At 75.0% G+C, this 56,401-nt stretch carries 54 protein-coding genes (2 of these 54 cut by a window edge); 24 read left to right on the top strand and 30 right to left on the bottom strand.

Going from position 1 to position 56,401, the window contains the following annotated elements; translation table 11 throughout:
- Positions 1–965 carry the 3' end of a prolyl oligopeptidase family serine peptidase gene (locus NF338_RS04745; RefSeq protein WP_264029720.1) on the top strand. The gene continues 1,348 nt to the left of window position 1, outside the view, so the window shows 965 of its 2,313 coding nt (coding positions 1,349–2,313); its start codon lies beyond the left edge, outside the window; it ends in the stop codon at positions 963–965.
- Positions 966–1,057: 92 nt separating this feature from the next.
- Here the strand turns inward: NF338_RS04745 and NF338_RS04740 are convergent, their stop codons facing one another.
- The 6 genes from NF338_RS04740 to NF338_RS04715 all read right to left on the bottom strand — a co-directional run bounded on the left by NF338_RS04740 (position 1,058) and on the right by NF338_RS04715 (position 5,152).
- Positions 1,058–2,386 (bottom strand): RNA polymerase sigma factor, encoded by a 1,329-nt coding sequence (locus NF338_RS04740; protein WP_264029719.1) that lies wholly within the window; start codon positions 2,384–2,386, stop codon positions 1,058–1,060.
- 7 nt (positions 2,387–2,393) lie between these two features.
- Positions 2,394–2,786 (bottom strand): YciI family protein, encoded by a 393-nt coding sequence (locus tag NF338_RS04735; protein ID WP_264029718.1) that lies wholly within the window; start codon positions 2,784–2,786, stop codon positions 2,394–2,396.
- Positions 2,787–3,026: 240 nt separating this feature from the next.
- Positions 3,027–3,593, bottom strand: coding sequence for an RNA polymerase sigma factor (locus tag NF338_RS04730; RefSeq protein ID WP_264029717.1), 567 nt, complete (start codon positions 3,591–3,593; stop codon positions 3,027–3,029).
- Between the two features lie 140 nt (positions 3,594–3,733).
- Positions 3,734–3,922, bottom strand: a complete 189-nt coding sequence (locus NF338_RS04725) for a hypothetical protein (RefSeq protein ID WP_141389890.1) — start codon at positions 3,920–3,922, stop codon at positions 3,734–3,736.
- A 102-nt stretch (positions 3,923–4,024) separates the two neighbouring features.
- Positions 4,025–4,231, bottom strand: a complete 207-nt coding sequence (locus NF338_RS04720; protein ID WP_264029716.1) for a hypothetical protein — start codon at positions 4,229–4,231, stop codon at positions 4,025–4,027.
- A gap of 186 nt (positions 4,232–4,417) precedes the next feature.
- Complete coding sequence (locus NF338_RS04715) at positions 4,418–5,152, bottom strand: alpha/beta fold hydrolase (protein ID WP_264029715.1); 735 nt, start codon at positions 5,150–5,152, stop codon at positions 4,418–4,420.
- A gap of 50 nt (positions 5,153–5,202) precedes the next feature.
- Between NF338_RS04715 and NF338_RS04710 the strand changes: the two genes are divergently transcribed.
- The gene (locus NF338_RS04710) at positions 5,203–5,994 is read left to right on the top strand and encodes a helix-turn-helix transcriptional regulator (protein WP_264029714.1); all 792 of its coding nucleotides are present in this window, start codon (positions 5,203–5,205) and stop codon (positions 5,992–5,994) included.
- Positions 5,995–6,010: 16 nt separating this feature from the next.
- On the opposite strand, the gene NF338_RS04705 is transcribed toward NF338_RS04710, so the two are convergent.
- The 4 genes from NF338_RS04705 to NF338_RS04690 form a co-directional block, all read right to left on the bottom strand.
- Positions 6,011–6,934 (bottom strand): alpha/beta fold hydrolase, encoded by a 924-nt coding sequence (locus NF338_RS04705; RefSeq protein ID WP_264029713.1) that lies wholly within the window; start codon positions 6,932–6,934, stop codon positions 6,011–6,013.
- 23 nt (positions 6,935–6,957) lie between these two features.
- Positions 6,958–7,689 carry an alpha/beta fold hydrolase gene (locus NF338_RS04700; RefSeq protein ID WP_264029712.1) on the bottom strand — a complete coding sequence of 244 codons (732 nt, stop codon included), beginning with the start codon at positions 7,687–7,689 and terminating at the stop codon, positions 6,958–6,960.
- A 172-nt stretch (positions 7,690–7,861) separates the two neighbouring features.
- Positions 7,862–8,227, bottom strand: coding sequence for a VOC family protein (locus NF338_RS04695; RefSeq protein ID WP_264029711.1), 366 nt, complete (start codon positions 8,225–8,227; stop codon positions 7,862–7,864).
- A 44-nt stretch (positions 8,228–8,271) separates the two neighbouring features.
- Positions 8,272–8,994 carry a TetR/AcrR family transcriptional regulator gene (locus NF338_RS04690; protein ID WP_264029710.1) on the bottom strand — a complete coding sequence of 241 codons (723 nt, stop codon included), beginning with the start codon at positions 8,992–8,994 and terminating at the stop codon, positions 8,272–8,274.
- Positions 8,995–9,122: 128 nt separating this feature from the next.
- Between NF338_RS04690 and NF338_RS04685 the strand changes: the two genes are divergently transcribed.
- The 4 genes from NF338_RS04685 (at position 9,123) to NF338_RS04670 (ending at position 15,987) form a co-directional block, all read left to right on the top strand.
- On the top strand, positions 9,123–12,131 hold the full coding sequence (locus tag NF338_RS04685; RefSeq protein ID WP_264029709.1) for an MMPL family transporter: 3,009 nt from the start codon (positions 9,123–9,125) through the stop codon (positions 12,129–12,131).
- A complete protein-coding gene (locus NF338_RS04680; RefSeq protein ID WP_264029708.1) occupies positions 12,128–14,455 on the top strand; it encodes a YhgE/Pip domain-containing protein in 2,328 nt (775 codons plus the stop codon). The genes NF338_RS04685 and NF338_RS04680 overlap by 4 nt, the downstream gene beginning before the upstream one ends.
- A gap of 106 nt (positions 14,456–14,561) precedes the next feature.
- Positions 14,562–15,650, top strand: a complete 1,089-nt coding sequence (locus NF338_RS04675) for a hypothetical protein (RefSeq protein ID WP_264029707.1) — start codon at positions 14,562–14,564, stop codon at positions 15,648–15,650.
- A 76-nt stretch (positions 15,651–15,726) separates the two neighbouring features.
- Complete coding sequence (locus NF338_RS04670) at positions 15,727–15,987, top strand: hypothetical protein (RefSeq protein ID WP_264029706.1); 261 nt, start codon at positions 15,727–15,729, stop codon at positions 15,985–15,987.
- Positions 15,988–16,071: 84 nt separating this feature from the next.
- Here NF338_RS04670 and NF338_RS04665 read toward each other — a convergent pair whose 3' ends face one another.
- Genes NF338_RS04665 through NF338_RS04655 form a run of 3 tightly spaced genes read right to left on the bottom strand, consistent with a single transcriptional unit; the run spans position 16,072 to position 19,615 of the window.
- On the bottom strand, positions 16,072–18,390 hold the full coding sequence (locus NF338_RS04665; protein ID WP_264029705.1) for a heavy metal translocating P-type ATPase: 2,319 nt from the start codon (positions 18,388–18,390) through the stop codon (positions 16,072–16,074).
- Between the two features lie 47 nt (positions 18,391–18,437).
- Positions 18,438–19,400 (bottom strand): heavy-metal-associated domain-containing protein, encoded by a 963-nt coding sequence (locus NF338_RS04660; RefSeq protein ID WP_264029704.1) that lies wholly within the window; start codon positions 19,398–19,400, stop codon positions 18,438–18,440.
- Positions 19,397–19,615: a heavy-metal-associated domain-containing protein gene (locus NF338_RS04655; protein ID WP_264029703.1), complete on the bottom strand. Its 219-nt coding sequence runs from the start codon at positions 19,613–19,615 to the stop codon at positions 19,397–19,399. Before NF338_RS04655 ends, NF338_RS04660 begins: the two co-directional genes overlap by 4 nt.
- Positions 19,616–19,713: 98 nt before the next feature.
- Between NF338_RS04655 and NF338_RS04650 the strand changes: the two genes are divergently transcribed.
- Positions 19,714–21,753 (top strand): NHL domain-containing thioredoxin family protein, encoded by a 2,040-nt coding sequence (locus tag NF338_RS04650; RefSeq protein ID WP_412846089.1) that lies wholly within the window; start codon positions 19,714–19,716, stop codon positions 21,751–21,753.
- An 88-nt stretch (positions 21,754–21,841) separates the two neighbouring features.
- Here the strand turns inward: NF338_RS04650 and NF338_RS04645 are convergent, their stop codons facing one another.
- The 5 genes from NF338_RS04645 to NF338_RS04625 form a co-directional block, all read right to left on the bottom strand.
- On the bottom strand, positions 21,842–22,090 hold the full coding sequence (locus NF338_RS04645) for a hypothetical protein (protein ID WP_087470798.1): 249 nt from the start codon (positions 22,088–22,090) through the stop codon (positions 21,842–21,844).
- Between the two features lie 147 nt (positions 22,091–22,237).
- On the bottom strand, positions 22,238–22,702 hold the full coding sequence (locus tag NF338_RS04640) for a PTS glucose transporter subunit IIA (RefSeq protein WP_087470799.1): 465 nt from the start codon (positions 22,700–22,702) through the stop codon (positions 22,238–22,240).
- Complete coding sequence (locus tag NF338_RS04635; RefSeq protein WP_087470800.1) at positions 22,702–22,932, bottom strand: PTS transporter subunit EIIB; 231 nt, start codon at positions 22,930–22,932, stop codon at positions 22,702–22,704. The genes NF338_RS04640 and NF338_RS04635 overlap by 1 nt, the downstream gene beginning before the upstream one ends.
- Before the next feature lie 149 nt (positions 22,933–23,081).
- On the bottom strand, positions 23,082–23,327 hold the full coding sequence (locus tag NF338_RS04630; protein WP_024839826.1) for a PTS transporter subunit EIIB: 246 nt from the start codon (positions 23,325–23,327) through the stop codon (positions 23,082–23,084).
- Positions 23,324–24,184 (bottom strand): GntR family transcriptional regulator, encoded by an 861-nt coding sequence (locus tag NF338_RS04625; RefSeq protein ID WP_264029701.1) that lies wholly within the window; start codon positions 24,182–24,184, stop codon positions 23,324–23,326. Before NF338_RS04625 ends, NF338_RS04630 begins: the two co-directional genes overlap by 4 nt.
- A gap of 376 nt (positions 24,185–24,560) precedes the next feature.
- Between NF338_RS04625 and NF338_RS04620 the strand changes: the two genes are divergently transcribed.
- The 3 genes from NF338_RS04620 (at position 24,561) to NF338_RS04610 (ending at position 28,429) form a co-directional block, all read left to right on the top strand.
- Entirely contained in the window at positions 24,561–26,057 is a 1,497-nt protein-coding gene (locus NF338_RS04620; RefSeq protein ID WP_264029700.1) for a PTS transporter subunit EIIC, read from the top strand.
- Entirely contained in the window at positions 26,054–27,787 is a 1,734-nt protein-coding gene (gene ptsP, locus NF338_RS04615; protein ID WP_264029699.1) for a phosphoenolpyruvate--protein phosphotransferase, read from the top strand. The genes NF338_RS04620 and ptsP overlap by 4 nt, the downstream gene beginning before the upstream one ends.
- Before the next feature lie 195 nt (positions 27,788–27,982).
- A complete protein-coding gene (locus NF338_RS04610; protein ID WP_047231879.1) occupies positions 27,983–28,429 on the top strand; it encodes an SRPBCC family protein in 447 nt (148 codons plus the stop codon).
- 67 nt (positions 28,430–28,496) lie between these two features.
- Here NF338_RS04610 and NF338_RS04605 read toward each other — a convergent pair whose 3' ends face one another.
- The 3 genes from NF338_RS04605 to NF338_RS04595 form a co-directional block, all read right to left on the bottom strand.
- Positions 28,497–28,766: an HPr family phosphocarrier protein gene (locus tag NF338_RS04605; RefSeq protein ID WP_264029698.1), complete on the bottom strand. Its 270-nt coding sequence runs from the start codon at positions 28,764–28,766 to the stop codon at positions 28,497–28,499.
- A gap of 118 nt (positions 28,767–28,884) precedes the next feature.
- Entirely contained in the window at positions 28,885–31,626 is a 2,742-nt protein-coding gene (gene ppdK, locus NF338_RS04600) for a pyruvate, phosphate dikinase (RefSeq protein WP_264029697.1), read from the bottom strand.
- Complete coding sequence (locus tag NF338_RS04595; protein ID WP_264029696.1) at positions 31,623–32,603, bottom strand: pyruvate, water dikinase regulatory protein; 981 nt, start codon at positions 32,601–32,603, stop codon at positions 31,623–31,625. Before NF338_RS04595 ends, ppdK begins: the two co-directional genes overlap by 4 nt.
- A gap of 166 nt (positions 32,604–32,769) precedes the next feature.
- On the opposite strand from NF338_RS04595, the gene NF338_RS04590 reads away from it, so the two are divergent.
- From NF338_RS04590 to NF338_RS04555, 8 genes are all read left to right on the top strand, one after another.
- Complete coding sequence (locus tag NF338_RS04590) at positions 32,770–33,432, top strand: hypothetical protein (protein WP_264029695.1); 663 nt, start codon at positions 32,770–32,772, stop codon at positions 33,430–33,432.
- Positions 33,433–33,557: 125 nt separating this feature from the next.
- Positions 33,558–33,854, top strand: a complete 297-nt coding sequence (locus tag NF338_RS04585) for a lactococcin 972 family bacteriocin (protein ID WP_264029694.1) — start codon at positions 33,558–33,560, stop codon at positions 33,852–33,854.
- A gap of 84 nt (positions 33,855–33,938) precedes the next feature.
- Entirely contained in the window at positions 33,939–36,005 is a 2,067-nt protein-coding gene (locus tag NF338_RS04580) for a bacteriocin-associated integral membrane family protein (RefSeq protein ID WP_264029693.1), read from the top strand.
- Positions 36,006–36,069: 64 nt separating this feature from the next.
- The gene (locus tag NF338_RS04575; RefSeq protein WP_087470811.1) at positions 36,070–36,702 is read left to right on the top strand and encodes an ABC transporter ATP-binding protein; all 633 of its coding nucleotides are present in this window, start codon (positions 36,070–36,072) and stop codon (positions 36,700–36,702) included.
- A 61-nt stretch (positions 36,703–36,763) separates the two neighbouring features.
- Positions 36,764–37,735, top strand: coding sequence for a sugar phosphate isomerase/epimerase family protein (locus tag NF338_RS04570; RefSeq protein ID WP_264029692.1), 972 nt, complete (start codon positions 36,764–36,766; stop codon positions 37,733–37,735).
- A 27-nt stretch (positions 37,736–37,762) separates the two neighbouring features.
- Positions 37,763–39,082 (top strand): MFS transporter, encoded by a 1,320-nt coding sequence (locus tag NF338_RS04565; RefSeq protein ID WP_264029691.1) that lies wholly within the window; start codon positions 37,763–37,765, stop codon positions 39,080–39,082.
- 64 nt (positions 39,083–39,146) lie between these two features.
- Positions 39,147–39,812 (top strand): pentapeptide repeat-containing protein, encoded by a 666-nt coding sequence (locus NF338_RS04560; RefSeq protein ID WP_264029690.1) that lies wholly within the window; start codon positions 39,147–39,149, stop codon positions 39,810–39,812.
- 21 nt (positions 39,813–39,833) lie between these two features.
- The gene (locus tag NF338_RS04555; RefSeq protein ID WP_264029689.1) at positions 39,834–40,730 is read left to right on the top strand and encodes a carbohydrate kinase family protein; all 897 of its coding nucleotides are present in this window, start codon (positions 39,834–39,836) and stop codon (positions 40,728–40,730) included.
- 43 nt (positions 40,731–40,773) lie between these two features.
- Here NF338_RS04555 and NF338_RS04550 read toward each other — a convergent pair whose 3' ends face one another.
- Positions 40,774–41,838: an ABC transporter permease gene (locus NF338_RS04550; RefSeq protein ID WP_264029688.1), complete on the bottom strand. Its 1,065-nt coding sequence runs from the start codon at positions 41,836–41,838 to the stop codon at positions 40,774–40,776.
- A gap of 95 nt (positions 41,839–41,933) precedes the next feature.
- Between NF338_RS04550 and NF338_RS04545 the strand changes: the two genes are divergently transcribed.
- Complete coding sequence (locus NF338_RS04545) at positions 41,934–42,527, top strand: TetR/AcrR family transcriptional regulator (RefSeq protein WP_264029687.1); 594 nt, start codon at positions 41,934–41,936, stop codon at positions 42,525–42,527.
- A gap of 115 nt (positions 42,528–42,642) precedes the next feature.
- On the opposite strand, the gene NF338_RS04540 is transcribed toward NF338_RS04545, so the two are convergent.
- Entirely contained in the window at positions 42,643–43,422 is a 780-nt protein-coding gene (locus tag NF338_RS04540) for a response regulator (protein WP_264029686.1), read from the bottom strand.
- A complete protein-coding gene (locus NF338_RS04535) occupies positions 43,419–44,804 on the bottom strand; it encodes a sensor histidine kinase (protein WP_264029685.1) in 1,386 nt (461 codons plus the stop codon). Before NF338_RS04535 ends, NF338_RS04540 begins: the two co-directional genes overlap by 4 nt.
- A gap of 148 nt (positions 44,805–44,952) precedes the next feature.
- On the opposite strand from NF338_RS04535, the gene NF338_RS04530 reads away from it, so the two are divergent.
- Positions 44,953–45,846, top strand: coding sequence for a GAP family protein (locus tag NF338_RS04530; protein WP_264029684.1), 894 nt, complete (start codon positions 44,953–44,955; stop codon positions 45,844–45,846).
- 109 nt (positions 45,847–45,955) lie between these two features.
- On the opposite strand, the gene NF338_RS04525 is transcribed toward NF338_RS04530, so the two are convergent.
- From NF338_RS04525 to NF338_RS04510, 4 genes are all read right to left on the bottom strand, one after another.
- Positions 45,956–47,425 (bottom strand): flotillin family protein, encoded by a 1,470-nt coding sequence (locus NF338_RS04525; protein WP_264029683.1) that lies wholly within the window; start codon positions 47,423–47,425, stop codon positions 45,956–45,958.
- Positions 47,426–47,588: 163 nt separating this feature from the next.
- Positions 47,589–48,059, bottom strand: coding sequence for an NfeD family protein (locus tag NF338_RS04520; RefSeq protein ID WP_087470823.1), 471 nt, complete (start codon positions 48,057–48,059; stop codon positions 47,589–47,591).
- A 191-nt stretch (positions 48,060–48,250) separates the two neighbouring features.
- Positions 48,251–49,579: an ATP-binding protein gene (locus tag NF338_RS04515; protein ID WP_264029682.1), complete on the bottom strand. Its 1,329-nt coding sequence runs from the start codon at positions 49,577–49,579 to the stop codon at positions 48,251–48,253.
- Entirely contained in the window at positions 49,576–50,232 is a 657-nt protein-coding gene (locus NF338_RS04510; protein WP_264029681.1) for a response regulator transcription factor, read from the bottom strand. Before NF338_RS04510 ends, NF338_RS04515 begins: the two co-directional genes overlap by 4 nt.
- 122 nt (positions 50,233–50,354) lie before the next feature.
- On the opposite strand from NF338_RS04510, the gene NF338_RS04505 reads away from it, so the two are divergent.
- The 4 genes from NF338_RS04505 to NF338_RS04490 are packed head-to-tail and all read left to right on the top strand — an operon-like array spanning position 50,355 to position 53,915.
- A complete protein-coding gene (locus NF338_RS04505; protein WP_264029680.1) occupies positions 50,355–50,927 on the top strand; it encodes a hypothetical protein in 573 nt (190 codons plus the stop codon).
- A 32-nt stretch (positions 50,928–50,959) separates the two neighbouring features.
- Positions 50,960–52,000, top strand: coding sequence for a peptidoglycan-binding protein (locus NF338_RS04500; RefSeq protein WP_264029679.1), 1,041 nt, complete (start codon positions 50,960–50,962; stop codon positions 51,998–52,000).
- Entirely contained in the window at positions 51,997–52,731 is a 735-nt protein-coding gene (locus NF338_RS04495; RefSeq protein ID WP_264029678.1) for an ABC transporter ATP-binding protein, read from the top strand. Before NF338_RS04500 ends, NF338_RS04495 begins: the two co-directional genes overlap by 4 nt.
- Positions 52,725–53,915: an ABC transporter permease gene (locus NF338_RS04490; RefSeq protein ID WP_264029677.1), complete on the top strand. Its 1,191-nt coding sequence runs from the start codon at positions 52,725–52,727 to the stop codon at positions 53,913–53,915. Before NF338_RS04495 ends, NF338_RS04490 begins: the two co-directional genes overlap by 7 nt.
- Positions 53,916–53,974: 59 nt before the next feature.
- Here NF338_RS04490 and NF338_RS04485 read toward each other — a convergent pair whose 3' ends face one another.
- Complete coding sequence (locus tag NF338_RS04485; protein ID WP_264029676.1) at positions 53,975–55,054, bottom strand: phosphotransferase family protein; 1,080 nt, start codon at positions 55,052–55,054, stop codon at positions 53,975–53,977.
- Positions 55,055–55,126: 72 nt separating this feature from the next.
- Positions 55,127–56,401, bottom strand: the 3' portion of a protein-coding gene (locus tag NF338_RS04480; RefSeq protein WP_264029675.1) for a pyruvate dehydrogenase. It continues 522 nt past the right edge of the window; the window shows 1,275 of its 1,797 coding nt (coding positions 523–1,797); the start codon falls outside the window, past its right edge; its stop codon occupies positions 55,127–55,129.

The following is a 56,401-nucleotide window of genomic DNA, read 5'->3' as shown; positions in this document are numbered from 1 at the left end:
TGCGCACGAGCTACCTCGAGCCGTCGCACCCGGTGCGCATCGACGTCGGGTCGTTCCTCGGCTCCGGCGAGGCGGGCGGCCGCACCCCGGTGCCCGCGACGCCGCTGCGCGGCCCGGTCGCGACACCCGACCTCCCGGGCACGCTCGTCGACGTCGAGACCGCCGCGGCGGACGACGTGCGCGTGCGCGGCTGGCTCGCCCTGCCGCACGGCGCGTCGGCGGAGAACCCGGCGCCGCTGCTGCTGTGGATCCACGGCGGCCCGCTCGGGTCGTGGAACGCGTGGAGCTGGCGCTGGAACCCGTGGCTGATGGTCGCGCGCGGGTACGCGGTGCTGCTGCCGGACCCGGCGCTGTCGACGGGGTACGGCCAGGACTTCGTGCAGCGCGGCTGGGGCGCGTGGGGCAAGGCCCCGTACACCGACCTGCTCGCGATCACCGACGCGGTGGAGGCGCGTCCGGAGGTCGACGCGTCGCGCACGGCCGCGATGGGCGGGTCGTTCGGCGGGTACATGGCCAACTGGGTCGCGGGCCACACGGACCGCTTCCACGCGATCGTCACGCACGCGAGCCTGTGGGCGCTGGACCAGTTCGGCCCGACGACGGACCACGCCTACTACTGGGCGCGCGAGATGACGCCGGAGATGGCGCTCGACAACAGCCCGCACCGGTTCGTGGGCGACATCGTCACCCCGATGCTCGTGATCCACGGCGACAAGGACTACCGCGTCCCGATCGGCGAGGGGCTGCGGCTCTGGTACGAGCTGCTCGAGTCGTCGGGCCTGCCCGCCGGGGCCGACGGCGAGACGGTGCACCGGTTCCTGTTCTACCCGGACGAGAACCACTGGATCCTCCAGCCGCAGCACGCGAAGGTCTGGTACCAGGTGGTGCTCGCGTTCCTCGCCGAGCACGTGCTCGGCGCCACGCCGGGCGAGGGCGACGCCGAGCTGCCGACGACGCTCGGCTGAGCACGGGCCTACGCGCTCTCGAGCACGGGGTTGCTGTCGATATCGACTCGATGACGACAGCAACCTCGTGCTCGACGCCCTGCGGGGGACGGTCAGGGGGACGCGTCACGGAGGGTGCGGAGGCGGGCCGCGCGCAGCGTGAGGTAGTCGCGCTCCGCGGGGCTCGGTGTCGCCGCCGCGGCGGCCACGTACTGCCCGACGGCGGCGCGCGTCTCTCCCGCCCGCTCCAGCAGGTGCGCACGCACGGCCGGTAGGCGGTGGCTCGTCGCGAGGGCGTCGTCGAGGCCGGCGAGGAGGGCGAGGCCTGCGCGAGGGCCGTCGACCATCGCGACCGCGACCGCACGGTTGAGCGTGACGTGCGGGCTCGGGTCGAGGCGCTCCAGCACCGAGTACAGCGCGAGGACCCGTTCCCAGTCCGTCGCGTCCGTGCTCGGCGCCTGCGCGTGCAACGCCGCGACCGCCGCCTGCACCTGGTACGACCCGACGAGCCCGTGGGGGAGCGTCGCGGTGACGATCCGGACGCCCTCGACGATCTCCGTGCGGTCCCAGCGGGAACGGTCCTGCTCGGCGAGCGGCACGAGCTCGCCGCGTGGACCGGTCCGGGTGTCGCGCCGGGCGTCCGTGAGGAGCATGAGCGCGAGCAGGCCGCCGACCTCCGGGTCGTCCGGCAGCAGCGCGTGCACCGTGCGGGCCAGCCGGATCGCCTCGCCGGACAGGTCCGCGCGCCGCAGCGACGGTCCCGAGGTCGCCGTGTGGCCCTCGGTGAACACGACGTAGAGCACGCGCAGGACGGCGGCGAGCCGCGCGTCCCACTCGCCGGGCCCCGGCGTCGCGAACGGGCGGTCGAGCGCGGCGAGGCTGCGCTTCGCGCGCGTGATGCGCTGCGTCATGGTCGCCTCGGGGACGCCGAACGCGCGGGCGATCTCCGCCGTCGTGAGCCCGCCGACGGTCCGCAGCGTCAGCGCGACGGCGCTCGCGGGCGGCAGGTCGGGGTGGCAGCACAGGAAGAAGAGGGTGAGCGAGTCGTCGACGTCGCCCGCCCCCGATCCGTCGGCGCTCTCGCCCGGCACCGCGTCGGGCGCGTCCGGCTCCGGCGAGGCCCCGGCCGCGCCCGTGAGCCCGGCCGGGGCGAGCCGCGCCGACGCCGGGTCGCGCCGCGCCGTCGTCTCCTCCCGACGGCGCCGCGCGACGTCGGCCCGGACCGTGTCCACGAGCCGGCGCTCCGCGACGCGCACGAGCCAGGCCCGCGGGTCGTCGGGGAGCCCGTCCACCGGCCAGCGGGTCGCGGCCGCGAGCAGCGCCTCCTGCAGCGCGTCCTCGGCGTCGGCGAGGTCGCCGCAGCGCCTGACCAGAAGGCCGAGGACACGCGGCCGGAGGTCCCGCAGCAGGTCGTCGACCGGCTCGGGGGCGGTGGCGGTCACGTGGCGGTCACTGCTCGGACGCGGGTGCGCTCATGACCTGGCGGACCTCGATGTACTCGCCGATCGGGGCGCCTCCCGGGCCGGGTGCGGCCGACGCCTGCGCCGCGATCTCGACCGCGCGGTCCTGGCTGTCGACGTCGACGATCCAGTAGCCCGCGAGGAACTCCTTCGACTCGGGGAACGGGCCGTCGGTGACGACGGGTGCTGTGCGGCCGTCCGACATGACGACGAGCGCCTGGTCCGGCCCGGCCAGCCCCTGGGCGTCGACGAGCTCGCCCGACGCCGCGAGCTGCTCGCCGAGCGCCCGCTGGAACGCGATGTGCGCCTCGATGTCCTCCGGCGCCCACTCGTGGATGGGGAGGTCGCAGTGCGCCGCCTGGGTGTAGGTCTTCACCAGCATGTACCTCATGGTCGTTCCCTTCCGTCGGTCGGCGCCCCGTCGGCGCCGTCACGGGGAGGTCGGAACCGACGGCCCGCTCCCGACACGTCTCGGGCACGGATCTGTGTGATCTGGATCACATCACACTCGGTCGCGCGTGACGCGCGCCTGCAGCCCGACGAGCACGACGTGCCGCGCCGTCGAGCACGACGTTGCTGTCGTCATCGGCCGCATTCCGACAGCAACGTCGTGCTCGGCGGGTCAGGGGTGGGTGCGGAACTCTGCCAGGCCTCGGCGCGCGTGGCTCTTGACCGTGCCGAGGGGGAGGCCCGTCTCCGCGGCGACCTGGGCGTGGGTGCGGCCCTGCGCGTACACCAGGCGCACCACCCGGCGCCGCTCGGGGGCCAGGCGTCGCAGCGCCCCCTCCATGTCGACCCGCGCGGCGACGTCGTCGGCCGGGTCGGGGACGGCCGTCACGGGACGGCCCCGCGAGGCGGCCTCGCGCCGTCGGGCCTCGCGCGCCCGCGCCGTCAGGAGGTCGGCGGCGACGTGGCGCGCGATGCCCAGGAGCCACACGGGCACCTCGCCCCGCGTCGGGTCGAACCGGTCGCGCGAGCGCCACGCGGCGAGGAACACGAGCTGGGTCGCGTCGTCGGCGTCGGACGGGTCGCCGAGGCGCCGCGCGACGACGGCCCGGACGAGCGGGGCCCAGCAAGAGTACGCGGCGGGAAGGTCGAGCACGGCGTCGTGGTCATCCGTGCCCCCGGGGCCACCGGGCGCGCGCTCGTCCCGCCTCGCGCCCTGCTCGGCGCGGGGGACACGTGCCACGGTCCCGACCATCGCGTCACCGGTCCTCGTCGTCCTCCTCCCAGTGTCCGACGCCGCCGCGCGGGACGCGAGGTCGGGTGCGCGGGGCGGGGGCTCGGGACGGCGGTGACGGTACGCGGGCGGCCGTGGTCAGGCGGGCGTCAGCGGTGCACCGGGCGGCGCTGGTGGACGTGCCGGTCGTGCACGGCCTTGCCGAGCTCGTAGATCGAGCCGACGAGGATCGCGGTGATGATGAGCGCGCCGAAGATCAGGAACCACTGCGACATGCCGTTCCCGATCCCCGTGACGCCGATCGTCCCGCCGGATCCGGCAGCGAGCGACGCGAACATGGCGACCTCCTCCCGAGGGGGCGGACGTGCCCTCTCGTCCGGGGTTCGCCCCGGTGCCCCCGGACGGATGCGCGCGGGCGGTCCGGGTCCGGGGGTCTCGCGTCAGGCGATGCTGGACGGGAGCGGGGCGAACGCCGCGCGCCAGCGGCGCACGAGGCGCCGGTCGGCCGCACCCCGGGCCGCGGCCCACGCGCAGTGCTGGGTCGTCTCGCGGTGCTCCAGCAGGGCGTCGCGGTCGTGCTCGAGGGCCCAGAGCAGGGCCGTGCGCACCTCGGTGCGCGAGGGGGCGGAGGGCAGGGTGTCGTGCATGGTCCGTCTCGTCGTCGGTCGGTCTTCGGGCGGCCTGGTGACCGCTTCCACCCGACAAGACGGCACAAGTCGCCGTCTGTGACGCGAGTTCGGTGACTTTCTTTGGGAGAACGTGTGATGCCGGTCGCACGGGCCCGTCCCGTACGACCGGCTCACGACGCGCTCCGTGCTGCGCGGGGCGTCCGGTCAGGAGGCTGCGTCGACCAGGGCGGCCGCGAGGTCGCGCGGGCGCGAGAACATCGGCCAGTGCCCGGTCGGCAGGTCGACGTACATGAGGTCCGTGAGCTCGCCCAGCTCGGTGTGCAGGGGAGGGCCCGGGTTCGCGAGCTCGGCGAGCACGGCCGACGGGATCGAGGAGCAGGTCACGGTCGCGGGAACGCCCAGGCGAGCGGGGTTCGCCACGTGCACCGGGCCGCGTGCGACCGGGCCGGGCGTCGGCACCGCGCGCTCCCGGAACCGCGCGAGCGCCGTGTCGTCCAGGCCGTCCAGGCTCGACCCGTCCTCGCCCAGCGTCTCCCAGTCGGGCAGCGGGACCTCGGCGACGTCCGCCGGGAGGTCGGGCGAGAGAGCGGCGCCGTCGACGAGGGGGCCGGTGTCGACGTAGACGATCCGCTCGATCCGGGCCGGGTCGCGGTCGGCGACCTGCTGCACGACCGGCCCGCCGCCGCTGTGGCCGACGAGCACGACCCGGCCCTCGAGCCCGTCGACGAGCCGCGCGACCGTGTCCACGTGGTCGTCGCGCGTGATGTGGGCGCGGTCCTGTGCCGTCGAGCCCGGGTCCAGGCCCGGGAGGGTCACCGCATGCGGGACGAGGCCGGCGGCCTCGAGGTGGGGGACGACGTCGTCCCACGCCCAGGCGCCCAGCCAGAAGCCGGGGACGAGGACGACGTGGAGGGGCTGGCTTTGGTCGTGGTTGCTCATGGACCCACCCTCGCAGGGCGTCGGTGACACCTGTCTGTCACCATCATCCGGTGAACAGGACGGAACGGCTCTACGCGCTCGCCGAGGAGCTGCGCCGTGCGGGGCGCACCGGCACGACGGGCCCGCGTCTCGCGGCAGCGCTCGAGGTGAGCCAGCGGACGATCAAGCGCGACGTCGCCGCGCTCCAGCAGGCCGGGTTGACGATCTGGGCGCAGGCCGGGCCCGGCGGGGGCTACGTGCTCGACCCGAGCGCGTCCCTGCCCCCCGTGAACTTCACGCCCGGCCAGGCGGTCGCCGTCGCGGTCGCGCTCGCGACGCTCCCGCCCGGCAGCCCGTTCGCGGTCGACGCGCTCGCCGCGCGCGGGAAGGTGTGGGACGCGCTCGCCGCGGGCGACCGCGTCCGTGCCGAGGCGCTCGCCGCGCGGGTGTGGGTCCGTCACGAGGTCCCGGGCCCGCCCGACGTCGCGGCCTCGCCCGACGGCGCAGTCCCACCGGAGACGGACGTCGCGCCGGGCGGAGGGGACGTCGTCGGGCGGGCGCGGACGCACCTCGGCGTGCTGCGCGCCGTCGAGCAGTCGCTCGCGGGGGAGCGCGTGCTCGCGATCCGCTACCGGGACGGCCGGGGTGTCGAGACCTCGCGCCGGGTCGAGCCCGTGCTGCTCGCGCACACCGACGGCCGCTGGTACCTCGTGGCCTGGTGCCGCTCGCGCGAGGCGATCCGCTGGTTCCGGCTCTCGCGGGTCCAGCGCGCCGACCTCACCGCCGAGACGTACGCGCCACGACCGGTCGAGGACGTCGGCGAGCCGCCCGCGGGTTCGACGGCGGTCTACGGCGCGCGCTGACCTGCCTCGGCCCGGGTCAGTCCGCCGCCGGGCGGTTCGCCAGGTCGAGGACGGCCTGAGCGAACGCCTCGGGCGCCTCTGCGGGCAGGTCGTGACCGGCGTGCGGCACCTGCCGGTGCTCGCGCGGCCCGCCGAAGAAGCGCGCGCTCGGAGACCCGTCGGTCGCGGGGAAGTTGCCGTCGGCGAGGCCGTCGAGCGTGATGGTCGGGACGTCGATCCGGGGCAGCGCGGCGAGGCGCCGCTCCGCGTCCTCGTGCACCGGGTCGCCCGGGGCGAGCCCGAGCCGGTGGCGGTAGGAGTGGATGACGACGTCGACGTGGTCGGGGTTGTCGAACGCGGTGGCGGCCCGCGCGAGGTCGGCGTCGGCGAACGAGCGCTCGGGCGAGTTCCGCGTCCAGATGACGCGTGCGATCTCCGCGCGGTTCTGCGTCAGACCGCGGCGACCGCGCTCCGTCGAGAAGTACCAGAAGTACCAGAACCCGGCCTCGAGGTCGGGGCGGACCGGCGTCTGCGAGGCCGCGACGTCCTGCACGAGATAGCCGTTCACGGACACGAGCCCGCGGACCCGCTCGGGCCAGAGCGCCGCGACGACGCACGCCGCCCGTCCTCCCCAGTCGTAGCCCGCGAGCACGGCGGAGTCGATGTCGAGAGCGTCGAGGAGCGCGACGAGGTCGGAGCCGAGAGCGGCCTGCTGGCCCGAACGCATCGCGCCGGCGTCGCGGAACGTCGTCGGCCCGTGCCCGCGCAGGTACGGCACGATGACGCGGAGCCCCGCGTCGGCGAGGAGCGGCACGACGTCGACGTAGCTGTGCACGTCGTAGGGGTAGCCGTGGAGCAGGACCACGGGCGTGCCGTCGGGGTCGCCGGCCTCGACGTAGCCGACGGTGAGCGGGCCGGCGTCGACCGTCGAGACGGGGCCGAGCGCCGTGGTGGTGATCATCGTCGTCTCCTGTCCGGCGGCGGTCACGCGGCCGGGCCCCGCGCCGTGTCGAGGGCGTCGAGCACGGAGCGGACGACGCGGTCCGGCTCGGACAGCGCGATGGCGTGCGACCCGCCGTCGACCTCGTCCACGCCGCGCGCGGCGGCCCGTTCGGCCATCCACCGGTGCGCGGCCACGGGGATGGTGCGGTCCTCGGAGCCGAACACGAACCACGACGGCGTCGTCTTCCAGGCAGGGGTGCCGGCGAGCAGCATCTGGTTCAGCGCGACGTCCGTGACGGGTCGCTGCGTGCGCGCGGCGACGTACGCGGTCTCCTCCGCGACGTCGGCGGCGAACTGCGCGTGGTAGGCGTCCGGCCGGATCCACAGGTCGTCCTGGTCGTCCACGAGCGACGTGCTCTCCAGCGTGTCGCCGAGCGTGCTGCCCGGGAACCTCCCGGCGAGGTCGATCGCGCTCTCGCCGGTGTCGGGGGCGAACGCCGCCGCGTAGACGATCCCTCGGACGTCGCCGAGGCCCTCCGCGGCCGCCTCCGTGACGACCATGCCACCGTAGGAGTGCGCGACGAGGACGAGCGGTCGCCCCGAGTCGCCGACGGCGTCGCGCACGTACTGTGCGTCCGTCACGACGCTGCGCAGGGGGTTCGCGAGGGCGAGGGTGTCGACGCCCTGCGCACGGAGCCGGGCGATCACGCCCGACCAGCTCGCGGACTCGGCGAACGCGCCGTGCAGCAGCACGACGAGCGGGTTCTCGGACATGGGTCACTCCTCCGTCTCGACCGGAGGACGCGCGAAGGTGCCTGCGTCGCGTCCCTTGCCCGTTCGACCGGGCCCGGGGCATCGGCGTGACACGGCCACCGTGACGGGAGCCTCCGCGCACGGAGGAGCGAGGCTCGACCGGCGCCGGTCGAGCCCGGGCGACGACCGAGCGTCAGTCCCCGCGCAGGACGCAGAACTCGTTGCCCTCGACGTCGGCCAGCACGACGAAGGTCTCGCCCTCGCCCTGCCCGACGTCGACCCGGCGGGCGCCGAGACCTTCGAGCCGCGCGACGTCGGCGGCCTGGTCGGAGGAGGCGAAGTCGAGGTGGACGCGGTTCTTCACCGCCTTGCCCTCGGGCACCCGCTGGAAGACGACGCTGGGCGGCCCCATCGTCGTCTCGCCCTCGTGGGGGTAGAGGACTGACTCGCCGTGCGGGCCGGTCTCCCGTCCGCTCCAGCCGAGGGCCGCCTGCCAGAAGTCCGCCACCGTGGCGGGCTCGGCACAGTCGAACACCGGACCGCTGAACGTGAGTGTCATGGCGCCAGTGTGACCTGGGCCACTGACACGCGCCACGGTCGGCGTCAGATGCCGGCGTCGGGTGCGCCGGGGTCCGGCTCGACGAGGCGCCCGACGAGGGCGGGGAGCCAGTCGGCCGACTGCGCCCGGCGGACCGCCTCGTCGTCGGCCGGGCCGAGGAACGCGTCGCGCGCCGCGCACGAGTAGGCGCTGATGAGCACGCGCGTCGCGGCCGCGGGGTCGATCGCGAACCGCATGCCCACCTCCGTGAGCACGCGCGTGAGGATGTCCGCCAGCTCGGCGCGGAACGACTCCTCCTGCTCCGCGAACCGCGCGGCGACCTGGGGGTCGCGCAGCGCGAGCAGCTCGAGCTCGGCGTTCATGAGGCACCAGCGACGCTCGTCCCGCGGGTCGTCCATGACGGCCGCGACGATCGTCGCGATCGTCGCGGGCGCGATGACGCCGTCCTGCACGGGGTGCTCGGGCAGGTGCTCGACAGCGTGCTCGAGGCTGCGCATCCGCACGCGGATCTCCCGCTCGCTGAGCGCGAGGAAGAGCTCCTCCTTGGACGCGAAGTTCGAGTAGAACGCGCCGCGGGTGAAGCCTGCGGCCTCGCAGACCGCCTCGATGGAGGTGCCGTTGATGCCGTGCTCGGCGAACAACCCGTAGGCGGCGTCGAGCAGGCGCTCACGCGTGCGCTCCCGCCGCGGCGAGATCCGGGCGTCGCCGTCCCCCGCGGGGTCGCGACCGACGCGGGTCGGGTCGAGGTCCGTCGTCACGCCGGACATGCTCCCACTGTCGGAGGGCGCCGCCCGAACGGACGGCCTTGCGATGCACCAGTGTATCGGATACGTTCCCGTATCGGATACAGCGGCGTATCCTGAAATCCGTCTGCACTCTCCCCGGGAGGCCGCTCGTGTCCTCAGCGCTGTACTCGCTCGGCCGCTGGGCGGTCGGGGCGCGCCGGCTCGTCCTCGCCGCGTGGATCGGGATCCTCGTCCTCGCCGGTGCGCTCGCCGGCCTCGTCGGCCAGGGCCTCGACGACGAGGTGACGATCCCCGGCACCGAGTCCCAGGCGGCGCTCGACCGTCTCGCCGCGACGTTCCCGCAGGTCAGCGGGGCGTCTGCCCAGGTCATCGTGGTCGCGCCCGACGGCTCCACCATCGAGGACGACGCCGTCCGCGGACCCGTCGAGGAGGCCGTCACCGCGCTCGGCGACGTCGCCGACGTCGCCGCCGTCACCTCGCCCTACGACGACACCATGACCGCGTCGATCAGCGACGACGACGTCGCGACGCTCATGACGATCCAGCTCGACGAGGGGCAGAGCGAGGTCACCGACGCCACGAAGGACGCGCTCGGCGACGCCGTCGACGACCTGGCCGCCGCCCTGCCCGACGGCGCCCAGGCCGCGCTCGGCGGGCAGCTCTTCAGCACCGAGTTCCCCACGCTCACCGTCACCGAGGCCCTCGGCCTCCTCGTCGCGCTCGTCGTGCTCGTGCTCACGTTCGGCTCGTTCGTCGCCGCCGGGCTGCCGCTCCTCAACGCCGTGATGGGCGTCGGCGTCACCATGGGCCTGCTGTTCGCCGCGACCGCCGTCGCACAGATCAACTCCACGACGCCGATGCTCGCGGTCATGCTCGGCCTCGCCGTCGGCATCGACTACGCGCTCTTCATCGTGTCCCGGCACCGCGACGAGCTCGCCGGCGGGCTGAGCGTCGAGGAGGCCGCCGCCCGCTCCGTCGCGACGGCGGGCTCCGCCGTCATCTTCGCCGGCCTCACCGTGATGATCGCGCTCGTCGGCCTCGGCGTCGCCGGCATCCCGTTCCTCACCGTCATGGGCGTCGCCGCCGCCGTCGGCGTCGGCCTCGCGGTCCTCGTCTCGATCACGCTGCTCCCCGCGATGCTGGGCTTCGCGGGCGAGCGGCTCCGCCCGAAGGCACCGCGCCGTCGTGGGCGTGGGCGACGGCGTGCGGGTGCGGCGTCGTCGGGCCTCGACGAGACGACGAGGCGACGGACTGGACGAGCGGCGGGGGCGGGCTCGGATGCGACAGGGCGTCAAGCCGCGCTCGTGAACCGCCGCCCGGAAGACCAGGGTGACGGCGCGGCAGCCCCGAGCACCGAGGGCGCCCCCGCCGCGGACCCGACCCGGGACGTCTCCGACCCGACCACGACCGCGCACCGCAACCGGTTCTTCGCGGGGTGGGTACGCGCCGTCACGCGGATCCCGCTGCTGACCATCGGGCTCGTCGTCGCGGCGATCGTGCTGCTCACGCTGCCCGCGCGGGACCTGCAGCTCGCGCTGCCCGACGCGGGGACGCTGCCGGAGGACAACCAGGCGCGCGTGACGTACGACCTGGTGTCGGAGCACTTCGGCCCCGGGTTCAACGGGCCGCTCATCGTCACCGGGACGATCGTCACGTCGACGGACCCGGTGGGGCTCATGGACGACCTGGGCGACGAGCTCGCGGGCCTGCCCGGGGTCGCGGACGTCCCGCTCGCGACGCCCAACCTCACGGCGGACACGGGCATCGTGCAGGTCGTGCCGACAGGCGCGCCGGACTCGGCGGAGACCAAGGACCTCGTCACGGAGATCCGCGCGCAGCACGACCACTTCCTCGACGAGTACGGCGTGGACCTCGCGGTCACGGGGTTCACGGCGGTGGGGATCGACGTCTCGGCGAAGCTCGGGGCGGCGCTGCTGCCGTTCGCGTTCGTCGTCGTGGGCCTGTCGCTCGTGCTGCTGACGATGGTGTTCCGCTCGATCGCGGTGCCGATCAAGGCGACGCTCGGGTACCTGTTCTCGGTGGGCGCGGCGTTCGGCGTGGTGACCCTCGTGTTCGAGCACGGGCTCCTCGCGGACGCGCTGAACGTGACGCGCCTGGGCCCGGTCATCTCGTTCATGCCGATCGTGCTCATGGGCGTGCTGTTCGGCCTCGCGATGGACTACGAGGTGTTCCTCGTGGCGCGCATCCGGGAGGACTACGTCCACTCCGCGAAGGCGCGGCGGTCGATCTTCACGGGGTTCCAGGCGTCGGCGAAGGTCGTCACCGCGGCGGCGGTCATCATGTTCGCGGTGTTCGTGGCGTTCGTGCCCGAGGGCGACATGAGCCTCAAGCCCATCGCGCTCGGGCTCGCGGTCGGCGTCCTCGTCGACGCGTTCGTCGTGCGCATGACGCTCGTGCCGGCGGTGCTCGCGATGCTCGGCGACAAGGCGTGGTGGATGCCGCGCTGGCTCGACCGGGTGCTGCCGTCGTTCGACGTCGAGGGCGAGGGGCTGTCCAAGGAGCTCGCGCTCGCGGACTGGCCGGAGCCCGGCAGCACGGACGCGATCGTCGCGCACGACCTCGTCGTCGCCGGGGCGCGCGGCCCGCTCGCCGACCCGGTCACGGTGCGCGTGCCCGACGGCGGGTCGCTCGTCGTGCACGGGACGTCGCCCGCGGCGGTGTCGGGGGTCGTGCTGGCGCTCGCGGGGCGGCTCAAGCCGGCCGCCGGAGCCCTCAAGGTGACGGGCCTCGTCCTGCCCGAGCGCGCGCTGAGCGTGCGCCGCCGCGTCGCGCTCGTCGACCTCGCGGCCGACGTCGCGGCCCTGCCCGGCGACGCGCCCGCGCCCGCCGCGCACCGCGTGCCCGCGGCGGCGAGCGTCGCCGCGCTGCTGCGCGAGGAGCCGCGGCTGGTCGCCGTGGTCGGGACCGACGCCGTCACGTCGCCCGCCGAGCGCGCCGCCCTCTCCGAGGTGCTCGCCCGGGCGGCCGAGCGCGGCACGGCGGTCGTCCTGGGCGCCGTCGGGCCCGCGCCCACCGACCTCGCGCCACCCGGGACCCAGGTGCTCGACCTGCACGCCCCCGACCCCGCCCGCACGGTGCCCGCCCCCACCGACCCGGCGTCCGCCGTCGGCCCGCGCACCGAGGAGGTGCCCGCATGAGCGTCTTCCCGCCCGACACGGCGCAGACCGACCCGACCACCCCGGACGCGCCGCCGCCCGCCGCCTCCCGGACGCGCCGCGTCGACGCCCGGCGCGCGTGGACCGTGGCCGCCGCCGTCGCGCTGCCGCTCGCGGTGCTCGGCCTGCTGCTGTGGGCGCTGTGGGACCCGCAGGAGCGGCTCGACACGGTGAAGGCCGCGATCGTCAACCTCGACGAGCCCGTCCAGGTGGACGGGCAGACCGTCCCGCTGGGGCGTCAGCTCACGGCCGGGCTGGTGAGCGGCGGCGCGGCGTCCTCCGACACCGGACCCGTCGCCGCCCAGCCGGACCCCGGCACGACCAACTACGACTGGGTCATCACCGACGCCGACGACGCGGCGTCGGGCCTCGCCGACGGGACCTACTCGGCCGTCGTGACGATCCCCGAGGACTTCTCCGCGGCGGCCACGTCGTTCAGCGGCGACGCGTCCGACGCGACCCAGGCCACGCTGACGGTCGAGACGGCGCCCGGCGGGCGGGTCGTGGACGAGGCGCTCGCGCGCATCGTCACGACCACCGCGACGTCCGTGCTCGGCACGACGCTCACCGAGAACTACGTGGACGGCGTGCTCGTCGGCTTCACGACCCTGAACGAACAGCTCGGCGAGGCCGCGGACGGCGCCGACCAGCTCGCCGACGGCGCGTCCCAGGCGGACGACGGCGCGACGCAGCTCGCGTCCGGCGCGGGCGAGCTCGCGACCGGCGCGGGGGCGCTCGCGTCCGGGGTCGGCGAGCTCGGCTCGGGCGCGGACCAGCTCGCGTCGGGCGCGGGCGACCTGGCGAGCGGGGCGCAGGGCGTCGCGACCGGGTCGCGGCAGGTCGCGGACGGGGTCGCGCAGTCGGCGACCGGCGCCGGGTCGCTCGCGACCGGCGCGCAGAGCCTGGCCGACGGCGTCGCGGGGGTCGCGGGCGGGGCGTCCGACCTCGCGACCGGGCTCGGCACGCTCGACGCCTCGATCTCTGCTGTTCCCCTCCCCGGCGGAGGGTCCACGTCGCTCCCCGCGCTCGGGACCCGGCTCGCGACGGGGTCGCGGGACGTCGCGGGCGGGCTGGCGCAGGTCGTCGCCGGGATCGAGCAGCAGAAGGTCCAGGCGGGGTGCGCGGCGGACCCGACGAGCCCGGCGTGCGTCGCGCTCGACCAGCAGCTCGCCGCGCTGCGGCCGCTCGCGGTGGGCGCGGCCGAGGTCGCGGCGGGGAACGCCGCCCTGGCCGGGGCGCCGTCGGGCGCGACCGGGCCGACTGGGCTCTACGCGCTCGCGGACGGCGTCGACCAGGCCGCGCAGGGCGCGGGCCAGCTCGCGACCGGGGCGGCGCAGGCCGCCACGGGGGCGACGGGCGTCGCCGGGGGAGCGAGCGGCCTCTCGACCGGGCTCGGACAGCTCGCCGGCGGCGCGGACCAGGTGGCCGACGGCGCTGCGCAGCTCGCCGGCGGGGCGGGTGCGCTGTCGACGGGGGCGGACGGGCTCGCGACGGGTGTCGGGGCGCTCGGGACGGGCGCCGACCAGCTCGCGACCGGGACTCAGGACCTGGCGACCGGCGCGGGCGACCTCGCGGGCGGCGTCGGGCAGCTCGCGGACGGGACGACCGAGCTCGCCCAGGGGCTCGGCGAGGCGACCGAGCAGATCCCGACCTACACGGACGCGGAGCGCGAGAACCTCTCGGCAGTCGTGGCGGACCCGGTGGCGGCACCCGGCGTCGAGGACCTCGGCACCGGGTCGACCGGCCCGCTGTTCGCCGTCCTCGCCCTGTGGCTCGGCGCGCTCGCGATCTTCGTCGCGTTCCCGCCCGTGCCCGCGAAGCTGCTCGGCTCGACGCGGACCGCGGGGCGGCTCGCGCTGGCCGCGCTGGCGCTCCCGGCGGGGACAGCGGCCGCGACCGGCCTCGTCATCGGCGGCATCCTCGCCGCCGTCGAGGGGGCGAGCGTGGGCGGCTGGGTCGGCCTGCTCGCGGTCGGGGCGCTCGCGTCGGTGGTCTTCGTCGCGCTCAACCAGGCGCTCGCGGCGCTGCTCGGGAACGTGGGGCGGGCGATCAGCCTGCTCGTCGCGGTGCTCCTCGTCGCGACCGGCATCGTCGCGACCGTCCCGGCCGTGCTCACCGGGCTCCGCGACCTGCTGCCCGTGGGCTCGGCGCTCCGCCTTCTCACGTCGATCGTCGACCCGGGCGCCGCGGGCGGCGCAGGCGATGCCGTCGCGCTGGTGCTGTGGGGCCTCGCGTCGGTGGCGGTGACGACGCTCGTCGTCGCCCGCCGCCGGTCGGTCCGCGTGGAGCAGCTCCTGCGCGCCTGACGGGTCGTCGGCGTGGCGCGGTGCGGGTGTGGGCGGCTGCCGTCAGACTCGCTCGGCAGGACGCGGACGGCGGGAGCCGTCCGTCGGGCGAGGGGACGGTGCACCGATGGACCAGCAGAAGGCACGGGAGATCAAGTCGCAGCTCGCGGACTACGCGCGCGAGCTCGCCGAACGGTCGGGGCTGGCGGGCCGGTCGGACACGGCGATCGAGGCGCGCGACGTGCCCGACGCCGCGGAGGTCGTGCGCGCGCCCACCCTCGCGATCGGCCTCGCCCCGCACGACGACGGCGGGTACGCCATCGCGGTCCGGTACCGGCTCGGGGTGCCGACGGCGCGCAGCATCGCGCGCAAGGTCGCTTCGGAGGCGGGGGACACGGTCGACGTGCGACGCACGGGGCGGATCCGCCCGCTCGCCGGTCCTGACGGGCGGGCCGGTGGGAGCGAGCGCGGTCCCGGCCTGCGGCCGCCGGTCGTCACCGCGTACGCGACCGGCGAGACCGGCCGGGTGCGGCCGCTGCGTCCCGGCGTCTCGATCGCGAACGTGGACGTCACCGCCGGGACGCTCGGCGCGTTCGTGCGCCTCGGCGAGCCGCCCGTGGAGGGCGCGGACGTCGCGTCGGTCTATGCGCTCTCGAACTGGCACGTGCTCGCGGGGTCGCCGAGCGCGCGGGTGGGGGACGTCGTCGTGCAGCCCGGTCCCGCCGACGGCGGCAGCGCGCCCGACGACCGCGTCGGGACCCTCGCCGCGCTCGTCCCGCTGGAGGCGGGGGTCACGCAGACCGTCGACGCCGCCGTCGCGCTCCTCGACGACCCGGTGGTGGACCCGGAGTACCCGGTCGGCCGGATCACGGAGACCGCGGTCGCGCTCGGCGGCGAGACGGTGGGGAAGTCCGGCCGGACCACCGGCGTCACGACGGGGCGCGTCACGGCCATCGAGCTCGACGACGTCGTGGTGGGCTACGGCGACGGTCTCGGCGCGCTGCGGTTCGACGACCAGATCGAGATCGAGTCGACGGGCGACGGACCGTTCTCGCGTGGCGGCGACTCCGGGTCGCTCGTGTACCGGGAGGACGAGGTCGCGCTGGGGCTGCTGTTCGCGGGGTCGGAGACGGGCGGCGCGAACGGCACCGGGCTCACGTACTGCAACCCGATCGGGACCGTGCTCGAACGGCTCGGCGCGACGCTGCTCGCCTGACGGCGCCCGGCACGGACTCCTGGCCCTGCCGCGAACGCCCCGACGGGCGCACAATGAGGTCGGGAGGTGGTTCGCCGTGGCGACCCTCGAACGAGCCCGCGAGGCCAAGGCGGCGCTCCGCGACGAGCTGGCGGGCCTCGACGGAGTGACCGGCGTCGGGATCGCCCGCGCCGACGCGTCGGGCGCGCCCGTGCGCGGTCCACGGTCGCAGGACGTCGTCGACGACTGGCTGCTGCGCGTGAACGTGACCTCCGACGACGTCGACGTCCCGGACACCGTCGACGGCGTCGAGGTCGAGGTGCGCGTGGTCGGCCAGGTGAGCGCCTCGCGTTCCTGAGCCTCCACCGCGCGTGGCGTGCCCGGCACCGCACCGGAGGTGCAGCACCGGGCACGGGGGGGTCTGGACCGGGCGGTCCTGCGGTCAGACGCCGGCGAGCTGGTCCGCCGGCGCGGTGGGGGTGGCGGTCGTCGGGTCCGTGCTCGTGGCCCGGCTGGAGAACGACCGCAGCCGCAGGCTGTTGCCCACGACGAAGACGCTGGAGAACGCCATCGCGGCCCCCGCGAGCATGGGGTTGAGCAGGCCGAGCGCGGCGAGCGGGATCGCGGCGACGTTGTAGGCGAAGGCCCAGAAGAGGTTCACTTTGATCGTCCCGAGCGTCCGGCGCGCGAGCCGGATCGCGTCGGCCGCGGAGCGGAGGTCGCCCCGCACGAGCGTGATGTCGGCGGCCTCGATCGCGACGTCCGTGCCCGTCCCCATGGCCAGGCCCAGGTCCGCCTGGGCGAGGGCCGCGGCGTCGTTCACGCCGTCGCCGACCATCGCGACGACCTTGCCCTCGCCCTGGAGCCGGCTGACGACGTCGACCTTGTCGCGCGGCAGGACCTCGGCGATGACCTCGTCGATGCCGACCTCGGCCGCGATCCGTCGGGCGACGGTCGCGTTGTCCCCGGTCAGGAGCACCGGGGTGAGGCCGAGCGCGCGGAGCTGGCGGATCGCCTCGGCGCTCGTGGGCTTGACCGCGTCGGCCACCACGAGGACGCCGCGGGCGCGCCCGTCCCAGCCGACGACGACGGCCGTGCCGCCCTGCTCCTCGGCGCGGGCCTTGGCGTCGGCGAGCTCGCGCGGGAGGTGCTGCGCCCACTCGGCGAGGAGGGACTCGCGGCCGACGAGGACGGCGTGCCCGTCGACGACGCCCTGCACGCCCTTGCCCTCGACGTTGGTGAACTCCGTGGGCGCGGGGAGCGGGCCGACCTCCTGGACCGCGCCCCGCGTGACGGCCCGGGCGACCGGGTGCTCGGACGCGTCCTCGAGCGCCCCGGCGAGGCGCAGGAGCTCCGCGCGGTCGACGCCGGTTCCGGTGACGACGTCGGTCAGCGTCATGACGCCCGTGGTCACGGTCCCCGTCTTGTCGAGCACGACGGTGTCGACGGTCCGGGTGGACTCCAGCACCTCGGGCCCCTTGATGAGGACGCCCATCTGCGCGCCACGCCCGGTCCCGACGAGCAGCGCCGTCGGGGTGGCGAGGCCGAGGGCGCACGGGCACGCGATGATGAGCACCGCGACGGCGGCGGTGAAGGCCGCTGAGGCGGGCGCGCCCGCGCCGAGCCACGCGCCGAGGGTGCCGACGGCGATCGCGATGGCGACGGGGACGAAGACCGCCGAGACACGGTCGGCCAGCCGCTGGACCTGGGCCTTGCCGGACTGCGCGTCCTCGACGAGCCGGGCCATCTGCGCGAGCTGGGTGTCGCCGCCGACGCGCGTCGCGCGCACGACCAGCCGCCCGCCCGCGTTGACGGTCGCGCCGGTGACGGCGTCGCCCTCGCCCACCTCGACGGGCACGGACTCGCCCGTGAGCATCGAGGCGTCGACGGCGGACGTTCCGGCGACGACGGTGCCGTCCGTCGCGATCTTCTCGCCCGGGCGCACGACGAACTCGTCGCCCACGGCGAGGTCGGTGATCGGGATGCGGGTCTCCGCGCCGTCGCGCAGCACCGCGACGTCCTTCGCTCCGAGCTCGAGCAGGGCGCGCAGCGCGGCGCCCGCCTGCCGCTTGGACCTCTTCTCGAAGTAGCGGCCGGCGAGGATGAAGGTCGTGACCCCGGCCGCGACCTCCAGGTAGATGTTCCCGGCACCGTCGGTGGGAGCGACGGACAGCGTGAAGGGGTGCGTCATGCCCGGCTCCCCGGCTGTGCCGAGGAACAGCGCGTACAGCGACCAGAGGAATGCGGCGCTGGTCCCGACGGAGATCAGGGTGTCCATCGTCGCCGCGCCGTGGCGCAGGTTGGTCCACGCGGCGCGGTGGAACGGCCAGGCCGCCCACACCACGACGGGCGCGGCGAGCGCGAGGCTGGCCCACTGCCAGTACGTGAACTGGAGCGCGGGGACCATCGCCATCGCGATGACCGGGACCGAGAGCACGACGGCCCCGACCAGGCGCTGCCGCAGCGACGTGAGCTCGGGGTCGGCGTCGTCCGCCTCGGCCGGCGTCGGGACCCCGGGGTCCTCGACGCGCGGGAGCTGGGCGGTGTACCCCGTCTTCTCGACCTCGGCGATGAGCGTGGCGGCGTCGACGCCGTCCGGGACGGTGACCTTCGCCTTCTCCGTCGCGTAGTTCACGGTCGCGGTGACGCCCTCGATCCGGTTGAGCTTCTTCTCGATCCGCATGGCGCACGAGGCGCACGTCATCCCGCCGATCTCGAGCTCGACGAACGTCCCCGGTGACGGGGCGGCCGGTGCCGTCATGAGGTCCTCCTTCCGGCCCGGCGGCGTGCTGCCGGGCTCACGGGTGATCAGTGGTCGTGCGACGCCGGGTCGTGACCGGTCGCGGGGGCGTCCTCCGGGGCGGCGGCGCCGTCGGGCACCGCCTCGACGACGAACGCCGCGGTGCGCACCTCGCCCTCCACCTGGAAGTCGAGGTACAGCAGGTAGCGGCCCGGGGTGGGCGCCTCGACGCCGAACGACACGGTCGGGCCCGAGACCTGGCCCGCCTCCGGCTCGTCCCCCTCGGGGTGCGCGTGCAGGTAGGCGAGGTCGCCGTCGCGCAGCGCGACGAGGTGCCCGTAGGCGCCCAGGTAGGGCTCGAGCGTCGTGACCGGCTCTCCGTCGCGCGTGACCTCGACGGTCAGGCGGGAGACCGTCCCGGCCTCGAGTTGACCGTCGAGCGCGACGTCGTACCCGTCGACCGACGCGGTGGCGGAGACCTCGGTCTGGCGGACGGGGGCGAGGTCGCCCGCGACGTCGACCGTGCGGGTCAGCGTGACGGCGTCGCCTGCGCTGGGCGCGGCGTCCGCGTAGACGCGGTAGGTCCCGGCTGCGTCCCAGGTCCAGGGCAGCGACCAGCGCCCGTCCGCGTCCATCACGGGGTGGACGTGCCGGAAGTGCGTGCCGTCGGAGCGCACGACGATCAGGTGGAGCCGCTGCTCGTGCGCGACGTCGAACTCCGTGACGGGCGCGCCCGCGGGGTCGGTGACGGTGAAGGCCAGCTCTCCCGCCTCGCCCACGGTCGCGGGAGCCGTGACCTCGCCCAGCGTGTACCCGTCCTGCTCCAGGGACAGTCCGCGGGTCATGTCGGTTCCTCTCGTGCTCTCCTGCTCGGGGGCGTCGCCCGTGGCGACGTGCTGGTCGGGGGCGTGCGAGGCGGCCGGTGCCGGTGCTGCTCCCTCGGGGACGACGGCCCCGGCGATCGCGGCGGAGGCGACGAACACGACGCCGAGCCCCGCGGCGTACAGCCCGATCCGGGCGGGGGCTCTCATGGCACCCGCACCGCCTGGTAGCCCGCCTCGTCGACGGCGGCCACGACCGCGGCGTCGTCGAGGGGCTGGTCGGCCGTGACGACGAGCCGACCGGTGGCCGCGCTGACGTCGATCGCGGTGACGCCCGGCACCTGCTCGACCTCCTCGCGCACCGACATCTCGCAGTGGCCGCAGGTCATGCCGGTCACCTGGTACTCGATCCCGACGATGCTCATCGTGTTCCTCCTCGTCGCGGATACCCCAGCGGGGTATCGAACGATGGCGAATATACCCACCAGGGGTATGTGGGTCAAGGGTCGGAGGTCGCGCGACAATGGGGAGCGTGACCACCGAGCGACTTCCCCGCGTCCGCGCGTCCGAGCTCGTCGGGCGCGGCTGGCTCAACACCGGCGGCCGGGACGTGACCCTCGCCGGCCTGCGCGGGAAGGTCGTGGTCCTCGACTTCTGGACCTTCTGCTGCGTGAACTGCCTGCACGTCCTCGACGAGCTGCGCGAGCTCGAGGAAGCGCACCGCGACGTGCTGGTCATCGTCGGGGTGCACTCGCCCAAGTTCGAGCACGAGGCGGACCCGGCGGCGCTCGCGGCCGCCGTCGAGCGGTACGAGGTGCACCACCCCGTCCTCGACGACCCCGAGCTCGTCACGTGGTCCGCGTACGCCGCACGCGCGTGGCCGACCCTCGTTGTCGTCGATCCCGAGGGCTACGTCGTCGCGCAGATGGCGGGGGAGGGGCACGCGTCGGCCATCGCCGCGCTCGTCGAGGAGCTCGTCGCCGAGCACGACGCCAAGGGCACGCTGCACCGCGGCGACGGCCCGTACGTGGCGCCCGCGCCGTCGTCGGGGACGCTGCGCTTCCCCGCGAAGGCGATCGAGCTGCCCGGCGGCAACCTCCTCGTCGCGGACGCCGGGCACCACGCGCTCGCCGAGCTCGGGCCCGACGGCGAGACGCTCGTCCGGCGCATCGGGTCCGGCGAGCGCGGGCTCACCGACGGCGGCCCCGACGACGCGCGGTTCGCCGAGCCCAACGGGCTGTGCCTCGTTCCCGAGCAGGAGCGTGAGGCGTACGGGTTCGACGTCCTCGTGGCGGACACGGCCAACCACGCGCTGCGCGGTGTGCGCCTCGCCGACGGTCGGGTGACGACCGTCGCGGGAACGGGCGAGCAGTTCATGGTCGGCGGCGTGGAGAACGTCGTCCTGGCGGACGAGGGCGGCGCCCGCCGCCTCGGTCCGTTCGATGCCTCGGCCACCTACGACCCGCTCGACGTGAAGCTGTCGTCACCGTGGGACGTCGCCTGGTCCGACGAGCTGGGCGGCTTCGTCGTCGCGATGGCGGGCCACCACACGCTCTGGGCCTTCGACGGATGGAAGCTCGGGCTGCTGGCCGGGACGATGAACGAGGGGCTGGAGGACGGGCCGGGTGCGTCGGCGTGGTTCGCCCAGCCGTCCGGGCTGGCCGTCGCGGGGGATGGCGCGACGTGGGTGGCGGACTCCGAGACGTCGGCCCTGCGTCGTGTGACCGGGCTCGGCGGTGGAGTCGCCGTCGTGCCCGAGGGCGTCGAGGTCCGGACCGCAGTGGGGCAGGGGCTGTTCGACTTCGGCCACCGCGACGGCCCGGCCGACCAGGCGCTGATGCAGCACCCGCTCGGGGTCGCGACGCTGCCCGACGGGAGCGTCGTCGTCGCCGACACCTACGACGGCGCGCTGCGCCGGTTCGCGCCCACGGCCGGGGAGGCCGGGAGCGTCGGGGACTACACCTCCGGGACTCGTCTCGCCGGCGAGGTCACGACCCTGGCGACCGGCCTCGCGGAGCCGAGCGGCGTCGTCGTGCAGGTGGGCGAGGGGCCGGACGGCGAGCCGCAGGTCCACCTCCTCGTGGTGGAGTCCGCGGCGCACCGGCTCACGCGCGTCGCGCTGCCCGCCTCGCTCGCGGGCGAGGTGCTCGACGGCGGCGCGCACCGTACGCAGCGCCCGGTCACCGACATCGAGGCCGGGCCGTTGTGGCTCGACGTCCCGTTCGTCCCGGCGCCGGGGCAGAAGCTCGACGACCGGTTCGGCCCGTCGACGGAGCTGCGCGTGAGCGCGACGCCGCCCGAGCTGCTGCTGTCCGGGGACGGGACCGGTGTGGAGCTCGGGCGCGACCTCGTCATCAACCCGGAGGTCCGCGAGGGCGTGCTGCACGTGACCGCGCGGGCGGCGTCGTGCGACGTCGTCCCGCTCGGTCCGGACGGCGAGCCCGACCCGGACGTGTTCCCCGCGTGCCACCTCGCCCAGCAGGACTGGGGCGTGCCGGTCCGCGTGGTCGACCGGGGCGAGCCGGGCGACGTCCCCGAGCTCACGCTCCCGCTGCGGGGGTAGGCCGGGGGTCGCCTGACCCTGTCCGGCCCGGTGCCGGACATGCCCAGGGCCAGGCTTCGAGGAAGCCTGGCCCTGGGGGCGGGTGTCGTCAGCAGACGGTCCAGGAGTGGCCGAGGATGTGGCCCGCGGTGCTGAAGACCTTGGACTGTCCGGCCAGGAGCCGGTAGGACGCGGTGGCCTTCGCCCCGCCCCCGTTGGCGTAGGACACCACGAGGACCCTGCAGCTGCCGAACGTGTTGGTGTACGTCCGGGTCTCGGCCGCGTTCGCGACGGTGGGCGCAGCGACGGCCAGCGCCGCAGCGGTGGCGACGACGGCGACGAGCCTCTTGAACTTCATCGTTCCCCCTCCATTGGGTGGTGATGCCCGGGGCATCGTGGCACCAGGCTCGCCCCCTGTGGGCGTGGTGCCAGGGGAAGCCTGGCATATGGAAGGGGCCCGCACAATAGGCCCGACGGTCGCGTCTCCGATCTTGCGGGAGGGCGGTCAGCCCCAGGTGAGGAGCTCCTCGCCGTGGGCGGCCCACGCCCCGACCTCGGCGAGCGAGGTCACGTCGTCGGGTGCCGCCTCGAGCGCGACGACCGGGCACACGGCGGACCGGCCACCGGCGCGGACGGCCTTCGGGTCCCACGAGACGAGCACGGTGCCGCGCTCGACGTGGTCGCCCTGCGCGACGTGCGTAGTGAAGCCCTCGCCGCCGAGCTGGACGGTGTTGATGCCGAGGTGGACGAGGACGGCGCGGCCGTCGTCGTGCTGGACGACGAACGCGTGCGGGTGCAGCTTGACGACCGTGCCCGTGATGGGCGCGACGGCCTCGCCGCCCTGCGCGTCGTCGGGCTCGACGGCGAGCCCCGGCCCGACGAGGCCCGCCGAGAAGACGGGGTCGTCGACGTCGGTGACGTCGATGACCGTGCCCGTGACGGGAACGAGCACCGTGAGCGGCGCGGCCATCAGCGCAGGTCCTCGATGTCGGAGGCGATGTTGTCGGCGTCCGGGCCGACGATGACCTGGATCGCGGCGCCCGACCGCACGACGGCGATCGCCCCGGCGGCGGTCAGCGTGGCGTCGTCGACGAGCGCCGGGTCCTCGACCTCGACGCGCAGGCGCGTGATGCACGCCTCCAGGTCGAGGACGTTCGCGTCGCCGCCGAGGCCTCGGAGAATCTGCTCTGCCTTGCTCACGGGTGCTCCTCGTGGTCGTGTTCCGGCCAGGGCCGGGTCAGGTGTCCCGGCCGGCAGCCGTGCCGGTCGGGGTGCGCGGGGCGCGCGGGGTCGGGAGGCCGTCGTCGGTGTGGTGCGGCGGCGGTGGTGCTGCGGTGGTGACGGGACCCTCACATGAGGTCGGCGAGGTCGGACGCGATCGTGTCGACCTGGGGGCCGACCACGACCTGGACGACCCGGCCGTTGACCATGACGCCGAACGCACCGGCGCGCCGCAGGAGCGCGGCGTCGACGAGCGCGGGGTCCTTGACGAGCGATCTCAGCCGGGTGGTGCACGGGTCGATCTCGTCGATGTTCGCCACCCCGCCGAGCCCGGCGAGGATCGTCGCGGCGCGCTCTGCGTCGGACTGTGTCATCGGTCGTTCCCTTCGGTCGCCCGGGCCGGCACTGGCACGGGGTCGAGGTGGTCGGTCGGAGTGGTGTCGGGGGTGGCCGTCCCGGCAGCCGGGTCGGCAGGTGCGTCCGCCGCGCCGGCGCGCGGCACGAGCGTCGGGCGCGCCTCGCGCAGCGGGACGAACACGCTGTAGCGGTCGCCGCGGTAGCTCGACCGGGAGTACATGAGCGGCGCGTCGCCCGCGAACGTGCGGCGGACGGTGCGCATGACGGCGCGCGAGGCGCGCAGCCCGAGGAGCTTCTGCTCCTGGACCGTGGCGTCGGACGCCGTGATCGTGTCCTCGCCCCAGGTGGGGGCGAGGCCGCGCTCGCGCAGGGCGCCGTAGAGGCTCTCGGGGACGCCGTCGTCGAGCAGGTCGGGTGCGAGGTCGACGGGGATCCACGCCTCCTCGACGCTCATGGGCGAGCCGTCGGCGGAGCGCAGGCGCACCACGTGGTGCATGGGATCGCCCGTCGCGCGCCCGAGCGACTCGGCGACCGACGCCGGCGCGGGCGCCGTGCCGACCTCGAGCACGTCCGTCCCCGGCTCCATGCCGCGGCGGCGCGCCTCCTCGCCGAACGTCGTGAGGCGCATCTCGAAGTCCGCGCGCGGCGGGGCGACGAACGTCCCACGGCCCTGCGCGCGCTCGAGCACCCCCTCGGTGACGAGCGCGTCGATCGCCTGGCGCACGGTCATGCGCGAGACCCCGAACTTCTCGGTCAGGCTGCGCTCGGAGGGCACCGCGTCGCCGACGGAGAGCTCGCTGGCCACGAGGTCGGCGAGGTAGGCGCGCACCGTGAGGTACTTGTGCTCGCTCGCCTGCGATCGTGACCTGCTCATCGTCGTGCCGCGTCCTCGTCCTCGTCCTGGTCCTTCGTCGGCGCCCGTGCCCTGCCCGGGCGGACGACCCTGCGTCGGTGCCTCGATCTCCACGGATGCATTGTCCGTCCTGCGACCTGCGGCGACGCGGGTCGTGGACCTGTCCGTGTGTCCCGGGTCACCTCCGGGGGTTGACACATCATGAGGTCTAGACCACTCTTCGTGCAAGTGGTCCAGACAACCTGGACCGGGTGTCCGGCACGCGAGCCCAGGAACGACCCCAGTCGTCCTCGGCGTGCCCGGAGACCGGCAACGACGCCCGTACGACGTCGCGCCACAGCCGCCGCACGACGCACCTCGGCCTGCGCCCCAGGCCCACCCAGGAGGAGAACGACACATGACCACCGTCGCCGAACCGACGAGGACGAAGAAGGGGGTGCCCGGCTTCGCGCAGCTCCAGCGCGTCGGGCGCTCCCTCATGCTGCCCATCGCGTCCCTGCCTGCCGCCGCGCTGCTGCTGCGGCTGGGCCAGGCCGACATGCTCGGCGCCGACGGGGTCGCGGGCACGTGGCCCTGGATGCAGTACGTCGCCGACGTCTTCGCGTCCGCCGGCAACGCGCTCTTCGCGAACCTCCCGCTGCTCTTCGCGGTCGGTGTCGCGGTGGGCTACGCGAGAAAGGCCGACGGCTCCACGGGCCTGGCTGCCGTCATCGGGTACCTGGTGTTCAAGGGTGTGAGCGACGCGCTGTCTCCGGCGGTGCTCGGCAAGCCTGCCGGGGTCACCCCGGACGGGGTGCTCGACAGCGCCGACCCGGCAGCAGTGACGGCCGCCGAGGGCGGCGACTTCTCACAGCTCCTGACGCACGCGATCGGCATGGGCGTCGACGCCCCGAAGCAGGAGCTGATCAACTACGGCGTCCTCGGGGGCATCGTCATCGGCCTCACGGCTGCGCTGCTCTTCCAGAAGTACTACCGGATCAAGCTCCCGCAGTACCTCGCCTTCTTCGGCGGTCGTCGCTTCGTCCCGATCGTCACGGCCGGCGCCGCCGTCGTCATCGCCGTGATCGGGGCGCTCATCTACCCGGCGTTCGACAGCGGGTTCACCGCGGTGGGCAACTGGGTCACCGGCTCGACCATCCTCGGTGCCTTCGTCTACGGCACCGTGAACCGTCTGCTCGTGCCGATCGGCCTGCACCACCTGCTCAACTCGCTGCCCTGGTTCCAGTTCGGCGACTACACCGACGCGAACGGCGAGGTCTGGCACGGCGACATCGCTCGCTTCCTGCACGGCGACCCGACGGCCGGGACGTTCATGACCGGCTTCTTCCCGATCTTCATGTTCGCGCTGCCGGCTGCGGCGCTCGCCATCGTCCACACGTCCAAGGCGAAGAACCGCAAGGTCGTCGCGGGCATCATGGGATCCGCCGCGCTCGTCGCGTTCGTCACGGGCGTCACGGAACCGCTCGAGTTCGCGTTCGTCTACGTGGCCTACCCGCTGTACGCCATCCACGCCGTCCTCACGGGGACGTCGCTCGCGCTCGTCAACGCGATCGGCATCCGTGACGGCTTCGGGTTCTCCGCGGGGGCGATCGACTACCTGCTGAACTTCCGTATCGCCGAGATGCCCCTGCTGCTCATCGTCATCGGCCTGGGCTACGGGGTCATCTACTACTTCCTCTTCCGATTCGTCATCACGCGGTGGAACCTCAAGACCCCGGGTCGTGAGGACGACGAGGCGGGCGCGGAGGACGCTCCGGCCGTCGAGCCGGCGACGCCCGCCGCAGCCGTCACGGCCGCGGACGACACGGCGACCGTCAGCAGGGCGGAGCGTGCAGCGGGGAGCGGGTCCACCGGAGCGCCCGCCGGGTCGGCCGACGCCGGAGGCACCGCGTGACCGTCGCCGACGACGCGACGCGCGCACCCGCGCGGGTCTCCGACCCGGGGCTGACCGGCGTGCCGGTCAGCCCCGGGCGGGGGGCGGGGACGGTCGTGCGGATGCCCGACCCGGTCCCCGAGCCCGACCCGGACCCGCTCGCCGCGGGCAGCACGGACGCCGACGTGGACCTCGCGGTGACGCAGGTCCTCGCGGCGGTGACGACCGTCCAGGAGGACCTCACGGCCCGCGCCGCGCGGGCCGAGGGCACCGCGGCGGAGGTGCTGGGTGTGACCGCCGCGATGGCGGCGGACCCCGCCCTGGCGCGCGACGCCGTCGGGCGGGTGCGCGAGCAGCGCTCCACCCCGGCGCGTGCCGTGTGGGACGCGGCGGGCGTCGTCGTCGGGCAGCTCGAGGCGCTCGGCGGTCTCATGGCCGAGCGGGCGCGCGACGTGCGCGACGTGCGCGACCGGATCGTCGCGACGCTGCTCGGCCTCCCCGCGCCGGGCGTGCCCGACCCGGGGTTCGCGTTCGTGCTCGTCGCGGACGACCTCGCGCCCGCGGACACCGCGCAGCTCGACCCGGAGCGCGTCCTCGCGGTCGTGACGCGCGGCGGCGGGCCGACGTCGCACACCGCGATCCTCGCGCGCGCCCTCGGCATCCCGGCCGTCGTGGCGGTCGAGGACGCGCTGACGCTGCACGACGGCGCGACGGTGCTCGTGGACGGCGGGCTCGGCACGGTCGAGCGCGACCCGTCCGCCGAGGACGTGGCCGCCGTCGTCGCCGCGCGGGGCGCCCGGGGCGAGCGCCGCCGCTTCGACGGGGAGGGGCGGACGGCGGACGGTCGTCGCGTCGAGCTCCTCGCCAACGTCGCCAACGGGGAGGACGCGCGGGCCGCCGCGGAGGCAGGTGCGGAGGGCGTGGGGCTCTTCCGCACCGAGGTGTGCTTCCTGGGCCGCACGGTCGAGCCGACGATCGACGAGCAGGTCGCGGCCTACCGCGAGGTGCTCGCGGCGTTCGGCGGCCGCAAGGTCGTGGTCCGTACGCTCGACGCGGGCGCGGACAAGCCGCTCCCGTTCGTCACGCCGGAGGCCGAGCCCAACCCGGCGCTCGGCGTGCGCGGGCTGCGCACCGCGCGCCGGCACCCCGAGGTGCTCGACCGCCAGCTCACGGCGATCGCGCGTGCCGCCGAGGCCGAGTCGGCGGACGTGTGGGTCATGGCGCCGATGATCGCGACGCCGGACGAGGCGGAGTCGTTCGTCGCGCTGTGCGCGGAGCACGGCCTCGGCACCGCGGGCGTGATGATCGAGGTGCCCGCCGCGGCCCTCGGGGCGCGCTGGGTGCTCGCCAAGGCGTCGTTCGCGAGCATCGGCACGAACGACCTCACGCAGTACACGATGGCCGCCGACCGTGAGGTCTCCGACCTCGCCCGCTTGTCGACGGCGTGGCAGCCGACGGTGCTCGCGCTCGTCGGGGCCACGGGCTCGGGGGCTGCGCTCAACGGGCGTCCGCTCGGCGTCTGCGGCGAAGCCGCCGCGGACCCGGTGCTCGCGCCGGTGCTGGTGGGGCTCGGCGTGACGTCGCTGTCCATGACGCCGCGCGCGCTCGCCGACGTCGCGGCGGTGCTCGAAGCCATGACGGCAGAGCAGTGCGAGGAGCTCGCGTTCCTCGCGCTCCAGCAGCCCACGCCCGACGCCGCCCGCGCGGCCGTGCGGTCCCGCCTCCCGATCCTCGCGGAGCTGGGCCTCTAGCCCGCCGTCGCACGCAGCACGGGCAGACGTCGAACCCGGGGTAGCTCCTCACCGACTCGTCGCGGTGAGGAGCAACCCCGGGTTCGGCGCGTCCGTCGGGCGGAATGTGCAACCAGAGGGTTGCGCATACTGCTCGCTCGGCCTATGGTGAGGTGCAACCAATGAGTTGCATTAGCGAACAGGTGGGAGACGGCGATGGTGGACATCCTGCACAGGGTCGGGGTCGAGGGGTCGACGCCGGAGGCGGTGTACCGGGCGCTGACGACGGTCGACGGGCTCGCCGGCTGGTGGACCGAGGACACGACGGGCGGCGAGGGCGTCGGGGGAGTCCTCGCGTTCCGGTTCCCGCCGGTCGGTGGGTTCGACATGGAGGTCGTCGAGCTGCGGCCGTCGGAACGGGTGGTGTGGCGCGTCGTCGACGGGCCGGAGGAGTGGGTCGGCACGACGGTCGAGTGGGACCTGCGGCAGGACGGCGACTGGACGATCGTGCTGTTCGGCCACCGGGGCTGGGCCGAGCCCGTCGAGTTCATGCACCACTGCAGCACCAAGTGGGCGTCGTACCTCCTGAGCCTCAAGGCGCTCGCGGAGACGGGTGCGGGCGCGCCCGCCCCGCGCGACGTGCAGATCAGCGACTGGCACTGACCTGTCGACGGCAGACCCCGTCGTGGGCTCGTCGGGGACGCTGCGCGGGGCGGGCCGTCCGGCGCGGTCAGGCGACCTCGGTCTGCTCCAGGAACGACGCGAGCGCGTCGATCGAGGCGCTCGCGTCGTCGCCGTCGGCGTCGGTCGACAGCACGACCTCGTCCCCGGCGGTCACGCCGAGCGTCATGACGCTGAGGATGCTCGCGGCCTCCACGGGGTTGCCGCCCTGCTTGGCGATGCGCACGGGCGCGGGCTGGGCGGCGGCGGCCTTGACGAACAGGGCGGCGGGGCGGGCGTGAAGGCCCTCGGTGATCGCGACGACGACGGCACGGTCCATGGTGGTTCCTCCGGGCAGACAAGTGGTCTGGACCAGTGCATCCTAGGGGATCGTCGCCCACAAGGCGAGGGCCCAAGGGCCTCCTGCCCGAACGCCGTCGCGGGCGCTTCCGCCCGGATCACACGTCGCGTGCCGCGCGCACCCCGTCACGCCGGTCGAGCGTCGAGCGCGCCGCCGCGAGCCGCGCGATCGGGACGCGGTACGGCGAGCACGACACGTAGTCCAGGCCGATCTCGTCGAACAGCGCGACGGACGCCGGGTCGCCGCCGTGCTCGCCGCACACCCCGGCGTGGAGACCTGGTCGGGCGCGGCGACCGCGCTCGAGCCCGACGTGCACGAGCTCGCCGACCCCGTCCCGGTCGATCGTCGCGAACGGGTTCGTGCCGACCACTCCCGCCTCCAGGTACGCGGTGAGGAACGACCCCTCCGCGTCGTCGCGGGAGATGCCGAGCGTCGTCTGCGTGAGGTCGTTCGTGCCGAACGAGAAGAACTCCGCGTGCTCGGCGATGCGGTCCGCGACGAGCGCCGCGCGGGGCAGCTCGATCATCGTCCCGACGGCGTACGGCAGCGGGGCGTCCGCGCCCGCGAGCTCTTCCGCCATCGTCGCGTCGACGACCTCGCGCATCCGCCGCAGCTCCTCGGAGAACCCGACGAGCGGCACCATGATCTCCACGCGCGGGTCGTGCCCGGCCGCGCGCACCGCGAGCGCCGCGCGGGCGATCGCCCGCACCTGCATCGCGGCGATCTGCGGGTGCAGCAGCGCGAGCCGCACGCCGCGCGTGCCGAGCATGGGGTTCATCTCGCTCAGCCGCCGCACCTGCGCGAGGAGGTGGCGCGCGCGGGCGAGCCGCGCCGTCGTCTCCCCGCCGCCGGCCGCGGCGGCCCAGCCCTCGAAGACGGCGTCCGTCCCGTGCAGCGGTGCGCCGGGGTCCCCGACCTCGTCCTCGAGCCGCTGCACGACGAGCGACTGCTCGACGAGGTCGGGCAGGAACTCGTGCAGCGGCGGGTCGAGGAGGCGGATCGTCACGGGCAGCCCCGACATCGCGGCGAAGATCTCCTCGAAGTCCGCCTGCTGCATGGGCAGCAGGCGGTCGAGCGCCGCGGCGCGCGCGGCGTCGGTCTCGGCGAGGATCATCTCGCGCACGACGGGGAGCCGGTCGGGCGCCATGAACATGTGCTCGGTGCGGCACAGCCCGATGCCCTCGGCACCGAGCTCGCGCGCCTTCGTGGCGTCCTCGCCCGTGTCGGCGTTGGCCCGGACGCCGAGGCGCCGCACGTCGTCGGCCCAGCCGAGCACGGCCCGGAAGTCGTCGGTGACCTGGGGCGGCACGAGCGGCAGCGCGCCCGCGTAGACGTCGCCGGTCGTGCCGTCGAGCGTGATCGTGTCGTCCTCGGTGAGCACGTGGTCCCCGACGTGGACGCGGCGCCCCTCGACGTCGATCCGCAGGGCTCCGGCCCCCGCGACGCAGGGCTTGCCCATGCCGCGTGCGACGACCGCCGCGTGCGAGGTCATGCCGCCGTGCGCGGTGAGCACGCCCTGCGCGGCGATGACGCCCGCGATGTCGTCGGGGTTCGTCTCCCACCGCACGAGCACGACCGCCTCGCCGGCCTTCCCTCGCTCGGCCGCGGTCTCGGCGTCGAGCACCACGCGCCCGACGGCGGCCCCTGGCGACGCGTTGAGCCCGCGCGTGAGCGGCGTCGCGCCGTGGCCGGGGTCGAGCGCCGGGTGCAGCAGCTGGTCGAGCTGCGCCGGGTCCAGGCGCCGCAGGGCGGTGTCCCGGTCGATCACGCCCTCGTCGACGAGCTCCCGCGCGACCCGGAGCGCCGCCTGCGCGGTGCGCTTCCCGGTGCGGGTCTGCAGGAGGTAGAGCGCGCCGTCGTCCACCGTGAACTCGATGTCCTGCATGTCGCCGTAGTGCTGCTCGAGCCGGGTCATGGTCGCGCGCAGCTCGCGGAACGCGTCGGGCAGCACGGTCTCCATCTCCGCGAGGGGGCGGGGCGTGCGGATGCCCGCGACGACGTCCTCGCCCTGCGCGTCCACGAGGAACTCGCCGTAGAGCTCCTTGGCGCCCGTCGACGGGTTGCGCGTGAAGCACACCCCCGTCGCCGACGTCGCGCCCTTGTTGCCGAACACCATCCGCATCACGTTGACGGCGGTGCCCAGGTCGTCGGGGATCCCGTTCGCCTTCCGGTACACCGCGGCGCGCGGGTTGCCCCACGACGCGAACACCGCGTCGACGGACCGCCGGAGCTGCTCGCGCGGGTCCGTCGGCAGGTCCTCGCCCGTGTGCTGCCGCGCGACCGCGCGGAACGTCGCGACGAGCCCGCGCAGGTCGTCCGCGTCCAGGTCCGTGTCCTGCGCGACGCCGCGGCGGGCCTTGAGCGCGTCGAGCTCGTCCGCGAACGCGTGGGCGGGCACGCCCTCGACGACCTCGCCGTACATCTGCACGAACCGTCGGTACGAGTCCCAGGCGAAGCGCGCGTTGCCGGACTCGGCCGCGAGCCCCTCGACCGAGTCGTCCGAGATCCCGAGGTTGAGGATCGTGTCCATCATCCCGGGCATGGAGAACACGGCGCCCGAGCGCACCGACACGAGCAGCGGGCGCTCGCGCGCGCCGAGCCGACGCCCCGTGCGCTCCTCGAGCGCGTCGAGGTGCGCGACGACCTCGTCCCACAGGCCGTCCGGCCACGACCCGCCACGCTCCATGGCCGCGACGCACGCCGCCGTCGTCACGGTGAAGCCGTCCGGCACGGGCACGCCGATGCGGCGCATCTCCGCGACCCCCGCGCCCTTGCCGCCCAGCAGAGCCCGCATGTCGGCGCGGCCCTCCGCGAGGTCGTAGACGTACCGGTCACTCATGGCTGCTCCTCGTGGTCGGCGGCGGTGGCCGCGCTGTCTCCTGCCCGACGGCGGTCCGCCGGGCGGGTCTGCGGGGTCGCCCGGGCGAGGTCGTCGTCCGGGGGCTGTGCGGCGCCGTCGGGCGCGAGGGCGCGACGGCGCGCGGTGACGAGCTCGACGACGCGCCCCGCGGCCTCCTCGAGCGCGAGGGTCGTGGTGTCGAGGACGGGGCAGCCGAGGCGCCGCTGCAGCAGGGCGACCTCGGCGAGCTCGTCGTGGATGCGGGCGAGGTCGGCGTACCCGCCGAGGGCCGTGCCGCCCGGGCCACCGTGGCCCGCGACGCCCATCGCGTGCACGCGGCGCTGCCGGATCTCGAGGAGTCGCTCCGGGTCGATCGTCAGGCCCACGACCTTCCAGCGCTCGGTCTCGAACAGCTCGCGCGGGGGCGCGACGCCCGGGACGAGCGGGATGTTGGCGGTCGGGTAGCCGAGGTAGCCGAGGTACATCGACAGCGGGGTCTTGCCCGTGCGTGACGCCCCGACGAGCACGACCTGCGCCTCGTCGAGCCCGTCGGTGAGGTGGCCGTCGTCGTTCGCGACCGCGAACTCCATGGCGTGGATGCGGTCGAAGTAGTCCGCGGCGAGGCCGACGGGCTGCACGACGCGCGCGGGCTGCGCGCCCGTGCGCGCGGTGAACGCGTCGAGCGCGGGGGCGAGCAGGTCGGCGCACGGGACGTCGAGCGCCGCGCACGCGTCGAGCACGCGCGTGCGCAGCGCGTCGTCGACGACGGTGCAGAACACCACGGCCGCGGCGGGGTCGGCGCGGAGCTGGGCCACGACGTCGTCCACGCCCTGCGCGGTGTGCAGCCGCGGGTGCCGCACGACCCGGACCTGCTGACCGGGGAACTGCGCCTGCGTGGCGCGCGCGACGCGGGTCCCGGTGTCTCCCGTCGAGTCCGCGACCACGTGGATGTCGATGACGCGCGCCGTCGCCGTCATGCCCTCAGGCTAGGCGGGCCCCGGGTCGTGCTGCATCCGAGAGGCTCCCGGCGTTCCCGGAGGTGACGGGCGGACGCGCGGTGCCGCCGTGGGACGACCTCACTACGGTGGGCGCCGGGCGGACGACGTGCGTCCGACAGCAGGGGGGACGAGCATGCCGGAGACGGTGATCACCATCAGGGCCGAACGGGGTGGCGCGCGGCGCAGCCACGGGTCGGCCGACGCGCCCGCGGGCAGGGCGCTCCAGTTCCACGGCTGTACCGACGGCTGCTGCCCGCCTCCCGACCTCCACGTCACGGGCGTCGCGGGGTCGGTCGTGGCGGACCGCGACGGGTGGCGCCTCGCCAACCTGAGCACGGTGATGCCGCTGCGTGTCTGGAACCTCGACGACCCCCGGGACAGGCTGCGCCTGCTGCCGGGGTGCGCGACGGCGCCGCCGTTCGACCTCGCGGGGATCGCGGGAGCGAGCGGTCACGTGCTCACGGTCTTCGGGCCCGAGCAGGGCGGCGTGTCCGACGCCCGGTGCGTCGGCCAGGTCCGGGAGTCCTGGGGCCTGGACCCCGGGAGCCGCCGCCACGCGGTCATGACCGCGCTCGTCGCGGACCGGATGCGCGGCGACAGCTCCGCTCCGCTGCCCACGGCTCGGGAGATCGGCGTGCGGTTGGGGATCTCCCACCGCACGGTGCAGGAGCACCTGGTCCAGCTCGCCGAACAGCTCGGGGTACCCGACCCGGGACACCGGCGGGCGGGTTGGATCCAGGAGGCGCTCGTCGAGTTCGCCCTCCTGCACCCCTACGTCCCGGCGCCGGGTGCCCGCGCTCCCTGGTAGTCCGTGTCGTGCAGTGCCGAGCCCGTGCCGTACGGGTTGGGCGAACGCGACATCACGGGCACGCTGGACGACGTCGCGGCGCCGTGACACCTGTCCAGCACTGTCCAGCAAGGGGGAGAGGCACGATGTTCGGAAAGCTCCGGAAGCCTGTGGTCGCGGTCGCACTGGCCGTCGCGGCCGTGGCCGGCGGCGCGGGTACCGCCTACGCGACGATCTCGTACGTCGGCGGCGGCACGTGGGACCACGGCGTGGGTGGAGGGACCGTCTGGTCCGACTACTACCACGGCTCCACGTGCCACGGCTCGTCCGTGCAGGGGACGTACTACGAGAAGAGGTACGCCTCGGCGGGCCGGTGGTCGATGGCCGACGCGCCCAGCAGGGCCTTCGTGGTCGACAAGGCCTGGTACGACACCTCGTGCTGACCTGATCGACCTGCGGGGCGGGGTCCGACGACCCCGCCCCGCGCTGCTCCGCCGCCGCCGTCAGCCCGTCCAGAGTGAGTCCCCATGCTGCCTCGACTCGTCCGTTCCGCCTATGTGCTCGGCGTCGTCCTTCCCGTGCTCCTCGCGCTCCAGCTCTTCCTCGCCTTCGACGAGGCCGAGGGCGCGGGCGCCGAGTTCCAGGTCGTGGCCCAGCAGATCACCGCCGACGGACGGCTGTCGGCGACCGACCTGGCTCCGGTGCTGCAGGAGACGGCCGTGGAGTCCGGCGCCGACATCGGCATGGTCGCGTTCGACATGACCGACCCGACGCACCGCAAGCACGTGTTCGCGATCGCGGGCCGGGACGACGGCGAGGTGGCCGAGCGGCTGGCCGGCGGCTATCGCCACTTCTCGCCGCAGATCGAGGAGGACTACCGCCCGTTCGCCGACGTCGGCGACGTGGATCCGCGGGGGTACTACCTCGTCTGGGGCGACCGTGCCGACGCGGACACCTTCCTCGCGGCGATGGGACGTCTGGGGATCACGGGCGAGGTCGCGCCCTACCCGGGCCGCGTCGGCGACCTGGCGACCGACGGCGCGGCGTTCCTGGGTCCCGTCACCGGGACCGCGGCGGCCGTGTCCCTCCTCGCCCTGGTGGTCATGATCGGCGGCGGGGTCGTGATGAGCGCTCAGTCGTACGGCGTGCAGCGGCTCCAGGGGAGGTCCTTCGGCGTCGCGCTGCGGCGCGACCTGGCCGAGGCGAGCAGGCTGCTCGCGCTGACGGCGGGGGTGGTGGCACTCCTCGGCGGTGCGGTGCTGTGGTTCTACAACCGGGGAGCGCGGGCGGGGGAGCTCCTCGTCGTGCTCCTGGCCGCCGTCGTGGTGTTCCTCGGGGTCATCGTCGTCACGCACCTCGGCGCGGCAGGGCTCGCCTTCCGGGTGCCGATCCTGGCCGCGGTCAAGGGGCAGTTCTCCGCGGGCTGGGCCCTGGCCGGCATCCTCGGGGTCCGGGTCGTGGGCGTCCTGCTCGCCGCGGGCGTCGCGTTCACGACCGTGCAGACGGCGATGCAGGTGGCCGACAGGTCGGCCGAGCAGGAACGGTGGGCGACGGCGGCCGACGCGGTGTACGTCCGGCTGTCAGGGCAGATGGGTGGTGACGACCCCGAGCTGGAGAGCCGGTACGGGGCGATGGCGCGCGATGCCGTGGACCGCGACGACGCAGTCCTGGTCGACGACGTCACGGCCGACCTCTCCATGGCCGGAGACCCGGGTCGTGGCTCGCCGCGCCAGACGCGCTCGCTGCCGTGCCCGGTGCTGCTCGTCAGCGACACCTACCTCGACAGGCAAGAGGTCCTGGACCGGGCGGGAGCTCGCGTCTCCGCGGTCGACGACGACGCCGTGACCGTCCTCGCTCCGCCGGGCTGCCAGGAGTCCGCCCGCGAGGGGGCCGCATACGTGGCCATGGGTGGCGACCCGGGCTCGACCCCCGTCGTCACCCAGGAGGTCGCCGCGGGCCAGGACCAGTTCGTCTACGGCACGCTGGACGACGTGCGCGGCGCGGCGCTGCTGCGCGACGCCGTGCTGGTCGTCCTCCCGTCAGGGCTGGACGTGCTGCCCGAGCCCTTCTGGGGTGGCTACCTCACCACGGGCAACATCGTGTTCGACGACGCCGCGACCGCCGAGCGGTACGTCGCGGAGTACGACGTCGGTTCCATCGTCAACGGGATCTGGTCCGCGAGGCAGCACTCCGCCGCGCAGTACGCCGAGGTGGTGTCGAACCTGCGGATCTCGCTGCTGAGCCTGGCGGTGACCGTCGTCGTGATGATCGTGACGGCCGTCAGCGTGAGCGCGGTCCATGTCCGCCGGTCGGCCCAGCTCGTCTACGTCCGGCACATCACCGGATGGCCCGCCTGGTACTCCCACCGTCTCGTGCTGGTGCTCGAGCTCTTCGTGGCCGCTCTGGTGATCGGTGCCGGCGCGGTGCTGGGGCAGCAGGGGGCGAGGTTCCAGGCGGCGGTCTTCGCCGGGCAGGCGGCGCAGTGGCGTCTCGGCATCGCGGTCGCGGTCGCTGTCCTGGCCGTCTGCTCGGTGCTCCTCGGCCTTCGCTGGGCGACTACCCGGTTGATCGCCACCCGGTCCGCCGACTCCTGACACGACCCGTCCGACGGCACCGGCCTCCCGGCGCCGCGAACGCCAACGAGAAGAGGAACCTGCCATGTCGTCCGTCGTCGTCGAGGGCGTCGCCAAGTCGTTCGGCAGCCGCGTGCTGTTCGAGGACCGCTCCTTCGTGGTCGAGCCGGGTCAGATGACCGCCCTGACCGGGCCGTCGGGCTCGGGGAAGTCGACCCTGCTCAACTGCGTCGGTCTGCTCGAGACGCTGACTGCCGGTTCGATCACCGTCGACGGTCGCGACATCACTCGGCTCCGCCCCTCGGGGGCGCGCCGGTTCCGTCGCGACACGCTCGGCTACCTGTTCCAGAACTACGCGCTCGTGGAGAACGCCTCGGTGCGTGCCAATCTCCAGATCGCCCGTGCCCCCGGTCACCGGGGCGGCCCGGGGCTCGGGATCGACGAGGCGCTCAAGCGCGTCGGGCTCGACGGCATGGAAGAGATCCCCGTCTTCCAGCTCTCCGGCGGCGAGCAGCAGCGGGTCGCGCTCGCGCGGCTGCTCGTCAAGGCGCCGACGGTCGTCCTCGCGGACGAGCCGACCGGTGCGCTGGACCGGGACAACGCCGAGATGGTGCTCGAGTCCCTGCGCGGCCTGGCTGACGACGGTGCTGCCGTGCTCGTCGCCACCCACTCCCGCCACGTCGTCGACGCGTGCTCCGACGAGGTCCGGATCGGCTGACGGCCCGTCGGCGCGACCCCGCTGGGTGTGGGGCACAGCCGACGGGTCTAGGGTGACCGGCATGTCCGACGCGACGACGCCGAGCGCGGCGTCCCCCGAGGCGTCCCCGGTCCCCGGGGAGGCGCAGCGCATCCACGTCACGCTCTCGACGGCCAGCGTCTACCCGCGCAAGGCCCCGTACGCCTTCGAGGCGGCGGCCGACCTCGGGTACGACGGCGTCGAGGTCATGGTGTGGTCCGACGAGACGACCCAGGACGCCGCGACGCTCCGGCGGCTCGCCGCCGAGCACGACGTCCCGATCCGCAGCATCCACGCGCCGACGCTCCTGGTGAGCCAGCGCGTGTGGGGGCGCTCGCCCGGCCCCAAGCTCCGGCGCACCGTCGAGCTCGCGCAGGAGGTCGGGGCGAGCACCGTCGTCGTGCACCCGCCGTTCCGCTGGCAGTACCGGTACGCGCGCGAGTTCGAGGACCTCGTCGGCGAGCTCGACGAGACCGAGGGCGTGACCATCGCGGTCGAGAACATGTACCCCTGGCGCAGCCGCAAGCGCGAGATGCAGGCGTACCTCCCGGGCTGGGACCCGTCCGAGCACGGCTACGAGCACGTGACGCTCGACCTGTCGCACGCCGCCGTCGCGCAGCAGGACGCGCTCGCGCTGCTCGACGTGTTCGACGGCCGTCTCGCGCACGTCCACCTGGCCGACGGGTCGTCGTCGATCACGGACGAGCACCTCGTCCCCGGCCGCGGCGACCAGCCGTGCGACCGGGTCCTCGCGGAGCTCGTGCGGCGCGGCTGGTCCGGCGACGTGGTCGTCGAGATCTCGACGCGCCGCGCCCGGACCGCGGCCGAGCGTCGCGAGGACCTCGCCGCGTCGCTGTTCTTCGCGCGCACCTACCTCACGCCCGGTCCGCACCCGGGCTACGAGCCACCACCCGGCCACCCGCACCGGCACGCCGACGCCTGGGGCGAGGAGGACGCGCGGGACGGTGCCGTCGACGCGGCGGACGGGGCTCCCGAAGCCGCAGGGACGGCCTGAGCGCCCGCTGACGTAGGCTCGGCGATCGTGGCTCGCGTCAACGGTCTCCTCGCCGACACGACGCCGTTGCGTATCTCGCCGCCGTTCCGCCGGCTGTGGTGGGGCCTCGGCATCTCCAACCTCGGCTCACAGCTCACGGTCGTCGCCGTCGGCCTCCAGGTCTACGCGCTCACGGGCTCGTCGCTCGCGGTCGGGGTGCTCGGCATCTGCGCCCTGGTGCCCCTCGTCGTGCTGGGCCTCTACGGCGGCGCGCTCGTCGACGCGTACGACCGCCGCAAGGTCGCCCTCGCGGCGTCGACCGCCCTGTGGGTCATCACGGCGCTCATCGCGGTCCAGGCGTGGCTGCACCTGAACTCGGTGGGCGTGCTCTACGGTCTCGTCGCCGCGCAGTCGGCGGCCTTCGCCATCAACAACCCGGCGCGGTCGGCGATCATCCCGCGCCTCGTCGAGCCACGGCTCCTGCCCGCCGCGAACGCGCTCCAGACGATCGCGTGGAACGTCGCGCTCACCGTCGGCCCGCTGGGCGGCGCGTTCCTCGTCGCGCTGTGGGGCTACCAGGTCGCGTACACGATCGACGCAGTGCTCTTCACCGCCGCGCTGTGGGCCGTGTGGCGGCTCCCGGACATCCCGCCCCTCACCGGCGACGACGCCCCGCAGCCCGCGCAGGCGGGGCGGCGGCGCCGGGGCGCGGGGTGGCGGTCCGTCGTCGACGGCCTGCGGTACCTCGCGACGCAGCCCAACGTCCGCACCACCTTCCTCGCCGACCTCGCGGCGATGGTGCTCGCGTCGCCCCGCGTGCTCCTGCCCGCCGCAGGCGTCGTGTTCCTCGGCGGGGGCGAGGCGACGACGGGCGTGCTCGCCGCGGCGTTCGCCGTCGGGGCGGTGCTCGCGGGCGTGTTCTCCGGCGGGCTGTCGCGCGTGCGCTGGCAGGGTCGCGTCATCGTGTGGGCCATCACGGGCTACGGGCTCTCGATCGTGCTGTTCGGCCTCGTCCTGGTGGGGGTCGGGGCGACCAGCCCCACGACCGTCCTCGTGGGCGGGGTCGTCGCGGCGAGCGTCGCGCTGGCGCTCGCGGGCGCGTCCGACGCCGTGAGCTCCGTCTTCCGGCAGACGATCCTGCAGACCGCGACGCCCGACGACATGCGCGGCCGGCTCCAGGGCGTGTTCGTCGTCGTCGTCGCGGGCGGGCCGCGGCTCGGCGAGCTCGTGCTCGGCGCCCAGGCGACGTGGGTCGGCGAGGCCTGGGCCGCCGTCGCCGGGGGCGTGGCGTGCATCGTCGTGCTGTGGGTCGTCGTGCGGTCGCAACGGAAGTTCTGGCGCTACGACGCCCTCCACCCCGAGCCCTGAGCGGTGCGGGCTCGGCCGAAGCGCTCACGAGCAGCGCGTCGGTGGGTCGCCCTAGGCTCGGGGCGTGCCTTCCAAGAAGCCGACGACCGAGCCGCCCGTGATCGACCGCGTCGTGCTGGACGACCTCCAGCGCGGCGACGCCTACGACCTCGAGGCGGAGGCCGACCTCGAGGGGTTCGAGCTCGTCGACCTCCGCCTCGACCGGCTCGACCTGCACGGCGCGAGCGTGTTCTCCACGCGGCTCGACCAGGTGCGCGCCGACGAGGCGGACCTCGGGGCGGTGACGCTCACGGAGGTGGTGCTCGACCGCCTCGACGTGCCCGTGCTGCGCGGGACGCGCGGTCGGTGGCGCGAGGTCGAGGTGCACGGTGCGCGCCTCGGCTCGGCCGAGCTCTACGAGTCGTCGTGGGCGGGGGTCCGGTTCGTCGGCTGCAAGCTCGGGTTCGTCAACCTGCGCGGCGCGACCCTGCGGGACGTGATGTTCACCGACTGCACGATCGACGAGCTCGACCTCGTCGCGGCGGACGCGCTGCGCGTGGCGTTCGAGGGCACACGCGTGCGCCGGCTCGACGTGCAGGCCTCCACGCTGGCGCACGTCGACCTGCGGGGCGCGGAGATCGACGAGCTCAGCGGCATCGAGTCGCTGCGGGGCTCGACGATCGACTCGACCCAGCTCGCGCGCCTCGCCGCGACGTTCGCGCACAGCCTCGGGATCACGGTCACGGACTGACCGGGGGATAGGGTGCGCGACGTGACCGCCGCCACGCACCCGTCCACCGCGCTGCCCGACCCCGCCCGGACCGAGGTCCTCGTCGCCGGGCCGGCGTCGTGGAACCTCGTCGTCCAGCTCGACGAGCTGCCCGCGCCCACCCCGCACACGGTCTTCGCCCGGTCGCACCGCGCCACCGTGGGCGGGACGTCGGCGGGCAAGGCGCTCAACCTCGCGCGGCTCGGCCGGTCCGTGCTGCTGCGCACCGTCCTCGGGGCGGACGATGACGGCGCGCGCGTCCGGTCCGTGCTCGAGGGCGCGGGCGTCGAGGTGCTCGCGGAGCCCTCGCCCGACGGGCGCACCGAGAGCCACCTCAACCTCATGGACGACGACGGCGGGCGCGTCTCGGTCTACCTGCGCGCCCCCGGCGAGGTCCCGGCCCAGGGCCCGTCGTGGGACGTCGCCGTCGCGGCGCTCGACGCGGCGCGGGCCGTCGTCGTCGACCTCGCGGTCCCCGCGCTGCCCGTGCTCGACCTCGCGGTCTCCCGTGGGCGCGACGTCTGGGTCGACCTCCACGACTACGACGGCGAGTCCGCGTTCCACCGGCCGTGGGTCGAGGCGGGGACGCACGTGTTCCTCAGCGGGGACCGGCTGGAGGACTGGCGCGGCTTCATGTCTGCGCGGGTCGACGCGGGCGCGCGGCTCGTGGTGTGCACGCACGGGTCGCGCGGCGCCGTCGCGCTCACGCCCGACGGCGGCTTCGTCGAGGCGCCCGCGCAGCACGTGCCGCACGTCGTCGACACGAACGGCGCGGGTGACGGCTTCTTCGCGGGCTTCCTCGACGCACACCTGCGCGGGGCGGGCGTCGAGGAGGCGATGACGGCGGGCGCCCGGCACGCGGCGCGCGTCGTGCAGAGCCCGGACCTCGTCCCGGCCTGACCCGCGGCGCTCGGCGAAGACGTGCCGGCCGGCGCGTGCCCCGTCAGCGCAGGGCGCCGACGGGCTCGGCCGCGGGTACGACGTCGTCCGCCTCGCGCAGGGCGGCGACGGTGGCCGCGCCCCGGTCGCGGAAGTGGCCGACGAGCGAGAGCAGCAGCCCGAGCACGGCCCAGCCGAGGAGCACGAGCCAGGGGAACGTCGTGTCCGCGCCGGGGAAGTACGAGAGGTCGCGCAGCAGCGTCGCGGACGCGCCCGGCGGGAACCACTGCCCGACGGCGCCCCAGGGGCTGAGCAGGAACTCGACCGGCATCGCGGACGCGGAGAGCGGGTTCGCGACGAGGAGGAACAGGACGGGGCCGACGGCGATCCCGGGACGCCCGAGCACCGCGACGGCGCCGACGATCGTCCCGCCGATGCCGAGCAGCGTCAGCCCGACCGCGAGCGAGTCGGCGAGGTACGCGCCGTGCAGGCCACCGAGCCCGTGCAGGATCCCCGCGATCGCGAGCCCGCCGACCACCGAGTAGACCCCCAGCGCGGCGACGCGACGCCACACGCCGACGACTGCGAGCGAGATCGCGATGCCGCCGACCATCCCGCCGAGCACGAGCGGGAACGACGCCGCGGCGAGGGTGGAGCCGCGCGGGTCGTCGACCGAGAGCGGGACGACGTCGGTCACCGCCACGGTCGGGACCGCCTCGGCGGGCGCACCCTGCGCCGCCGCGGCGGCGTCGACCTGCGCCTGGAGCGCGGGCTGGAGCCCGGCGAGGAGCTGCGCGACGGCGGGGCTCGCCGCCGACGCCGTAAGCACCTCGGGCTGCTGGCCGAGGACGAGCGCGCCGTACGCGTCGCGGGACTCGACGAGGTCGACGGCCGCGTCGCGGTCGGCGACGGCGACGAGCTCGATCGCGCCCTCGGCGTTCTGGTCCAGCCCGGCCTGCACCTGGGCGACGACGGCGGGGTCGCCCGCGGCCGCGACGGGCAGGTCCTTCGGCTCGGCGGTGACGGACGGCCAGAGGAACGCGAGGACGACGACCGCGACGACGGCGACGAGCCCGACGGCGGTCGTCACGACGCGCGGCCAGTGCGTGTGCGGGGCGGCGGAGCTCATGGGGAGACCTCTCATAAAACGAATGTTCGTTCTCTATAGAGTCAACCTGCCCGTCGCCTCCTGTCAAGAACGATCGTTCGGTTTAGGGTGGTCGGATGCCCCGGGTCAGTGACGAGTACCGAGCGCAGCGGCGCGACGACATCGCCGCCGCCGCCCTGCGCGTGTTCCGCCGCAAGGGCTTCGCCGCCACCTCGATGGCGGAGATCATCGCCGAGTCCGGGCTCTCCGCCGGGGCGATCTACGGCTACTACGACTCCAAGATGGCGATCGTGCACGACGTCGCGGGCCGGATCGTCGGCGGCCGCATCGCCGACGTCGAGCGGCTCGCCGAGCGCGACCCGCTCCCTCCGCCGTCCGACCTGGTCGCCGTCCTCATGCACGGGGTGGTGCGCGAGATCGGCAGCACCGCGATCCTGCTCCAGGTCTGGGGCGAGGCCGTGACCGACCCCCGCATCCTCGAGTTCGCCTCGGCCGTCCTCGCCCGGCTGCGCTCGGTCTTCGCCGACTACGTCGCCGCCTGGCACGAGCGCACCCACGGCCTCGACCCCGCACGCGCGGCCGAGCTCGGCGCCGAGCAGGCACCGCTGTTCGTCGCCGCGTGCCAGGGTTTCATCATCCAGAGCGCGCTCATGGACGACTTCGACGCCGACGCCTACCTCGACCGCACGACCCGCCACCTCCCGCGCTGACTCCGCCCGGCCGACCTGGGTTCTCCGTCGCGCGACCGAGGTTCTCCCTCGTGGGCGCGGCGATTCCGGGGCAGGGTCGTCGCTGCGGGCCGGGGTCGTGCCGCGGGGTCGGCCGTCAGGCGAGGCCGGTGTCGCGGGCGACGATGGCCGCCTGCATGCGGGTCGCGACGCCGAGCTTGGCGAGGACGCGCGAGACGTGCGTCTTGGCCGTGGCCTCGGTGATGTAGAGGTCCGTCGCGATGCCCTGGTTGGAGAGGCCGCGACCGAGCGCCGCGAGCACGTCGACCTCGCGGGGCGTGAGGTCGGCGAGCCGTGGGTCCTGTGCCGGGCCGCTCGCGTCGGCGTTCGGCCCGGCGGCGGGTGCCGGGGGGCCACCGGCCGTGCCCGACGTCGGCCCAGCGGCCGAGGGGCTCGGCTCGCCCGGGTGGGCGGACGAGCCCGGGCGCGGGGCGCCGTCGGGCACCGGGCCGCGGGCGAACGCGGCGAGGAGGCGGCGGGTGACCTCGGGCGCGAGGACGCCGTCGCCGTCGGCGACGCGGCGGACCGCGTCGATCAGAGCGGCAGGCTCCGCGGTCTTGAGGAGGAACCCCGCGGCGCCGGCGCGGAGCGCGCCGTCGACGTACTCGTCGAGGTCGAACGTCGTGAGCACGAGGACGTCGGCGAGCCGTTCGCCCGTGATGACGCGCGTGGCCTCGATGCCGTCCACCCCGGGCATGCGCAGGTCCATGAGCACGACGTCGGGCCGCAGCGCCCGGGCGTTGGTGATCGCGGCCGTGCCGTCCGACGCCTCGCCGACGACCTCGACGTCGTCCGCGGCGTCGAGCAGGAGGCGCAGGCCCGCGCGGATCGCGGCGTGGTCGTCGGCCAGCAGCACCCGGACCGGGCGGCGTGTCACGCGCTCTCCCTCTCGCTCGGACGGGCCGCGACCGGGACGGACGCGCGTACGACCCACCCGCCGGCCGCCGTCGGCCCGGCCGCGAAGGTCCCGCCGAGGCCGTCGGCGCGCTCCCGCATGGTCAGCAGACCGGTGCCCGCGCTGAGCGGGCCGTCGACCGGCGGCGCGGCTCCCGGGGCGCCGTCGTCGCGCACCTCGAGCGCCACGGTGGCCCCGTCCTGGGAGAGCCGCACCCTCACGGGCGACCCCGGTGCGTGCTTGACCGCGTTCGTCACGGCCTCCTGCACGATCCGGAACAGCGCCTGGTCCGCGGCCGCGGGCAGCGCGCCGGTCGCGACGCCGTCGGGGTCGTCGAGCACGACGGTCGTGGTCGCGCGCGCGGCGGCGAGGAGCGCGTCGAGCCCCGCGAGCCGTCCGGGCGCGGCGACGGCGTCGAGGGCGGTGCCCGCGCCGTCGTCGCGGCGGCCTTCCGAGCGGAGCAGCAGGATCATGGACCGCATCTCGTCGAGGGACGCGACGGCGCTCGCACGCACCTGCTGGAGCGCGGCCCGGTCCTTCGCGGCGTCGGGCGGGAGCGCGAGCGCGGCGCCGGAGTGGATCGCGATGGTGGACAGGTGCGACGCGATGACGTCGTGCAGGTCGCGCGCCATCGCGGCGCGCTCGGCCCGGACGGCCTCGTGCCGGTCGAGCTCGGCGATGTGCTCGACGTCGCTCGCCCGCTGCCGCTCCAGGTCCGCCGTGCGGGCCGCGGCCTCGGCCTCGCGCGCCGCGAGGTCGGCGCGCTCGCCCGCGAGCTCGGCGAGCTCGCTCTTGGTGCGCACGTTGGTCGCCCACCACATCGGCACGAGGAGGACGGCCCCGAGCTGGAGTCCCATGTAGACGAACTCGCGCACGTCGCGGGCCGCCTCGCCCGCCGCGACCGACCCGCCGACCGCGACCGTCACCGCGACACCCCAGAGCCACGCGCGCGCCCGCGGCCCGGACCACAGGGCCGCGGCGTAGAGCAGGTCCCACAGGACGAGCGTGACCGCGAGGCTGCCGCCCCACTGCAGGTCGACGATCATGACGGCCACTCCGCCGAGGAGCGCGAGGATCGGGTGCGCGCGCTTGACCAGGATGAGGAGGCAGCCCACCCCGAGCAGCGCGACGCGCCACCACGGCTCCGCCGGCTCGACGACGAACGGCGCCCGCACGAGCCCGACGAGGCCCACCTCGAGGAGGACCCACCCGAGGACGAACGTCGTGACGGCGGAGAACAGGTCGTTCCGGCGGTCCTCGATGCGCCAGACCTGGGGGAGCGACCGGACCGCCGCCCGCCAAGGGCTGGGGCGCCCGGGCGTGACGGGGCGTACCTCGTCCGTGCCGCCGTCCTCCGTGCTCACGGAACCATCCCAGCACAGGGTGCCGTTCCCCGGATCGGTCGAACGGTGTACGACGGCGCCGTCACCGCCGCGCGGGCGGCTCGCCGAGGGTCCGGGGTCGGTCGTTCGCCCGACGACGGGACGCGCCCCGGAGGCGAGGCTCGACGGCATGGACATCCCTCTCGACCTCGACGCCGTCGGCGGGCCGGGTCTCGGCCTCGCCGCGATGGCGGGCGTGCTCGTCGTGCTGGCGCTCATCGACTCCACGAGCTTCGGCACGCTCCTCATCCCGGTCTGGTTGCTGCTCGCCCCGGGCCGCCTGCGTGCCGGGCGCGTGCTCGTCTACCTCGGCACGGTCGCGGCGTTCTACCTGGCCGTCGGGATCGTCGTGCTGCTGGGCGCGGGAGCGTTCCTCGACCGGTTCGGTGACGCCCTGGACACGCGGGCCGCCGCGATCGTGCAGCTCCTCCTCGGGATCGGCCTGTTCGCGCTGTCCTTCCGGTTCGACAGCAAGCGCACGGCCCGGCGGGACGCGCGCGCGGCGGCCTCCGCACCGGCGACGGTCGGCGCCCGGGCGTCCGGCCCGGGAGAGGCCACGAGCGACGCTCCCGGCGCGCCGACGGGGACGACGTCGGGCCCGCGTCCGGGGCGGCTTTCTCGCTGGCGCGAGCGTGCGCTGGGGATCGAGGCGGACGCGGCCGGTGCCGGTGCGGTGCGGACCCGTCCCTCCGTGCTGCCGCTCATGGGGCTCGCGCTCGGCGCCGTCGCCCTGGAGGTCGGGACGATGCTGCCGTACCTCGCCGCGATCGGGCTGCTCACGACGTCGGACGTCGGCTGGCCCGCGACGGGCGGCATCCTCGCGGCCTACTGCGTCGTGATGATCGCGCCCGCGCTCCTGCTGCTCCTCGGGCGGCTCGTCGCGGCGCGCGCGGTCGACCCGCTGCTGCGCCGGCTCGACGCGTGGCTGACGAGGAACGCGACCGACATGACCGGCTGGGTGCTGGGGATCCTCGGTGTCCTGCTCGCGCTGAACGCGATCGGGCGTCTGGGCTGGACGGGCTGACCCGCCCTGGCGGCGGAACCGCCGAGCATGCGGTCCGTGCCGGTCCACCCTGCGCCTGTGGCCCGTCCGGACGTCCGGACGGGCCACAGGCACATGCTCGGCGGGAGGGTCAGACGTGCGAGCCGTTCGACGACTTGTCGCCGCTGCCCGTGAGCGTGCCGCCCGCGAGGTTCGCGATGAGCTGGTTGATGTCGACGCCCGTCAGCTGCTTGACGACCTCCTGGCCCTCGCCCAGCACCGACGCGACGTTCTTGGTGATCGCGGACGCGCCGTCGGTCGAGACGACGGTCATGCCCTGGATGTTGCCGATCGGCTCGGCCGCGGCCCGCACGATCTCCGGCAGGCGCTCGATGAGCTCCTGCACCAGGGCCGCCTCGCCGTACTTCTGGAGCGCGTCGGCCTTGGCGTCGGTCGCCACGGCCTCGGCGCGACCCTCGGCCTCGATCGCGGCGGCGCGGGCCTCACCCTCGGCCTTGATACCGGCGGCGAGGGCGACCTGGCGGTCGCGCTCGGCCTCACCGGCGCGGCGCACGGCCTGCGCGGACGCCTCGGCGTCCTGGATGGCGGCCGTCTTGTTCGCCTCGGCGATGACGGTGCGCTTGTAGGCGTCGGCCTCGGTCGCGGCGTTCGCGGCGTCACGACGCGCGTTCGCCTCCTGGACCTCGGCGTACGCCTTGGCCTCGGCGGGCTTGCGGATCTCGATGTCGAGGCGCTCCTGCGTCACGCGCGCCTGCTCGGCGAGCGCCTCGCGCTCCTGCTGCGCGACGAGGCGGTCCTGCTCGGCGCGCGCGAGCTGGCCCGCGGCCTCGGCCTCGGCGTTCGCGCGGTCGGTGTCCGCCTTGATCGCGGCGCGCTTGAGGTCGAGCGCCTTCTGGCGCTCGGCGATCTGCTCCGCGGCGTCGATGACCGCGAACTCCGACGCGCGCTGCGCCTCGGCCTCGGAGACCTCGGCGACCTGGCGGGCGCGGGCCGACTCGGCGCGGCCGAGGTTGGACAGGTAGTCGGACCCGGGCGTCGAGATGTCGGAGATGTTGAGCAGGTCGACCTGGAGGCCCTGCTCCGAGAGGTCGGCCTTGGTGGACTCGACGACGCGGTCGGACAGGCCCTTGCGGTCGGAGATGATCTGCTCGATCGTCATGTCGCCCACGATGGAGCGCAGCGAGCCCTCGAGGGACTCCTTGATGATCTCCGTCAGCGTGCCCTGCTGGGAGAGGAAGCGCTGGGCCGCGCGGCGCACGCCCTCCTCGTCGCCGCGGACCTTGAAGTTGATCGACGCCTTGATGGCGATCTTGATGCGGTTCTTGTCCACGCCCTCGACCGTGATGCCGATCTGGCGCTGCTCGAGCGAGATGGAGAAGCCCTGCTGGAGGATCGGCCAGACGAACGTGCGGCCGCCGACGACGACCTTCTGCCCGCTGCCCCCGGCCTCCTTGCGGCCCGCGCCGCGGCCGACGATGACCAGGGCCTCGTTCGGCGGGACGCGGCGGATGCGCTTGCTGATGAAGATGACCACCGCGAAGAACGCGATGACCAGGGCGACGATCGCCAGGGTCGTGATGAGGTTCGTGTCGTCGAACATGGTCCGCGCCGGGGCGCGTCTCCTTCCGTGGGTGCGTGCAGGTCAGGGCGTGCGGCGGTGCGGGACGGGCCGGTCAGGGTCGAGCCCGGCCGGTCCGGCCGGTGGTGCGGTGCGCGGCACCCGTCGGCGACGGTGGCGTCGCCGGTCGGGGTCGGCCGCGCGGTCAGTCGTTGGGGTAGTGGCGCTGGACGCGCACCCGGCTCCCGGACTGCTCGAGCACGACGACGCGCGCGCCCTCCGGGATGGGCTCGTCCGCCCAGGCGAGGCGGCGCTCGAGCTCGTGCGCGGCGTCCAGCGAGACCTCCCCGCGCGCGGGGTCGATCGCGGTCGTCGCGGTGCCCTGCACGCCGACGAGGGAGGTGGGGACTCCGTCCTCCGACTCCCGCAGGTGCTTGACCAGGGCCTGGACGAGCACCATGACGACCAGCGCCACGACGAGCGACCCCACGTACGCGAGCCACGTCGGCAGGTCGTTGGACGCCACGATCACGCCGACGGCGCCGAAGACCACGCCACCGACGCCGAGCGTCGTGCCGGACACGGCACCGTCACCGAGGTCGACGATCTCGCCGACGAGCAGCGAGAGGAGCAGGAGGGCGAGTCCGGCGATGCCGATGACGATGAACGCGATCATGCGAGGTCCCCTTGCTGCGGCGGGCGGCCGTGCGTGCGGTGTGTCGTGTGGACTTGTCGTTCCCGACGTGGCGTGTGGAGTTGTCGTGAACGTACGCACACCTTACCGTGACCCGACCATGCCGTGGGGCGATCCGGGCCTTCGTCACATGGGGAGCACTCCCCGTCCTCCGGCGCCCGGTGCGGCGCGCGTCAGGCCGCGGCGAACCGGGCGCGCACCACGAGCCCGCCCCCGTCGCGCGGCACGGCGCGCACGGTGCCGTCGTGCGCGGACGCGACCGACCGGACGATGGAGAGCCCGAGCCCGACGCCTCCCCGGACGAAGCCCGCGCTGCGGTCCGCCGCGGCGCCGTCGCGGCCGAGCCGCCGGAAGGGCTCGAACAGCGACTCGACCGCGGAGGACGGGACCACCGGCCCGGAGTTCTCGACCCGCACCTCGACCGCCCCGTCGACGTGGCGCGCGGACACCTCGACGAACCCGCCGGGATCGTTGTAGCGGACGGCGTTGTCGACCAGGTTCTGCACCAGGCGCTCGAGCAGGACCGGGTCGCCGGACGTCGTGGCGCCGCCGTCGTCGGGCACGGTCCGGGCGCCGGACCCGACGCCGCCGTCCGGGACGACCCGCAGCTCGACGCCCGCGTCCCGCGCCGTCGCGGCCGAGGCGCGCCGGACCTGGTCCACGACCTCGGCGAGGTCGACGGGCGAGCGCTCGCCCGGCGCCTGGTCCGCGGCGGCGAGCGTGAGCAGTCCCTCGATGAGCCGCTCGTGCCGCGCGTTCACGGCGAGCAGCGTGTTCCCCAGGTGGCGCGTCGGGGGCGGGACGTCGGGGTCCTGCAGCGCGACCTCGAGCACGGTCCGGTTGATGGTCAGGGGCGTGCGGAGCTCGTGCGACGCGTTCGCGACGAAGCGCCGCTGCCCGTCGAACGAGCGGTCCAGCCGTTCGAGCATCGCGTCGAAGGTGTCCGCGAGGTCCTTCATCTCGTCCGGGGGGCCGTCGAGCGCGATGCGCTCGTGCAGGTTGTTCTCGGCGACGCGGCGGGCCGTGGCGGTCACCCGGTGCAGGGGCGACAGGACCCGCGTGGCCATGACCCACCCGAAGCCCACCGCGAGCACGCCGAGCACCGCGAGCGCGACGACCGACCACAGGAGCACCGAGCCGAGGGTCTCTTCCCGGGCCTCGCGGTTCTGGGTGAGGACGAGGTCGCGGACGTCCTGGAGCGTCTCGGCGTCGGTCGTCTTCACGGCGGCCCACGAGTCGATCGGCGAGTCGAGGATCGTCGCGGTCGGTGCGGCGGTGGCGACCGACGCCGGGACGCCGTCCAGCGGCACGGCCGCGGCGAGCGGCGCCGTCGTCCCGTAGTTGACCTCGTACGCGGCGATGCCGACCGTGTCGAGCGGCTGGCGGTCGATCGCGGCGGCGACCAGGACGTACATGACCGTCACCAGGACGGCCCCGGCGAGCGCGAACGCGCCGCCGTAGACGAGGGTGAGCCGGGCGCGGAGCGTGAGGCGCGCCCTCACGGGACCCGGTACCCGACGCCGGTCACGGTCTCGACGAGCCCGGGGTCGCCCAGCTTCTTGCGCAGCTGCATCATCGTGAACCGCACGACGCCGGTGAACGGGTCGATGTTCTCGTCCCACACCTTCTCCAGGAGCTGCTCGGCGGACACGACCCCGCCGTCGGCGCGGAGCAGCTCCTCCAGCACGCCGAACTCCTTGCGGGCGAGCGGCACGTACCGCCCGTCCCGGAAGACCTCGCGTCGTGACGGGTCGAGCCGCAGCCCGGCCCGCTCCAGGACGGGAGGCACGGCGGGGCGCGCACGCCGCCCGAGCGCGCGGACCCGTGCGAGCAGCTCGACGAACGCGAAGGGCTTCGCGAGGTAGTCGTCCGCGCCCAGGTCGAGCCCGTCGACGCGGTCGCGGACGTCGGCGGCCGCGGTGAGCATGAGGACCCGCGCGTCGAGGCCCGAGGTCACGATCGCCCGGCAGACGTCGTCGCCGTGGACGCCGGGCAGGTCGCGGTCGAGCACGACGACGTCGTAGTCGTGCACGCCCACGCGGTCCATCGCGGCCCGCCCGTCGAGCGCGACGTCGACGGCGATCGCCTCGCGGCGCAGGCCCGTCGCGACGGCGTCCGCGATGAGCTCCTCGTCCTCCACCACCAGTACCCGCATGGCGACGATGGTGGGCCGCACCCCTGTGAGGTCTCTGTGAGGTCCCGCGCTCACGGCTGCCTCACGGCGGTCCGGATGTCCTGGGACGCGTTCCCGAGACACCTCCAGGACAGGAGCCACCCATGACTGCACGCACCCGACGACCGGCCGGAGCGGCACGCGCCCTCCTCGCTCTCGTCCCACTGCTCGCCCTGGCGGCCTGCGGCACCGCCGACGACGGTCCCGGCGTCGCGAGCGTCGACGGCCCGGGCGCCGCCCAGGACGCGGAGACGACCGGCGCCCCGGGTGGCGGTGACGACGCGGCGGCGGACCTCGACGACGACGAGCTCGCGCTCGAGTTCGCCGCGTGCATGCGGGACAACGGCGTCGACATGCCCGACCCGGACACCGAGGGCGGCGGGATGGCCGTCACGCTCGGCGGCGACGGCACCGACCCCGCCGACATCGATGCCGCGTTCGAGGCGTGCAAGGAGTTCCTGCCGAACGGCGGCGAGCCGGTGGAGATGAGCCCCGAGGACCTCGAGGCGATGCGCGCGTACGCGCGGTGCATGCGCGAGCACGGCGTCGACATGCCCGACCCCGACCCCGACGGCGGCGCCGTCGCGATGCCGGCGATGCCCGCGGGCGACGAGGAGTTCCAGGCCGCGATCGAGGCGTGCGACGAGGCGGCGCCGACGTTCGGGGCCGACGAGTGAGGCGGCCGGGCGGGCGGGCGCGGCGCACCGTCGTGGCCGGGAGCGCGACCGCCGTGGCGCTGCTCGCGGCGTCGGCGTTCGCGCTCTGGGGGCCGGGCCGAGGCACCGAGCCGGACGACCCCGGCGCGACGGCCGCGCGCGAGACCGCGACCGTCACGCGCGAGACCCTCGTCGAGCGGACGAGCGAGAAGGGCACGCTCGGCTACGGGGAGAGCGCGGTGCACGGTACCCAGGGCAGCGGGACGGTCACGTGGCTCCCCGACGTGGGCAGCGTCGTCGGGCGGGGCGAGCCGCTCTTCCGCGTCGACGAGCGGCCCGTCGTCCTGCTCGTGGGCGTCCTGCCGATGTACCGCGACCTCGGCCCGGGGGCGCGCGGGGAGGACGTGCGCCAGCTCGAGGCGAACCTCACCGCCCTCGGCTACGGCGGGTTCACGGAGGACGACCGCTTCACGGACCAGACGAGCGCAGCGGTGCGGCAGTGGCAGAAGGACCTGGGGGTCGAGCGGACGGGTCGTGTCGGCCCGGACCTGGTCCTCGTCCAGCCCGGCCCGCTCCGGGTCGCGGAGCACGAGGTGCCGCTCGGCGCGCCCGCCGGGCCGGAGCTCGTGGCCACGACCGGGACGGAGCGGTCCGTCGTGGTGGACCTGGACCTCGACCGGCGGCGGCTCGCGGTCGAGGGGGCCGCGGTGTCGGTGCGTCTGCCCGACGGGACGACGGTGGACGGCACGGTCACCGCCGTCGGGCCGCCGGAGACCAGCGACGACCCGAACGGCGTCCCCGGCGCCGAGACGACGACGGTCCCGGTCACCGTGGTGCTCGCCGACGGCGCCGACGCCGCCGAGGACGGGCCGGTGAAGGTCGAGCTCGTGTCGGCGGAGCGCGCCGACGTGCTGACCGTCCCGGTGGCCGCCCTCCTCGCGCTCGCCGAGGGCGGGTACGGCGTCGAGGTCGTGGACGAGGGCGCGTCGGGACCGGGACGGGTCGTCGCGGTCGGGACGGGCATGTTCGCGGACGGCCGCGTCGAGGTCACGGGCGAGCTGGCCGAGGGCGACACCGTCGTGGTGCCGTCATGACGGACGACTCGCCCGTCGTCACGCTCCACGACGTGTCCCGGACCTATCCCGGCGGGGTCACCGCGCTCCACGACGTCCACCTCGACGTCGCGCGCGGCGAGCTCGCGGCCATCGTCGGTCCGTCGGGGTCGGGCAAGTCGACGATGCTCAACGTCATCGGCACGCTCGACCGCCCGACGTCCGGCCGCGTGCTGGTCGACGGCTTCCTCGTCGCCGACCTCACGGACCGCGAGCTGTCGGCGCTGCGCGCGAGCCGGATCGGCTTCGTGTTCCAGCAGTTCCACCTCGCGGCGGGCGTCCCGGCGCTCGACAACGTCGCCGACGGGCTCCTGTACCGCGGGGTCGGGCGGCGCGAGCGCCGCCGTCGCGCGGGCGAGGCGCTGGAGCGGGTCGGCCTCGCGCACCGGCTCGACCACCGCCCCCACGAGCTGTCGGGCGGGGAGAAGCAGCGCGTCGCCATCGCGCGGGCGGTCGTCGGGGAGCCTCCGCTGCTGCTCGCGGACGAGCCGACCGGTGCGCTCGACACGGCGTCGGGGCGGGGCGTCATGGACGTGCTGCGCGGCCTGCACCGCGAGGGCACGACGGTCCTCGTCATCACGCACGACCGGGAGCTCGCCGCGTCGCTGCCCCGGCAGGTGGTGATGCGCGACGGCGGCGTGGTGGACGACGCCGGACCCGGCGGTCCCGTGCCGCTCGCCGCGGCCACTGCGGGCGCGGAGGAGGCGTGCTGAGGCCGGCGCGGCTGCGGCCCGCGGACCTGCTGCGCGTCGGTGCCACGGGCCTGCGCACACGGCCCCTGCGCGCGGTGCTGTCGGCGCTGGGCATCGCGATCGGGATCGCCGCGATGGTCGCGGTCGTCGGCATCTCCACGTCGTCGCGCGCCGAGCTGGACCGGACCCTGGAGGCGCTGGGCACGAACCTGCTCACCGTCGCCCCCGGTCAGACCTTGTTCGGCGAGGACGCCACGCTGCCCGAGGAGTCGGTCGACATGGTGCGCCGCATCGGGCCGGTGCTCTCCGCGACGTCGGTGGGGCGGCTCGACGCCCACGCGTACCGGAGCGACCTCGTGCCCGAGGGCGAGTCCGGGGGCATCGGCGTGTACGCGGCCGACCTCGACCTCCTCGACACCGTCGGGGGCCGGGTGCGCGACGGCGCCTGGCTGACGGAGGCCACGGGACGGTTCCCGGCCGTCGTCCTGGGCCACAAGACCGCGGAGCGGCTGGGCATCACCGAGCCGCGACCTGACGTCGCGGTGTGGGTCGGCGACCGGTGGTTCACGGTCGTCGGGATCCTCGACCCGGTGCCGCTCGCTCCCGAGATGGACCTCGCCGTCCTCGTCGGGCGCGACGCGGCCGCCACGTACCTCGACTGGGACGGGCGGCCGACGCGCATCTACACCCGGACCCACGAGGCCGCCGTCGAGCAGGTGCGCGCCGTGCTCGGGCAGACCGCCAACCCGGCGGCGCCGAACGAGGTGGACGTCTCGCGCCCGTCGGACGCGCTCGCCGCCCAGGAGGCGACGGACCGCACGTTCACGGGCCTGCTGCTCGGGCTCGGGGCCGTCGCGCTGCTGGTCGGCGGGATCGGCGTCGCGAACACGATGGTGATCTCGGTGCTGGAGCGCCGGGCGGAGATCGGGCTGCGGCGCGCCCTGGGCGCCACGCGGGGGCAGGTCCGGGGCCAGTTCCTCGTCGAGTCGCTCGTGCTCTCGGCGCTCGGCGGAGCGGCGGGCGTCGCGATCGGCTACGCCATCACCGCCGGCTATGCGGGCTCGCAGGGCTGGCCCGTCGCGGTGCCGCTCGTCGTCGCGCTCGGGGGCGTGGGCGCGACGGTCGCGATCGGCGCCGCGGCGGGCCTCTACCCGGCCGTCCGCGCCGCCCGGCTCGCCCCGACGGAGGCGCTCGCGACGCCGTGACGGGGTCCGTCGTGCTCGCCGTCGTCCCCGGGCGGGCGGCGAGCACGACGGCGCGCGGCTCAGGCCCCCAGCGCGTCGAGCATCCGGCCGAGGTTCGCCCGCGCGGTCGCGGCGTAGCCCTCGACCCAGTCGCCCTCGTAGGCGCGGGGCACGACCTCGACCACGAGCAGGCACGCGAGATACGCCCGGTACAGGCTCAGCCGCGTCCAGGCGCCCGGGTCGCCCGACCCGGGCGTGCCGTCGCCCAGGCCCAGCTCCGGGCCAGGCTCCAGGCCGGGAGCTCTGCCGGCCGCGGCGTAGCCCGCGAGGAGGTCGGGGTCGACGGCCCCGGCGCCGAGCTGGTCCGCGCCCGCGAGCTCGAAGAGCGGGTCGCCCCACAGCGACCGCTCCGCGTCGAGCACACCGACGATCGCGAGGTCGTCGGCGTCGTCGGCGCTCCCCGGACCGTCGTCGGCGCGCCCGAGCAGCACGTTCCCGGGCCAGAGGTCCGCGTGCACGAGCCGGGGGACCGTCACCCGGGCGAGCAGGTCGCGGTGGCGCGCGACGGCGTCGTACACGCGGGCCTCGGGGAGCTCCACGCCCCAGCGGCGCGCGTCGTCGAGCACGGCCCCGACCATGCGCGCGAACGCGTCGGGCCAGGTCGCCGCGGCGAGGTCCGACGCGCGGGCGGGGTACCCGAACCGGTCGCCCGTGATCCCGTGCAGGCAGGCCATGAACGACCCGAGGCCCCGGCGCACGACGGCCGTCGCCGCGGCGTCGAGCTCGCGACCGCTCCACAGGGCGCCGTCGAGGAACGTGACGACGAGCGCGTCGCCGTCCACGTGCGCGCGCGTGAGGTCGGCGTGCAGCACGCGCGGGACGGGGAGCCCGGCCGCGTGCGCGGCCCGGTAGGCGGCGTCCTCCGTGGTGAGGATCCCGTGCTCGTAGCGCAGCAGGCGCGACGTGTCCGCCCCGGTGACCTTGACGACGACGCGCGCCGGGACGCCGTCGGGCCCACACCCGTCGGGGCGCGGGGCCAGGTCCACCGCGAACACGCTGGCGAACATCCCGCCGCTCAGGGCCTCGGCCCGCACGGCCTCGCCGAGCGGGGCCACGATCGCGGCGAGCTGGTCGTGGGAGACCGACGTCTTGGTGAGCACCGCGCGAGCCTAGCCGCGCGCGTCGGGCGGGACGAGGGCCGTCCGACCCTTCCGTCGCCGAGACGCGCCGCGCTACGGGCGCGGCACGTTGCGCAGGTTCGCGCGCGCCATCGACACGACCTCGCCCATGCCGCCGCCGAGGATCTCCTTGCTCATCGCGACCGCGAACCCACGCACCTGGCCCGCGGTGATGTTCGGGGGGATCGAGAGCGCGCGCGGGTCCGTGACGACGTCGACGAGCGCGGGACCCGGCCGGTTGAGCGCCTCCTGGAGGGCGCGCCGCAGGTCCTTCGGCTTCTCGACGCGCACTGCCGGGATGCCGATCGCGTTCGCGACCGCGGCGTAGTCGACGTGCGGCGACTCGGTGCCGAACATCGGCAGCCCGTCGACGAGCATCTCGAGGCGCACCATGCCGAGGCTCGCGTTGTCGAACAGGACGACCTTGACCGGCAGGTCGTAGTGCTTGAGGGTGACCAGCTCGCCGAGGAGCATCGAGAGCCCGCCGTCGCCGGCCATCGCGACGACCTGGCGGTCCGGTTGCGAGGCCGCGACGCCGATCGCGTGCGGCAGCGCGTTGGCCATGGACCCGTGGATGAACGACCCGATGACGCGGCGCCTCCCGTTGGGCGTGATGTACCGCGCCGCCCACACGTTGCACATGCCCGTGTCCACGGTGAACACGGCGTCGTCGGAGGCGACCTGGTCGAGCGTGTCGGCGACGAACTCGGGGTGGATGGGCGTCGTGCGCTCGACCTTCTTGGTGTACGCCCCGACGACGCCCGTCATCGCCTTCTCGTGCTTGGACACCATCGAGTCCAGGAACTTGCGCGACCGCGCCTTCTTCACGAGCGGCAGGAGCGCGCGCACGGTCTCGCCGACGTCGCCCACGACGGCGAGGTCGAGTCGCGTGCGGCGGCCGAGGTGCGTCGGGTCGACGTCGACCTGGGCCGTGCGGACCGACTCGGGCAGGAACTGGTCGTACGGGAAGTCGGTGCCGAGCAGGATCAGCAGGTCGCAGTCGTGCATCGCGTCGAACGCGGCGCCGTAGCCGAGCAGGCCGGACATGCCGACGTCGAACGGGTTGTCGTACTGGATGAACTCCTTGCCGCGCAGCGAGTGGCCCACGGGCGCGGCGATCTTGTCCGCGAGCGCGATGACGTCGTCGTGCGCGCCGCGCACGCCCGCGCCGGCGAAGATCGTCACCTTCTTCGCGGCGCCGATCGCGTCGGCGAGCTGCTGGACGGCGCCCGCGTCGGGGACGACGCGCGGGGGTGCGGGCCGGCACGCGACGTCGGGCACGGCGGCCGGGGCGTCGAGGTCCGCGACGTCGCCGGGGAGCGTGAGGAC

Origin of the sequence: Cellulosimicrobium sp. SH8 (assembly GCF_025818875.1) — a bacterium.
Lineage (GTDB): Bacteria > Actinomycetota > Actinomycetes > Actinomycetales > Cellulomonadaceae > Cellulosimicrobium > Cellulosimicrobium cellulans_D.
Note: the sequence above shows the minus strand (reverse complement) of the source record. Positions and strands in the feature narration are given on the sequence as shown.

Coding starts and splice junctions, on each gene's coding strand:
- NF338_RS04735 (WP_264029718.1), bottom strand. CDS start 2,786: ATGCTGGTGAAGACCTACACCCAGGCGGCGCACTGCGACCTCCCCATC.
- NF338_RS04725 (WP_141389890.1), bottom strand. CDS start 3,922: ATGTTCGCGTCGCTCGCTGCCGGATCCGGCGGGACGATCGGCGTCACG.
- NF338_RS04720 (WP_264029716.1), bottom strand. CDS start 4,231: ATGCACGACACCCTGCCCTCCGCCCCCTCGCGCACCGAGGTGCGCACG.
- NF338_RS04715 (WP_264029715.1), bottom strand. CDS start 5,152: ATGAGCAACCACGACCAAAGCCAGCCCCTCCACGTCGTCCTCGTCCCC.
- NF338_RS04705 (WP_264029713.1), bottom strand. CDS start 6,934: ATGATCACCACCACGGCGCTCGGCCCCGTCTCGACGGTCGACGCCGGC.
- NF338_RS04700 (WP_264029712.1), bottom strand. CDS start 7,689: ATGTCCGAGAACCCGCTCGTCGTGCTGCTGCACGGCGCGTTCGCCGAG.
- NF338_RS04695 (WP_264029711.1), bottom strand. CDS start 8,227: ATGACACTCACGTTCAGCGGTCCGGTGTTCGACTGTGCCGAGCCCGCC.
- NF338_RS04690 (WP_264029710.1), bottom strand. CDS start 8,994: ATGTCCGGCGTGACGACGGACCTCGACCCGACCCGCGTCGGTCGCGAC.
- NF338_RS04680 (WP_264029708.1), top strand. CDS start 12,128: ATGAGCGTCTTCCCGCCCGACACGGCGCAGACCGACCCGACCACCCCG.
- NF338_RS04675 (WP_264029707.1), top strand. CDS start 14,562: ATGGACCAGCAGAAGGCACGGGAGATCAAGTCGCAGCTCGCGGACTAC.
- NF338_RS04665 (WP_264029705.1), bottom strand. CDS start 18,390: ATGACGGCACCGGCCGCCCCGTCACCGGGGACGTTCGTCGAGCTCGAG.
- NF338_RS04660 (WP_264029704.1), bottom strand. CDS start 19,400: ATGAGAGCCCCCGCCCGGATCGGGCTGTACGCCGCGGGGCTCGGCGTC.
- NF338_RS04655 (WP_264029703.1), bottom strand. CDS start 19,615: ATGAGCATCGTCGGGATCGAGTACCAGGTGACCGGCATGACCTGCGGC.
- NF338_RS04650 (WP_412846089.1), top strand. CDS start 19,714: ATGGGGAGCGTGACCACCGAGCGACTTCCCCGCGTCCGCGCGTCCGAG.
- NF338_RS04645 (WP_087470798.1), bottom strand. CDS start 22,090: ATGAAGTTCAAGAGGCTCGTCGCCGTCGTCGCCACCGCTGCGGCGCTG.
- NF338_RS04640 (WP_087470799.1), bottom strand. CDS start 22,702: ATGGCCGCGCCGCTCACGGTGCTCGTTCCCGTCACGGGCACGGTCATC.
- NF338_RS04630 (WP_024839826.1), bottom strand. CDS start 23,327: ATGACACAGTCCGACGCAGAGCGCGCCGCGACGATCCTCGCCGGGCTC.
- NF338_RS04625 (WP_264029701.1), bottom strand. CDS start 24,184: ATGAGCAGGTCACGATCGCAGGCGAGCGAGCACAAGTACCTCACGGTG.
- NF338_RS04620 (WP_264029700.1), top strand. CDS start 24,561: ATGACCACCGTCGCCGAACCGACGAGGACGAAGAAGGGGGTGCCCGGC.
- NF338_RS04610 (WP_047231879.1), top strand. CDS start 27,983: ATGGTGGACATCCTGCACAGGGTCGGGGTCGAGGGGTCGACGCCGGAG.
- NF338_RS04605 (WP_264029698.1), bottom strand. CDS start 28,766: ATGGACCGTGCCGTCGTCGTCGCGATCACCGAGGGCCTTCACGCCCGC.
- ppdK (WP_264029697.1), bottom strand. CDS start 31,626: ATGAGTGACCGGTACGTCTACGACCTCGCGGAGGGCCGCGCCGACATG.
- NF338_RS04595 (WP_264029696.1), bottom strand. CDS start 32,603: ATGACGGCGACGGCGCGCGTCATCGACATCCACGTGGTCGCGGACTCG.
- NF338_RS04585 (WP_264029694.1), top strand. CDS start 33,558: ATGTTCGGAAAGCTCCGGAAGCCTGTGGTCGCGGTCGCACTGGCCGTC.
- NF338_RS04580 (WP_264029693.1), top strand. CDS start 33,939: ATGCTGCCTCGACTCGTCCGTTCCGCCTATGTGCTCGGCGTCGTCCTT.
- NF338_RS04575 (WP_087470811.1), top strand. CDS start 36,070: ATGTCGTCCGTCGTCGTCGAGGGCGTCGCCAAGTCGTTCGGCAGCCGC.
- NF338_RS04570 (WP_264029692.1), top strand. CDS start 36,764: ATGTCCGACGCGACGACGCCGAGCGCGGCGTCCCCCGAGGCGTCCCCG.
- NF338_RS04550 (WP_264029688.1), bottom strand. CDS start 41,838: ATGAGCTCCGCCGCCCCGCACACGCACTGGCCGCGCGTCGTGACGACC.
- NF338_RS04545 (WP_264029687.1), top strand. CDS start 41,934: ATGCCCCGGGTCAGTGACGAGTACCGAGCGCAGCGGCGCGACGACATC.
- NF338_RS04530 (WP_264029684.1), top strand. CDS start 44,953: ATGGACATCCCTCTCGACCTCGACGCCGTCGGCGGGCCGGGTCTCGGC.
- NF338_RS04525 (WP_264029683.1), bottom strand. CDS start 47,425: ATGTTCGACGACACGAACCTCATCACGACCCTGGCGATCGTCGCCCTG.
- NF338_RS04520 (WP_087470823.1), bottom strand. CDS start 48,059: ATGATCGCGTTCATCGTCATCGGCATCGCCGGACTCGCCCTCCTGCTC.
- NF338_RS04510 (WP_264029681.1), bottom strand. CDS start 50,232: ATGCGGGTACTGGTGGTGGAGGACGAGGAGCTCATCGCGGACGCCGTC.
- NF338_RS04505 (WP_264029680.1), top strand. CDS start 50,355: ATGACTGCACGCACCCGACGACCGGCCGGAGCGGCACGCGCCCTCCTC.
- NF338_RS04495 (WP_264029678.1), top strand. CDS start 51,997: ATGACGGACGACTCGCCCGTCGTCACGCTCCACGACGTGTCCCGGACC.